This window comes from Streptomyces sp. SID5464 (genome assembly GCF_009862985.1).
In the GTDB taxonomy this organism is placed as follows: Bacteria; Actinomycetota; Actinomycetes; order Streptomycetales; family Streptomycetaceae; genus Streptomyces; species Streptomyces chartreusis_D.
This window is the reverse complement of record NZ_WWIQ01000076.1, coordinates 253,394-304,245: the sequence shown is the minus strand read 5'-3', so window position 1 is coordinate 304,245 and position 50,852 is coordinate 253,394. Positions and strand designations below refer to the sequence as shown.

General features: G+C 71.3%; 41 protein-coding genes and 3 pseudogenes. 28 read left to right on the top strand and 16 right to left on the bottom strand.

All coding sequences use genetic code 11. The features are described from left to right. Positions 1-53 precede the first annotated feature (53 nt). Positions 54-611, bottom strand: a complete 558-nt coding sequence (locus GTY47_RS38780; RefSeq protein ID WP_010042373.1) for a hypothetical protein — start codon at positions 609-611, stop codon at positions 54-56. A 499-nt stretch (positions 612-1,110) separates the two neighbouring features. On the opposite strand from GTY47_RS38780, the gene GTY47_RS38775 reads away from it, so the two are divergent. From GTY47_RS38775 to GTY47_RS38740, 8 genes are all read left to right on the top strand, one after another. Further along, entirely contained in the window at positions 1,111-2,274 is a 1,164-nt protein-coding gene (locus GTY47_RS38775; protein ID WP_010042370.1) for a mandelate racemase/muconate lactonizing enzyme family protein, read from the top strand. 61 nt (positions 2,275-2,335) lie between these two features. Continuing rightward, positions 2,336-3,340, top strand: a complete 1,005-nt coding sequence (locus GTY47_RS38770) for an alcohol dehydrogenase catalytic domain-containing protein (protein WP_010042368.1) — start codon at positions 2,336-2,338, stop codon at positions 3,338-3,340. Between the two features lie 111 nt (positions 3,341-3,451). Further along, entirely contained in the window at positions 3,452-4,420 is a 969-nt protein-coding gene (locus GTY47_RS38765) for a hypothetical protein (RefSeq protein ID WP_010042363.1), read from the top strand. A 133-nt stretch (positions 4,421-4,553) separates the two neighbouring features. After that, positions 4,554-5,675: a multiple monosaccharide ABC transporter substrate-binding protein gene (chvE, locus tag GTY47_RS38760; RefSeq protein ID WP_010042360.1), complete on the top strand. Its 1,122-nt coding sequence runs from the start codon at positions 4,554-4,556 to the stop codon at positions 5,673-5,675. A gap of 44 nt (positions 5,676-5,719) precedes the next feature. Next, positions 5,720-7,270, top strand: coding sequence for a multiple monosaccharide ABC transporter ATP-binding protein (gene mmsA, locus GTY47_RS38755; RefSeq protein ID WP_010042358.1), 1,551 nt, complete (start codon positions 5,720-5,722; stop codon positions 7,268-7,270). Next, the gene (mmsB, locus tag GTY47_RS38750) at positions 7,267-8,511 is read left to right on the top strand and encodes a multiple monosaccharide ABC transporter permease (RefSeq protein WP_010042357.1); all 1,245 of its coding nucleotides are present in this window, start codon (positions 7,267-7,269) and stop codon (positions 8,509-8,511) included. The genes mmsA and mmsB overlap by 4 nt, the downstream gene beginning before the upstream one ends. A 55-nt stretch (positions 8,512-8,566) precedes the next feature. Continuing rightward, positions 8,567-9,715, top strand: a complete 1,149-nt coding sequence (locus GTY47_RS38745; protein ID WP_010042356.1) for an aldose epimerase family protein — start codon at positions 8,567-8,569, stop codon at positions 9,713-9,715. A 162-nt stretch (positions 9,716-9,877) separates the two neighbouring features. Beyond that, on the top strand, positions 9,878-11,635 hold the full coding sequence (locus tag GTY47_RS38740; RefSeq protein ID WP_010042354.1) for a histidinol-phosphate transaminase: 1,758 nt from the start codon (positions 9,878-9,880) through the stop codon (positions 11,633-11,635). Positions 11,636-11,709: 74 nt separating this feature from the next. Here the strand turns inward: GTY47_RS38740 and GTY47_RS38735 are convergent, their stop codons facing one another. After that, on the bottom strand, positions 11,710-13,146 hold the full coding sequence (locus GTY47_RS38735) for a family 43 glycosylhydrolase (protein WP_010042353.1): 1,437 nt from the start codon (positions 13,144-13,146) through the stop codon (positions 11,710-11,712). Next, positions 13,128-14,108, bottom strand: a complete 981-nt coding sequence (locus GTY47_RS38730; RefSeq protein ID WP_010042351.1) for an arabinan endo-1,5-alpha-L-arabinosidase — start codon at positions 14,106-14,108, stop codon at positions 13,128-13,130. Before GTY47_RS38730 ends, GTY47_RS38735 begins: the two co-directional genes overlap by 19 nt. Positions 14,109-14,480: 372 nt before the next feature. On the opposite strand from GTY47_RS38730, the gene GTY47_RS38725 reads away from it, so the two are divergent. Further along, positions 14,481-15,212, top strand: a complete 732-nt coding sequence (locus GTY47_RS38725) for an alpha/beta hydrolase (protein WP_010042349.1) — start codon at positions 14,481-14,483, stop codon at positions 15,210-15,212. Positions 15,213-15,260: 48 nt separating this feature from the next. Here the strand turns inward: GTY47_RS38725 and GTY47_RS38720 are convergent, their stop codons facing one another. Together GTY47_RS38720 and GTY47_RS38715 are read right to left on the bottom strand one after the other, a co-directional pair. Next, positions 15,261-15,914, bottom strand: a complete 654-nt coding sequence (locus tag GTY47_RS38720) for a DUF4360 domain-containing protein (protein ID WP_010042347.1) — start codon at positions 15,912-15,914, stop codon at positions 15,261-15,263. A gap of 341 nt (positions 15,915-16,255) precedes the next feature. Further along, positions 16,256-16,714 carry an Rrf2 family transcriptional regulator gene (locus GTY47_RS38715; protein WP_010042345.1) on the bottom strand — a complete coding sequence of 153 codons (459 nt, stop codon included), beginning with the start codon at positions 16,712-16,714 and terminating at the stop codon, positions 16,256-16,258. An 81-nt stretch (positions 16,715-16,795) separates the two neighbouring features. On the opposite strand from GTY47_RS38715, the gene GTY47_RS38710 reads away from it, so the two are divergent. Both GTY47_RS38710 and GTY47_RS38705 read left to right on the top strand, forming a co-directional pair. Continuing rightward, on the top strand, positions 16,796-19,774 hold the full coding sequence (locus GTY47_RS38710; protein WP_010042343.1) for a beta-galactosidase: 2,979 nt from the start codon (positions 16,796-16,798) through the stop codon (positions 19,772-19,774). A 117-nt stretch (positions 19,775-19,891) separates the two neighbouring features. Further along, entirely contained in the window at positions 19,892-20,971 is a 1,080-nt protein-coding gene (locus GTY47_RS38705; protein WP_158688423.1) for a hypothetical protein, read from the top strand. A gap of 10 nt (positions 20,972-20,981) precedes the next feature. Here GTY47_RS38705 and GTY47_RS38700 read toward each other — a convergent pair whose 3' ends face one another. The 4 genes from GTY47_RS38700 to GTY47_RS38685 all read right to left on the bottom strand — a co-directional run bounded on the left by GTY47_RS38700 (position 20,982) and on the right by GTY47_RS38685 (position 25,761). Continuing rightward, positions 20,982-22,496 (bottom strand): alpha-N-arabinofuranosidase, encoded by a 1,515-nt coding sequence (locus tag GTY47_RS38700; RefSeq protein ID WP_010042338.1) that lies wholly within the window; start codon positions 22,494-22,496, stop codon positions 20,982-20,984. A gap of 120 nt (positions 22,497-22,616) precedes the next feature. Further along, complete coding sequence (locus tag GTY47_RS38695) at positions 22,617-23,471, bottom strand: carbohydrate ABC transporter permease (RefSeq protein ID WP_010042336.1); 855 nt, start codon at positions 23,469-23,471, stop codon at positions 22,617-22,619. Next, the gene (locus tag GTY47_RS38690; protein WP_010042334.1) at positions 23,468-24,406 is read right to left on the bottom strand and encodes a sugar ABC transporter permease; all 939 of its coding nucleotides are present in this window, start codon (positions 24,404-24,406) and stop codon (positions 23,468-23,470) included. The genes GTY47_RS38695 and GTY47_RS38690 overlap by 4 nt, the downstream gene beginning before the upstream one ends. Further along, the gene (locus GTY47_RS38685; RefSeq protein WP_010042332.1) at positions 24,403-25,761 is read right to left on the bottom strand and encodes an extracellular solute-binding protein; all 1,359 of its coding nucleotides are present in this window, start codon (positions 25,759-25,761) and stop codon (positions 24,403-24,405) included. The genes GTY47_RS38690 and GTY47_RS38685 overlap by 4 nt, the downstream gene beginning before the upstream one ends. Positions 25,762-25,994: 233 nt before the next feature. On the opposite strand from GTY47_RS38685, the gene GTY47_RS38680 reads away from it, so the two are divergent. The 3 genes from GTY47_RS38680 (at position 25,995) to GTY47_RS38670 (ending at position 29,451) form a co-directional block, all read left to right on the top strand. Beyond that, on the top strand, positions 25,995-26,606 hold the full coding sequence (locus tag GTY47_RS38680; RefSeq protein ID WP_010042330.1) for a hypothetical protein: 612 nt from the start codon (positions 25,995-25,997) through the stop codon (positions 26,604-26,606). Continuing rightward, positions 26,603-27,904, top strand: a complete 1,302-nt coding sequence (locus tag GTY47_RS38675) for a DUF6545 domain-containing protein (protein ID WP_010042328.1) — start codon at positions 26,603-26,605, stop codon at positions 27,902-27,904. The genes GTY47_RS38680 and GTY47_RS38675 overlap by 4 nt, the downstream gene beginning before the upstream one ends. A 146-nt stretch (positions 27,905-28,050) precedes the next feature. Beyond that, the gene (locus tag GTY47_RS38670) at positions 28,051-29,451 is read left to right on the top strand and encodes an FAD-dependent monooxygenase (protein ID WP_010042324.1); all 1,401 of its coding nucleotides are present in this window, start codon (positions 28,051-28,053) and stop codon (positions 29,449-29,451) included. A 102-nt stretch (positions 29,452-29,553) separates the two neighbouring features. Here the strand turns inward: GTY47_RS38670 and GTY47_RS38665 are convergent, their stop codons facing one another. Beyond that, positions 29,554-30,408, bottom strand: a complete 855-nt coding sequence (locus GTY47_RS38665; protein WP_010042323.1) for an SMP-30/gluconolactonase/LRE family protein — start codon at positions 30,406-30,408, stop codon at positions 29,554-29,556. Continuing rightward, positions 30,405-31,178 carry an IclR family transcriptional regulator gene (locus tag GTY47_RS38660; protein WP_010042322.1) on the bottom strand — a complete coding sequence of 258 codons (774 nt, stop codon included), beginning with the start codon at positions 31,176-31,178 and terminating at the stop codon, positions 30,405-30,407. Before GTY47_RS38660 ends, GTY47_RS38665 begins: the two co-directional genes overlap by 4 nt. Before the next feature lie 238 nt (positions 31,179-31,416). Between GTY47_RS38660 and GTY47_RS40560 the strand changes: the two are divergent. Next, positions 31,417-31,623, top strand: a pseudogene (locus tag GTY47_RS40560) (TerD family protein); the annotation flags it as partial. 240 nt (positions 31,624-31,863) lie between these two features. Here the strand turns inward: GTY47_RS40560 and GTY47_RS38650 are convergent. Next, positions 31,864-33,108 (bottom strand): helix-turn-helix domain-containing protein, encoded by a 1,245-nt coding sequence (locus tag GTY47_RS38650; protein WP_010042320.1) that lies wholly within the window; start codon positions 33,106-33,108, stop codon positions 31,864-31,866. Positions 33,109-33,112: 4 nt separating this feature from the next. Further along, the gene (locus GTY47_RS40555) at positions 33,113-33,265 is read right to left on the bottom strand and encodes a hypothetical protein (RefSeq protein WP_010042314.1); all 153 of its coding nucleotides are present in this window, start codon (positions 33,263-33,265) and stop codon (positions 33,113-33,115) included. A 215-nt stretch (positions 33,266-33,480) separates the two neighbouring features. On the opposite strand from GTY47_RS40555, the gene GTY47_RS38645 reads away from it, so the two are divergent. The 10 genes and pseudogenes from GTY47_RS38645 to GTY47_RS38600 all read left to right on the top strand — a co-directional run bounded on the left by GTY47_RS38645 (position 33,481) and on the right by GTY47_RS38600 (position 45,295). Beyond that, positions 33,481-34,476, top strand: a complete 996-nt coding sequence (locus GTY47_RS38645; protein WP_010042312.1) for a DUF3068 domain-containing protein — start codon at positions 33,481-33,483, stop codon at positions 34,474-34,476. Between the two features lie 206 nt (positions 34,477-34,682). Next, positions 34,683-35,834, top strand: coding sequence for a glycosyltransferase family 4 protein (locus GTY47_RS38640; RefSeq protein WP_010042310.1), 1,152 nt, complete (start codon positions 34,683-34,685; stop codon positions 35,832-35,834). A gap of 89 nt (positions 35,835-35,923) precedes the next feature. Continuing rightward, entirely contained in the window at positions 35,924-36,616 is a 693-nt protein-coding gene (locus GTY47_RS38635; RefSeq protein ID WP_029181350.1) for a class I SAM-dependent methyltransferase, read from the top strand. After that, on the top strand, positions 36,613-40,746 hold the full coding sequence (locus GTY47_RS38630) for an alpha-(1->3)-arabinofuranosyltransferase (protein ID WP_010042305.1): 4,134 nt from the start codon (positions 36,613-36,615) through the stop codon (positions 40,744-40,746). Before GTY47_RS38635 ends, GTY47_RS38630 begins: the two co-directional genes overlap by 4 nt. Continuing rightward, positions 40,743-42,027: pseudogene (locus GTY47_RS38625) on the top strand (condensation protein). Before GTY47_RS38630 ends, GTY47_RS38625 begins: the two are co-directional and overlap by 4 nt. Next, on the top strand, positions 42,024-42,758 hold the full coding sequence (locus GTY47_RS38620; protein ID WP_010042301.1) for a class I SAM-dependent methyltransferase: 735 nt from the start codon (positions 42,024-42,026) through the stop codon (positions 42,756-42,758). Before GTY47_RS38625 ends, GTY47_RS38620 begins: the two are co-directional and overlap by 4 nt. 15 nt (positions 42,759-42,773) lie before the next feature. Beyond that, positions 42,774-43,679, top strand: a complete 906-nt coding sequence (locus GTY47_RS38615; RefSeq protein WP_029181348.1) for a hypothetical protein — start codon at positions 42,774-42,776, stop codon at positions 43,677-43,679. Beyond that, on the top strand, positions 43,676-43,897 hold the full coding sequence (locus tag GTY47_RS38610) for a Trm112 family protein (protein ID WP_010042297.1): 222 nt from the start codon (positions 43,676-43,678) through the stop codon (positions 43,895-43,897). Before GTY47_RS38615 ends, GTY47_RS38610 begins: the two co-directional genes overlap by 4 nt. Then, positions 43,894-44,721, top strand: coding sequence for an FkbM family methyltransferase (locus GTY47_RS38605; protein WP_010042296.1), 828 nt, complete (start codon positions 43,894-43,896; stop codon positions 44,719-44,721). The genes GTY47_RS38610 and GTY47_RS38605 overlap by 4 nt, the downstream gene beginning before the upstream one ends. After that, on the top strand, positions 44,687-45,295 hold the full coding sequence (locus GTY47_RS38600) for a hypothetical protein (protein WP_040903445.1): 609 nt from the start codon (positions 44,687-44,689) through the stop codon (positions 45,293-45,295). Before GTY47_RS38605 ends, GTY47_RS38600 begins: the two co-directional genes overlap by 35 nt. On the opposite strand, the pseudogene GTY47_RS38595 reads toward GTY47_RS38600, so the two are convergent. Together GTY47_RS38595 and GTY47_RS38590 are read right to left on the bottom strand one after the other, a co-directional pair. Then, positions 45,286-46,675, bottom strand: a pseudogene (locus GTY47_RS38595) (MFS transporter). The gene GTY47_RS38600 and the pseudogene GTY47_RS38595 sit on opposite strands and share 10 nt — an antisense overlap. Positions 46,676-46,730: 55 nt before the next feature. After that, on the bottom strand, positions 46,731-47,609 hold the full coding sequence (locus GTY47_RS38590; protein ID WP_010042287.1) for a hypothetical protein: 879 nt from the start codon (positions 47,607-47,609) through the stop codon (positions 46,731-46,733). A gap of 179 nt (positions 47,610-47,788) precedes the next feature. On the opposite strand from GTY47_RS38590, the gene GTY47_RS38585 reads away from it, so the two are divergent. Both GTY47_RS38585 and GTY47_RS38580 read left to right on the top strand, forming a co-directional pair. After that, positions 47,789-48,865 (top strand): MerR family transcriptional regulator, encoded by a 1,077-nt coding sequence (locus tag GTY47_RS38585; RefSeq protein WP_010042285.1) that lies wholly within the window; start codon positions 47,789-47,791, stop codon positions 48,863-48,865. A gap of 82 nt (positions 48,866-48,947) precedes the next feature. Further along, positions 48,948-49,247, top strand: coding sequence for a hypothetical protein (locus GTY47_RS38580; protein ID WP_010042283.1), 300 nt, complete (start codon positions 48,948-48,950; stop codon positions 49,245-49,247). Between the two features lie 14 nt (positions 49,248-49,261). On the opposite strand, the gene GTY47_RS38575 is transcribed toward GTY47_RS38580, so the two are convergent. After that, positions 49,262-49,969, bottom strand: coding sequence for a FadR/GntR family transcriptional regulator (locus GTY47_RS38575; RefSeq protein WP_010042281.1), 708 nt, complete (start codon positions 49,967-49,969; stop codon positions 49,262-49,264). A 193-nt stretch (positions 49,970-50,162) separates the two neighbouring features. Between GTY47_RS38575 and GTY47_RS38570 the strand changes: the two genes are divergently transcribed. Beyond that, positions 50,163-50,852 (top strand): SLC13 family permease (locus GTY47_RS38570; RefSeq protein ID WP_010042279.1); only part of this gene is annotated, 690 nt, incomplete at its 3' end.

The following is a 50,852-nucleotide window of genomic DNA, read 5'->3' as shown; positions in this document are numbered from 1 at the left end:
CCGAGGACGGACACCCCCCGGCGCGGCCCCGCCCCACCCCCGCCGCGTAGGCGCTACGCGCACCACCACAGGAAGCGGTTGCAGGTTTCCGAGGGGGACGGTTCCGGGGCCGGGGGCGGGGTCGTCGGGTCCGTGGTTCGGGTGGGGGCCGGGGCCGGCTGGGCGGCCGTAGGGGCCGCGGTCGGGCGGTTGGGGGACGTGTCCGCCGAGGTCGAGTCGGAATCCTTCGGCGTCTCGTCGTCCTTCGCGTCCTTGGACTTGTCCGGCTTCGGGGACTTGGAAGCCGACGGTGAGTCAGACGCGTCCGGCGAAGGGGACCCTGACGCCCTCTCAGCCCCGGAGCCCGTGCCCTGGCCGCCCGTCTCGCCCGTCTCGCCCGCCTCGGTCGACGCGTCGCCGTCCGCCGACTCACCCCCCGCCGCCGCCGGCTTCGGTGTCGACTTCGGTGCGTCCATGCCGAGCTCCGCGAGACTCAGCCCACCCGCCGCCAGCACGAACCCCGCCGCGACGAACAGCGTCCGGCGCCGCCGCCGACGATGCGCCGCGGCCTTCCGGTCCCGCCGGCTCGTCCCACCACCCGGGCCCTCGCCGACCGGTCCGTGCTCACCCACCCGTCCACGTCCACGCCGCCGAGCAGCACGCCCCAACGGCTCACCGTCGCCGTCGCGTTCTTCATCGAACCCGTCCGGATCATCCGGCTGAGCGGACCCGTCGGGCACGCCCTCCCCGCTCTCGGGAACGCCCTCAGGAACGGCGTCGTACCCGCCGTACTCCGGCTCACGCCAGCGCAGCACATCGGCTGGGGTGCCGCACCCCGGGCAGGCGAGCGCGCCGTTGAGGTGCCGTCGGCACGGGTCGCAGTAGTCCATGACGCGGGAAGATTAAGTTCCCCGCCGGTCACGTTCCTAGATCCAGCTGTGAAGGTTCTGTAGGGACACGCCGCCCCCATGGTTTCGAAACTGTCGAAACCGTTATGCGCGCGACCCATTGACACCCCCACCGCCCCGTCCTTACTGTCACGCCAGCATTTCGAACGTGTGCCGAAATATCGAACACGTCGAACTGAATGACTGACGAACCGAGCCGACGAAGCTGCGAGGGAAAACCGCCGTGCGCATCACCGGAATCAGCACACACGTGGTCGGGACGCCGTGGCGCAACCTGACGTACGTCCAGGTGCACACCGACGAGGGGATCACCGGAGTCGGCGAGACCCGGATGCTGGGACACACCGACGCCCTTCTCGGTTACCTGAAGGAGGCTGAGGTCAACCACATTCTCGGCTCCGACCCCTTCGCTGTCGAGGACCTCGTCAAGCGGATGAAGTACGGCGACTACGGCCGCGCCGGCGAGATCGTGATGTCCGGCATCGCCGTGATCGAGATGGCCTGCTGGGACATCAAGGGCAAGGCCCTCGGCGTCCCCGTCTGGCAGCTGCTGGGGGGCAAGGTCACCGACAAGGTCAAGGCGTACGCCAACGGGTGGTACACCACGGAGCGCACCCCGGAGGCGTACCACAAGGCGGCCCAGGGGGTCATGGAGCGGGGCTACCGGGCGCTCAAGATCGACCCCTTCGGCACCGGGCACTTCGAGCTGGACCACAAGGACACCCTGTACGCCGTCTCCCTGATCGAGGCGGTCCGGGACGCCATCGGCCCCGAGGCCGAGCTGATGCTGGAGATGCACGGCCGCTTCTCCCCCGCCACGGCCGTACGCCTGGCCAAGGAGCTCGCGCCGTTCAAGCCGGCGTGGCTGGAGGAGCCGGTCCCGCCGGAGAACCTCAAGGCCCTGGAGAAGGTGGCCGCCAAGGTCGACATGCCGGTAGCGACCGGTGAGCGCATCCACGACCGGATCGAGTTCCGCGAGCTCTTCGAGAGCCAGGCCGTGGACATCATCCAGCCGGACGTCGGCCATATCGGTGGAATCTGGGAGACCAGGAAGCTCGCGGCGACGGCCGAGACCCACTACATGCTGGTGGCCCCGCACAACGTCGGCGGCTCGGTCCTGACCGCCGCATCGCTCCAGGTCGGCTTCACCTCCCCGAACTTCAAGATCCTTGAGCACTTCAACGACTTCGCCGACGCTGAGATCAAGAAGGTGATCAAGGGCGCCCCGCAGGTGAACCCGGAGGACGGCTGCTTCCACCTCTCGGACGCCCCGGGTCTGGGCGTGGAGCTGGACGTCGACGCCGCCGCCGAGTTCCCGCAGCAGCAGGCCCGCTTCGACCTCTGGGCGGACGGCTGGGAGCAGCGCAAGCCCAAGGGCACGCAGTGACCCTCCGGTCCCCGGAAACCCGGAACCGGCAACCGAAAGCTTCGAAACCCGGAGGAGCGACGTGAGCACCGCGGTAGTGATCGACGCCCCGGGCGAGCACCGCCTCGTCCCGCACGAGCCCCGGCGGCCCGAGGCCGGCGAGGCACTGGTGCGCGTCCACGCCTCCGGCATCTGCGGCAGCGACCGCGAGGTCTACCAGGGCAACCGCCCCGAGGGCTACGTGCGCTACCCGCTCACCCCGGGCCACGAGTGGTCCGGGACCGTCGAGGCGGTGGGCGCCGGTGTCCCCGAGTCCCTCGTCGGCCGCAAGGTCGTCGGTGAGGGCTTCCGCAACTGCCAGGTCTGCGACCGCTGCCACGCGGGCGACACGACCCTGTGCACGGCCGGTTATGAGGAGACCGGGTTCACCCAGCCGGGCGCGATGGCGGCCACGCTGACGCTCCCCGCCCGTCTCCTGCACGCCCTCCCGGACGACTGCGACCTCACGGCCGCGGCCCTCCTGGAGCCCGCCGCCTGTATTGCGGCGGCCGCGCTGAAGGGGAACGCACAGCCCGGCGAGCGCGTCGCGGTGGTCGGCACCGGCACCCTCGGCATGTTCGCCGTGCAGTTCCTGAAGGCGAACTCGCCGGCCGAGCTGCTGGTCGTCGGCACCCGCCGGGACCGCGAGGCGCTGTCGCGGCAGTACGGCGCGACGGACTTCCGGACGAAGGACCAGGATCTCCCGGACGACTTCGACGTGGTGATCGAGACGGCCGGCTCCGCGGACGCCGCCAGGATCTCCGCCGCCCTGCTCCGACGCGGCGGCCGGCTGGTCCTGACCGGTATCCCGGCGCCGGGTGCCGACGGTCTCGACCCGACCGATCTCGTCGTACGGCAACTGGAGGTGCACACCGTCTTCGGTGCTCCGCCGGACGCCTGGGCGCACACGGTGCGGGTGTTCGCGGCCGGTCTGCTCGACCCACTGCCGCTGGTGACGCACGAGCTGCCGCTCGCCGACTTCTCGCAGGCCATCGAGCTGGTGGGAGCCGGTGATCCGAAGGTGGGCAAGGTGTTGCTCCGCCCCTAGACGTACGCCGGTACGGGGGCAACCTGACGGCTCCCGTACCGGCGTACACCCAGCCTTGCCCTACCCAGAGCCGCGAACCTCGTCCGAAATATCGAACCGAAGGACTTTCCTGTGACCGACGCTTCCGCCACGGCAGCCCGTAGGCCCGGTGAGCAGGCGCTCACCACGCTGGGCCTGAGCGCGCCCGCCCTCGACCCCGCCGACGCCTCGCCGCACTCCTTCCCCGGCGGCGGCCGCTGGCGCACCGAGATCCCCTCGTGCGAGGGTCCCGAGGCGCTGGCGGTGGTCCTGAAGGAGGCCTCGCGGCTGGACGTGCCGATCCACCGGATCAGCCAGGGCAGCGGCGTGTGGATGCTGACCGACGCCGAGATCACCGAGATGGTCGAGGCGACGGCCGAACGCGACATCGAGCTCTGCCTGTTCACCGGCCCGCGCGGCACGTGGGACATCGGCGGCTCCACGCGTACCGACTCGCGTGGCGGGGGCCTCAGAGCCCGCGGCCACGACGCCGTCGCCGGCTGCGTCGAAGACGCCGTGCGGGCCACGGAGTTGGGCGTCAAGTGCCTGCTCGTCGCCGACGAGGGCGTGCTGTGGACGCTGCACCGGGCGCGCGCGGCCGGCATCATCCCGGCCGACACGACCCTCAAGGTGAGTGCGCTCATCGGGCCCGTCAACCCGGCGGCGTACGCGGTGTACGAGCGCCTCGGCGCCGACTCCGTCAACGTGCCGAGCGACCTGACGCTCGATCACCTCACCGAGATCCGCCGGGTTTCCGGCGCTCCGATGGACATGTACATCGAGGCCCCCGACGACCTCGGCGGCTACGTCCGGATGTACGAGGTCGCCGAGCTCATCCGGCGCGGCGCACCGCTCTACCTGAAGTTCGGCCTGTCGAAGGCGCCCGGGATCTACCCCTACGGGCACCACATGCGCGAACTCACCCTGGCCACGGCCAAGGAACGCGTGCGGCGGGGCCGGCTCGCCCTGGACCTCCTGGCCCGCCACGGCGCCGACGGCGACATGGCGCCGCTCGGGTCGCGACTGCCGGGCGATCTGCAACGGTTCGAAATCTCGGCATAACGTTCCGGAAACTCAGCTTCACAAAAGAAGACACAGCCGACCACAATCCCACACATCTCTTCTCGGTCTTTCCGGCACGACCACCCGGAGCGACTTCGCGCCTCCCAGACCGAGCCCTGCACACAGATCAAGGATGATCATCATGCGTAACCGCAGAGCCGCTCTCGCCGCCATAGCCGGAGCCGCGTCCCTCGCCCTGACCCTGTCCGCCTGCGGCCAGAGCGGCGAGGGCGGCAGCAAGGAGGGCGCGGGAGACGCCAAGGGAGGCACCATCGGCGTCGCGATGCCGACCAAGTCCTCCGAGCGCTGGATCCTCGACGGCGACTACGTCAAGAAGAACCTGGAAGCCAAGGGCTACAAGGCCAAGCTGGTCTACGGCGAGGACGACCCGGACCAGCAGGTCTCCCAGGTCGAGAACCTGATCACGCAGGGCGTCAAGGCGCTGATCATCGCGGCCATCGACAACAAGTCGATGAACAACGTGCTCCAGCAGGCCAAGGACGCCAACATCCCGGTCATCTCCTACGACCGCCTGATCCTCGGCACGAAGGACGTCGACTACTACGCCTCCTTCGACAACGAGAAGGTCGGCGAGCTCCAGGGCAGCTACATCGTCGAGAAGCTCGGCCTGAAGGACGGCTCCAAGAAGGGCCCCTTCAACATCGAGCTGTTCGCCGGCTCCAACGACGACAACAACACCCGCTACTTCTTCGGCGGCGCGATGAAGGTCCTGCAGCCGTACATCGACAAGAAGCAGCTCGTCGTCCGCTCCGGCCAGACCAAGCTCAACCAGGTCACCACGCTGCGCTGGGACGGCGGCACCGCCCAGAAGCGCATGGACGACATCCTGACCTCGGCCTACAAGACCGAGCGCGTCGACGCCGTCCTCTCCCCCTACGACGGCATCTCCATCGGCATCCTCTCCGCGCTGAAGTCCGACGACTACGGCTCCAAGAGCAAGCCGCTGCCGGTCGTCACCGGCCAGGACGCCGAGGTCGCCTCCCTGAAGTCGATCGAAGCGGGCCAGCAGACCCAGACCGTCTTCAAGGACACCCGCGAACTCGCCAAGGTGGCCACGGACATGGTCGACGCGGCGCTGAACGACAGGAAGCCGGAGCTCAACGACACCAAGACCTACGACAACGGCGTGAAGGTCGTGCCCGCGTACCTGCTGAAGCCCGTGAGCGTCGACAAGGCCAACTACCAGAAGGTCGTCATCGACTCCGGCTACCACACGGCAGCCGATCTCAAGTAGTCCCCGCCACCGACCGACGACACCACTGATTGGAAGGCACGACCATGGCGGGACCCGTCCTGGAAATGCGCTCGATCGTCAAGACCTTTCCCGGCGTCAAAGCGCTGTCGGACGTCACCCTGACCGTCCGGCAGGGCGAGGTCCACGCCATCTGCGGAGAGAACGGCGCCGGCAAGTCGACCCTGATGAAGGTCCTCTCCGGCGTCCATCCGCACGGCACCTACGAGGGAGACATCCTCTTCGAGGGAGAGCTCTGCCAGTTCAAGGACATCCGGGCCAGCGAAGAGCGCGGCATCGTGATCATCCACCAGGAACTGGCCCTGGTGCCCTACCTCTCCCTCGCGGAGAACATCTTCCTCGGCAACGAGCACGCCACGCGGGGGATCATCAGCTGGACCGAGACGCTGCGGCACGCCACGGAACTGCTGCGCCGGGTCGGTCTCTCCGACCACCCGGACACCCGCGTCGCCGACATCGGCGTGGGCAAGCAGCAGCTCGTGGAGATCGCGAAGGCCCTGTCGAAGAAGGTGAAGCTGCTCATCCTGGATGAGCCGACCGCGGCCCTGAACGACGAGGACAGCGACAAACTCCTCGATCTGATCCTGGAGTTGAAGAAGCAGGGCATCACCTCCATCATCATCTCCCACAAGCTCAACGAGATCCGGAAGGTCGCCGACTCGGTGACGATCCTCCGCGACGGCCAGACCATCGAGACCCTCGATGTGAAGGCCCCGGAGACCACCGAGGACCGGATCATCAGCGGCATGGTCGGCCGCGACCTGGAGCACCGCTTCCCGGAGCGGTCGCCGCACGAGCCCGAGGAGGGCGTGGCGCCCGCCCTGGAGATCCGGGGCTGGACCGTGTTCCACCCGATCGACCAGCAGCGCAAGGTCGTCGACGACGTCTCCCTCCAGGTGCGGCGCGGCGAGATCGTCGGCATCGCGGGCCTGATGGGCGCCGGCCGCACCGAGCTCGCGATGAGCGTCTTCGGGCGGACGTACGGCCGGTACGCGGGCGGCACGGTCCTCAAGGACGGCACGGAGATCCGTACGAAGTCCGTCCCCGAGGCGGTCAAGCACGGGATCGCGTACGTCACCGAGGACCGCAAGCACTACGGCCTCAACCTCATCGACACCATCAACCGGAACATCTCGCTGACCGCCCTGGGCAAGGTCGCCAAGCGCGGTGTGGTCGACGAGCACGAGGAGCGGCAGGTCGCCGAGGGCTTCCGCAAGTCCATGAACATCAAGGCGCCGACCGTCTTCGAGCCGGTGGGGAAACTGTCCGGCGGCAACCAGCAGAAGGTCGTCCTCAGCAAGTGGATCTTCTCGGGCCCGGACGTGCTGATCCTGGACGAGCCGACGCGCGGCATCGACGTCGGTGCCAAGTACGAGATCTACACGGTCATCGACCAGCTGGCCGCCCAGGGCAAGGCGGTCGTCTTCATCTCCTCCGAGCTGCCCGAACTGCTCGGCATGTGCGACCGCATCTACACGATGGCCGCGGGGCGGCTGACCGGTGAGTTCTCGCGGGCCGAGGCCTCCCAGGAATCGCTGATGCGTCAGATGACGAAGGACAAAGAGGTAACCCGATGAGCACGGACGTGACCGCCAAGACGCCGGCCCCCGCGCCGCCCGGCAAGGGAGGGGCGGCCACCGGCGACGGACTCCTGCAGCTGGTGCTGGACGGCATGCGGCGCAACATGCGCCAGTACGGCATGCTGATCGCGCTCGGCCTGATCGTGGCGCTGTTCGCCGTGTGGACCGACGGCGACCTGCTGCTGCCGCGCAACGTCTCCAACCTGGTCCTCCAGAACAGCTACATCCTGATCCTCGCGATCGGCATGATGCTGGTCATCATCGCGGGCCACATCGACCTGTCGGTCGGCTCGCTGACGGCGTTCGTGGGCTCGATGGCCGCCGTGTTCATGGTCAAACAGGACCTTCCCTGGCCGCTCGCCGTGGTGCTGTGCCTGGCGGTGGGCGCGGTCGCGGGTGCCATCCAAGGGTTCTTCATCGCGTACGGCGGCATACCGTCGTTCATCGTGACCCTGGCGGGCATGCTGATCTTCCGCGGTCTGACGGAGATCTTCCTGGAGGGCCAGACCCTGGGTCCGTTCCCGGACGGGCTGCAGAAGGTGGCCAACGGGTTCCTGCCCGAGGTCGGCCCGAACACCAACTACCACAACCTCACGCTGCTGCTGGGCTTCGCGATGATCGCCTTCGTGATCTTCCAGGAGGTCCGGGACCGCAAGCGGCAGCAGGAGTTCAACCTGGAGGTCCCGCCCACCAAGCTGTTCCTGCTGAAGCTGGTCGCGATCTCCGCCGCCGTGCTGACGCTGACCATGCTGCTGGCCAGCTACAAGGGCGCCCCGATCGTGCTGCTCATCCTCGGCGTGCTGCTCGTCGGCTTCGGCTACGTCATGCGCAACGCCATCGTCGGCCGCCACATCTACGCGATCGGCGGCAACCTGCCCGCGGCCAAGCTGTCGGGTGTGAAGGACAAGAAGGTCACCTTCCTGGTCTTCCTGAACATGGGCATGCTCGCGGCCCTGGCGGGTCTGGTCTTCGCCGCCCGCTTCAACGCGGCCTCTCCCAAGGCCGGCCTCAACTTCGAGCTGGAGGCGATCGCTGCCTCGTTCATCGGCGGTGCGTCGATGAGCGGCGGTGTCGGCACCGTCCTCGGCGCGATCATCGGTGGCCTGGTCCTGGGCGTGCTGAACAACGGTATGAACCTCGTCGGCATCGGCACCGACTGGCAGCAGGTCATCAAGGGCCTGGTGCTCCTGGCGGCGGTCGGGTTCGACGTGTGGAACAAGCGCAAGGTCGGTTCGTAAGTCACCTGGGCCCCGCCGGAAGGCGGGGCCCACTCCTTATGCGGGAGCCGCACACATGGAACTGAACAGACGCACGGTCATCGCGGGAGCCGCGGCGGCGGGAATGGCCGCCACCACGCTCGGCGGCACGGCGCACGCCACGGGAGGCAGGAAGCCGGTGAAGACGCTCTTCGGCAAGCTCGCCGACGGCACCAAGATCTACAGCTGGTCGCTGGAGAACGGCGGCACCCGCCTGAAGGTCCTCTCCTACGGCGGCATCGTCCAGTCCCTGGAGATCCCCGACCGCCGCGGCCGCTACGCCAACGTCAGCGCGGGCTTCGACAACATCGAGGACTACGTCGCCAAGAGCCCGTACTTCGGCGCTCTGATCGGTCGCTACGGCAACCGCATCGGCAAGGGCAAGTTCACCCTCGACGGCAAGAACTACCAGCTGTCCGTCAACGACGGCGAGCAGAGCCTGCACGGCGGCGCCAAGGGCTTCGACAAGCGCGTGTGGGACATCGAGCCGTTCACCAAGGGCTCCGACGTCGGCCTGTACCTGTACTACACGAGCGTCGACGGCGAGATGGGCTACCCGGGCACGCTCAAGACGAAGGTGACGTACACGCTCACCCGGCACGGCGACTGGCGCATCGACTACGAGGCCACCACCGACAAGGCCACCGTCGTCAACCTCACCAGTCACGTCTACTGGAACCTGGCCGGCGAGGGCAGCGGCACGATCGAGGACCACGAGCTCCAGATCGCCGGCTCCCGCTACACGCCCACCGACTCGGGTCTGATCCCGACGGGCGAGCTGGCCAAGGTCGCGGGCACTCCCTTCGACTTCACCCGCGCCAAGGCGATCGGCCGGGACATCCGCACCTCGCACCCCCAGCTGGTCACCGCCAAGGGCTTCGACCACAACTGGGTCCTCGACAAGGGCATCACCGCCCGGCCGGAGCACGTCGCCACCCTGCGCGACCCCGCCTCCGGCCGCACCCTGAAGATCGCCACGAACGAGCCGGGCCTGCAGTTCTACTCCGGCAACTTCCTCGACGGCACGCTGACCGGCCCGTCCGGCCGCACCTACCGGCAGGGCGACGCGCTCTGCCTGGAGACGCAGCACTTCCCGGACTCGCCGAACAAGCCGTCGTTCCCGTCGACGGTGCTGCGGCCCGGGCAGACGTACCGGACGTCGACGATCCACACGTTCGGCTGCTGACAGGCCTTCACATCCAGGACACAAGTTCTGACCGGTTTCTCGACGGTTGAACGGTGTCACTGTGGCCTCCGTAATCAAGGGCGGCCCGTGCTCCCCCGCGCGGGCCGCCCTTAAACGTCGGGTCCGGCCGTCCCCAACGGACCCGCCCTATACGGAGGTTCCATGGCCGACAACGTCACGTCGCTGTTCCGCAGCACCGCGGCGCACAGCCCGTCGATGGCGGCGTTGACACGTGAGGGCGGCGACGGCGCGGGTCCGGTGGACTTCTGTATCCCCTGCAACCCGTACTTCCCCACCCCGGCCATGTTCGACGACATGTCGGCCAGACTCCGCGACATCATCACGTACTACCCGAGCAGCGCCGACACCATCACGGCCGAGCTGTGCAGCCTGCTCCAGCTGCCACCGCAGTGCGTGGCGATGGGCAACGGCTCCACCGAGCTGATCACCTGGATCGACCACCTGCTCGTCCGCGAGTCCCTCGCCGTCCCCGTCCCCACCTTCGGCCGCTGGACGGACCAGCCGATGGAGACCGGCAAGCGGGTCGACATGTTCCCGCTCCAGGAGTCCAGCGGCTTCGCCCTCGACCTCGCGCAGTACGCCGAGTTCATCCGGGCCCGGGGCACTCGCGTCGCCGTCATCTGCAACCCCAACAACCCCGACGGGGGCTTCCTGCACAAGCACGCCATCGTCCAGTTCATGGACGCCATGGCCGACCTCGACCTGGTCGTCATCGACGAGTCGTTCCTGGAGTTCGCGGACGCCGAGGCCGAGCCGTCCGTCGTCCAGGAGGCGATGCTGCGGCCCAACGTCATCGTGCTGCGCAGCCTCGGCAAGAACTTCGGCCTGCACGGCATCCGCTTCGGCTACCTGGTCGCCAACCCCGCGCTCGCCGGGCGCGTCCGCTCCATGCTGCCCAAGTGGAACCTCAACTCCTTCGCCGAGCATGTCGTCTTCATGCTCAAGGAGCACGGCGCCGAGTACGCGCAGAGCCTCCAGCAGGTCCGGCGCGACCGGCTCGACATGGCCAGCCAGCTGTCCTCCCTGCCCGGGCTGACGGTCTACCCGTCGCAGGGCAACTTCCTCTTCGTGCGCCTCCCCGTGGGCGCCGAGGGCACCGTGGTCCGGGACCGGATGCTCACCGAGCACCGGATCCTGGTCCGCGAGTGCGGCAACAAGATCGGTTCGTCCAGCCGCTTCCTGCGTCTCGTCGTGCGCCCCCAGGTGGACGTGCGTCGCCTGGTGTCCGGCCTGGAACAGGTGCTCTACGGGACGTCCAGGAGGGGAGCCGCCGTACCCGAGCTGGGCAACGGGACCAGCTACAGCTCGGGTACGGCGGCAGTGGACCGTCTGGTGAGCGAGACCAACGGATCCGGCATGCGGGGCCTTGCCGCTCAGGCCACCGGCGGCGGCGCTCCGGCGCCCGCCGCCGCTCCGGCTGCCGCCGGCACCGGTATGCCGCTCCCCGCCGCCGCGTCCGCCGTGCCGGCGGGTGCGGGTGGCGGGATGCCGATGCCGGCGGCAGCACAGGTCGGGCAGATGGGGCAGGTTGGGCACTTCGGGCAGATGGGGCAGCAGCAGATGCCGCAGTCCGTCCCGCAGTCCGTGCCCCAGCCTGCCCCGCAGTCCGTCCCCCAGCCTGTGCCGCAGCCTGCCCCTCGGCCCGTGCCGCAGCCGGCGCCGGCGCCACAGCCCATGGCCGCGCCGGCCCCGCCGCTGGCCCCTGTGGCGCAGGCGCCCGTCCCGGCCCCGGCGCCGGTCCCTGCGGCCACCGGGCCCACGCCGCCGGGGGTTCCCGCGCGGGGTGGGTTGACGGCGGCGCAGGTCAGGGGGACGAATGGGCTCTCGCCCGCGCCCGCTACGGGGTGGCCGGGGGCGCAGGCCTGGCCCAATGCTGCGGGGATGGGGCAGGCCGGGTAGCCCCTCTCGCCGCAGGCAGTTGCCGTGAGTGGGCGGGCGCTCGCGCAGTTCCCCGCGCCCCTGGGGACGTCGTACTAGACCGGGTTCAACCTCCACTGTTGGCAGGCGTTGTTGAGCCAGGACCACTGGCGTACGTCCGCGCTGTCCGTCGTCGAGCAGTTGGCCACGTCTGCCACCTTGCCGGTGGCCTTGTTGACGATGCGGACGTAGCCACCGTCCGTGGCGACGAACTGGAAACGCTGGCAGGTGTTGTTCAGCCAGGACCACTGGCGCAGGTCCGCCCCGTCCGCGGAGGAGCAGTCGGCCGTGTCGAGGACCTTGCCGGTGGCGGCGTTCACCAGTCGGTGGGTGTCGTCGCCCAGGTCCTCCAAGCGCCAGCGCTGGTTGGCACCGCCGTTGCAGGTGTACTGCGCGACGTTGGTGCCGTCGGCCGACGAGCTGCCGGTGACCTCCAGGCACTTGCCGCTGTTGCGGTTGGTGACCGTGTAGGTCGTGGAGGCGGACGCCGGTTCACCGGACGGCCCGGGCAGGGAGGCCCCGAGCCGGACGGGCGTGCCGAAGTTCGGCGTGCCGTCGGAGTTCCAGGTGAACTTCTGGGCCCGGGTCGTACGGCCGTTGTCGCAGCCGTCGGAGGCGGAGTCGTTGGCGTGGTAGACGATCCAGCTCTCGCGGCCGTCGGGTGAGGTGAAGAAGCCGTTGTGGCCGGGCCCGTACACGCCGGCCGCGTCACTGCGCTGGAAGACGGGCGTGGACTTCTTCGTCCAGGAGGAGGCGGACAGCGGGTCGGAGCCGGTGAGCTCCAGTTGCCCGAGTTTGTAGTCGGGCGTCCAGCAGCCGCTCGCGGAGTAGATCAGGAAGGTCCGGCCGCCGCGTTGCAGCACCTCCGCGCCCTCGTTGACGGTGCCGCCCTGCCGCTCCCAGGCGTACGTCGGTGTCGAGATCGTCGAGTAGGAGCCGCTGACGGTGTACGGGTTGGCCATCGGGGCGATGACGAGATTCTGCGTACCGCCCGTGATCGCACTGCCCAGCATGTACAGCCTGCCGCCCACGTTCATCAGGCTCGGGTCCAGCATCCAGGCGGAGTTGAGCTGCCCCTTGTAGGTGTAGGGGCCCATGGGGTCGGAGCCGGCGCTCTCCAGCACGTGGCTGCGCTGCGTCGGGTTGTAGTCGGACACGTTCTGCCCGGCGACGTAGTACAGGTACCAGCGGCCGCCCACGAAGTGCAGCTCGGGTGCCCAGATGTTGCAGCACCGGGAGGCGGCGTCGCCCTTCCACACCTGCACGCTGGGGGCGGTGGAGAGCCCGGCGAGGGTGGCGGACTTGCGGATGGTGATGACGTCGGTCCAACTGGTCGTCACCAGGTAGTAGTTGCCGTCGTGGTAGGAGATCCAGGGGTCGGCGCCCTTGACGGACTTGACCGGGTTGGCGAACGAGGCGGCGCTCGCGGTGGGCCGGCCGAGGGTGAGGGCGAGCAGCAGGACGGCCAGCAGGGTCAGTAGGCGACGGGCCATCCGCTGCTCCAGTTCAGGAGGTTGACGCCGAGCTTGGGCGTGCCGTTGTCGTTGCCGTCGTAGTAGTGGTAGACGATCAGGTCGCCGTCGGTGTCCTTCAGGATCGACTGGCCGCCCGGTCCGATGATGCTGCCGTGCGACTCCAGGACGGGCGTGCCGCCGTTGTTCATCAGGTCGACGCCGTTCCTGTCGCGGTAGGGCCCGGTGACGCTGGAAGCGCGCCCGACCTTCACCTTGTACGTGGAACTGGTCCCGGCGCAGCAGGCGTCGTACGAGGCGAAGAGGTAGTAGTAGCCGCCCCGCTTGACGATGAAGGGCGCCTCGACGGCCTTGGTCCCGGTGGGGCGGGAGGCCAGCGAGTAGCGGGTGGTGCTGGAGGAGAGCTGCTTGCCGGTGGACGGGTTGATCTGGATCATCTTGATCCCCGTCCACCAGCTGCCGAAGGACAGCCACCACTTGCCGTCGTCGTTCACGAAGAGGTTCGGGTCGATGGCGTTGAAGTCGCTGGCGGAGTTCGACGTGTAGACCGTGCCCTGGTCGGTCCAGCTGCCCGGCTGGCCGGTGCTGGAGGTCGCGAGGCCGATGGCGGAGGTGTTCGAGCCGAACTTCGAGACGGAGTAGTACATCAGGTACTTGCCGCCGTGGTACGAGATGTCCGGCGCCCAGGCCTCCGGGACGGAGGAGTAGTTCCGCCACCAGCCGGGCCGGCTGGAGAAGGCGTCGGCGCCGTTTCTGAACGCGGTGCGGTCACTGCTGGTCTTGCTGGCGATGCCGCCGCCGGTCGCGTAGAGCAGGTACTGACCGGACGAGGTGCGGACCATCGACGGGTCGTGGGTGACGATGTCACCGGTGACCCGGCCGGGGTTGGGGTACGCGGACGCCGCACTCGGCATCAGGGCGAGCAGGGCTGCGGTGGGGAGGGCGAGCAGGGCGGTTCTCTTGCGCAGGATGGAGCGGCTCATACGGTCCTCCTTGCGGTGGGGGTGACAGCCGTCCGATATTCCGAACAGCGATCGCAAGTTCGAACGGACCGTAGAATCGAACCTCTTGCGCGTCAATGGTTCGCACAGCGAGAAACGCCGGCCCCGCTCGTCACCGCCGCCCACCGAACTCCGGGCTCGGGCCCGGCGGCCGACCTCGACTAGGCGAATGTGCGGGCGGCGGCGGGATCCGGCAGGTCGAGGATGTGGACGCTGCCGGTGAGGGCTTCCCCGCCACTGGAGGTCCATGGGGACAGACCCTTGCCCAGCGAGGGCAGCAGCTCAAGCGGCTTTCGGGTTCGGGGGGTCGGCGTAAGGTCGGTCCGGCAGGAGCGTCGTTCGATTCGGGGGATCATGACGGCAGTCGAGGGACAGCCCATCGTGTTCGTGCACGGGACGCGGTTCAGCGCCGGGCAGTGGAGCCCGCAGCTCGCCGCGCTCCGGGAGGAGTTCCCCGTGGCCGCCGTCGATCTGCCGGGGCACGGTTCCCGCTCCACCGAGGCCTGGAGCCTGAAGGCGGCCGCGGAGGTCATCGCCGACGCCGTGGACGCGCTCGGCTGCGGACCGGCCCTGGTCGTCGGGCACTCGCTCGGCGGGTACGCCTCGCTGGAGTTCGCACGGGTTCGCCCGGAGCTGTTGCGCGGGCTGGTGCTCGCGGGTGCCAGTGCCTCGACCCGTGGGGCGTGGGCGGTGCCGTACCGGTGGGTCGCCGGGCTCGTCCCGCGGCTGCCTGCGGATCGACTGGCGGGGTGGAACGACACGTTGTTGCGGCGGCTGTATCCGGCCGGGGTGGTCGAGGCCACCATCCGGTCCGGCTACGCCTTTCACACCCTCCCCGCCGCCTGGGGCGAGGTGCTGGGGCGTTTCGACGCGGGCGCGATGCGCCATGTGGCGGCTCCGGTGCTCATCCTGAACGGTGAGAAGGACCGCGTCTTCCGGTCCGGCGAGGCGGCGTTCGCCCGCGCGCATCCGCACGCCCGCGTCGAGCTGATCCCGAGAGCCGGGCACCTCGCGAACTTCGACGATCCGGTTGCCTTCAGCGATGCCGTGCGCCGCTTCGCCCGGCAGTTGGGCAACAGCGCATGATGGGGCGGCCCACCCGGCCCAACGACCCGGTGGACCGCCCTCATCCCGTCAGGACTTCCCCGGGCACTCCTTCCACGCCATGTGGTACACCGTGCTGATGTCCCCGTCCGTCGAGTCCATCGTCATGAAGCTGACCTTGTCGGCCGACTGCGTACCGGCGTTGACCCGGAGTTCGGTGTTGATGTTGAAGTTGCGCTGGACTCCGCAGGGTGCGTAGACCAGTTGGGCCCAGTCCGTCTCGTCGGTGGCCTGCCAGTTGTCGTTGTAGGGGCCGCTGAAGGGGTGGTTCTTGGACACCGTGCTGGGCGAGCCCTGGAAGTAGTACGAGGCCCGCTGGGAGCCGCTCGCGCCGCGCTGGAGTGAGGCGAAGCCTCGGTAGTCGGCGCTGGCGATGGCGTAGGTGAAGCCCTGGGGCACGTGCACGATGAGGCTGAGCTGGCAGTTCCTGCGGAACGCGGTCGGGTCGGAGCCGCCGCCGGCCTGGGCGAGGTAGTCGCTGTAGGTGACCGTGAACGCCGTGTTGTCCTCGGAGACGGCGACCGCTGCCGTGCCCTGCGGACAGCCGGAGCCGTTCACCGTGGCGACCTTGATGACGATCTTGTCCGGGGGCGGGTCGACGAACCCGGAGGACGGGGATTGTGCGGGGAGTGCGCTGGTGAGGAGCGCGGCTACCGCGCCGCTCAGGAGCAGGCCACCGGCCATGGTTCTCCCATCCGTTCGTGGGGGGTGGAACACGAAGTAGGCATGAGCATGTCAAGACGACAGCCCATGCGCGCCCAGCCCGTGACCATTCCATGGAGGAGCTGTGAAGGCCGGGAGCGGTCGCATCGTACGCAGGGCGGAGGAGGTCGGCCAGGGCGGTCTCCGGCCATTCACAGTGGCCCGATCACACCGGGAGAAGGGGCGCCGGGCCCGTTCCCGCGGGCCCCGTTGACACCAGCGGTACCGGCGGGCGCATAAGGTGCGTTACCAGTGCGTCGGCCCCAGGACACCCCGAGGACGCGATGAGGATCACCCACCGGCTCCCCCGCGGACACGGCCCGTCACGGGTTCTCCCAGGCCGCCGGTTCCGCGGCCAGCCGCTCCACCGGCTCGGGCAACGCGCCGGCCGCGAGGTCGGCGATCGTCACGCCCTCCAGGATCCTGCGCACATTGGCCCGCAGGGCGATCCACAGCGGCAGCAGCGGCTCGGCCGTGCCGGAGTAGGCGAGGCCGGTCGGGCGCTCGCCGCGCACCGAGACGATCGGCCCGTCCACGGCCCGGATCACGTCCGCGACCGTGATCTCCGAGGCCTCCCGCGCCAGCCGGTAGCCGCCGCCCCCGCCGCGCCGGCTGTCGACCACACCACCGCGGCGCAGATCGCCGAGGATCCCTTCCAGGAACTTGTGCGGGATGTCCTGCGCGGTGGCGACGGCCTCCGCCTTGACCGGCCCTTCGCCCTGTCGGACGGCCAGTTCCACGACCGCTCGTACCGCGTAGTCCGCACGTGCCGAGATCCTCATACGACCATTGTCGCGGTCGGCCCGTAGACAATGACCCACCAGCACCACGTACGGCACGGCAGCACAACAGGAGGCGCTCCCTTGGAGCTCAGCAGGCGTACCTTCCACGCTCTCGCCGGCACGGCGGCGCTCGGCTTCGCGCTGACCGGCAGCGGGTCGCCGACCTCCGCCAACCCGGCACGCACCGTGCCCACCGGCCCGCCGCCACCGGTACCGGGCGCGGACGGCAGGCGGCACGAGGTCGGTTTCGACCGGTACTCGCTGCTGGTCGACGGCCGGCGCCTCGTCCTCTGGTCGGGCGAGCTGCACCCCTTCCGGCTGCCGAGCCCTTCCCTGTGGCGGGACATGCTGGAGAAGATGCGCGCTCACGGCTACAACGCCGTCAGCGTGTACGTCGCCTGGAACTACCACTCCCCCGCCCCCGGCCGGTACGACTTCACCGGTGTGCGCGACCTGGACCTGTTCCTGCGCATGGCCGCCGAGACCGGTCTGTACGTGATCCTGCGGCCCGGCCCGTACATCAACGCCGAGGTCGACGCCGGCGGCTTCCCCGGCTGGCTGACCGCCACCGAGGGCACGGCCCGCACCTCCGACCCGACCTACCTGCGGTACGTCGACGAGTGGCTGTCCGCCGTCAACGCCATCGTCGCCAAGCGACTGTTCACGCGGGGCACGGGCACGGTGCTGCTGTACCAGATCGAGAACGAGTACGACGCGCACGTCGACGAGCCGACCGGGCGCGCCTACATGTCGTACCTGTACGAGAAGGTCCGCGCCGACGGCATCGACGTGCCGCTGTTCCACAACGACAAGGGGCGCAACGGGTACTGGGTGCCCGGGTCGTTCGGCACCGGCGGTGAGAAGGGGCGCTGGCTGTACGGGTTCGACGGGTATCCGGAGCCGGACGAGGTGCCGCCCGACTGGGGGCACTTCGGGACCGGCGGGGCGAAGGGCGGGGCCACGGCCAGTCCGCGCACGCCCGGGTTCCTGCCCGAGTTCGGCGGGGGCTGGTTCGACCCGTGGGGCGGGTCCTGGTTCGACGGGAAGGGCTACGCCGAGGCGCGCCGGACCCGGGACGCGGCGTACGAGCGGCGTTTCCACCTCACCAACCTCGCCAACGGCATCACGCTGCACAACGTCTACATGACGTACGGCGGCACCTCCTGGGGCTGGCTGCCCGCGCCGGTCGTCTACACGTCGTACGACTACGGCGCGGCCTTCGACGAGGCCCGCAACGCCACGCCCAAGCTCGCCCCGATGCACCAGATGGGGCAGTTGCTGCGGTACGTGCCGGACCTCGCCAGGCTGAACCGGGCGAAGGCGGTACGGGCCGCCGACGAGCGGATCAAGGTCTACCACCTGGCCAACCCCGACACCGGCGCCCACTTCTACGTCCTGCGCAACGACTCCGACGAGGCGGTGTCCTCGACGCTGCCGGACGCCGGGATCGACGTGCCGGTCAGGGTCCCGGCGCGGGACGCCAAGCTGATCGCCGCCGGGCTGAAGCTCGGGAAGCGGACGCTGGTGCACGCCACCGTGCAGCCGATGCTGAGCCTGACCGCCGGGCGGCAGGACATCGCCGTGTTCGCGGGCCGGCGGGGCGATCTGGCGCAGGTCGTGCTGGACTGCGCGGACGAACCGACGCCCATGCGGCTGGACGCGGAGCCCGCGTGGGCCTACAACCTCGGCAAGCTGTACGTGACCGCTCCGCTCGGCGCCGGCGGGCTGAGCCGGGTGCGGGTCGAGGGCGACGGTGTGGACACGCCGATGCTGCTGCTGTTCGCCGACGACGCGACGGCCCTCAGGCTGTGGCCGTACGAGACGCCGTCCGGCCCGCTCCTCGTCTACGGCCCGGCCCTGCTGCGGTCGGCCACGCTGCGCGGCTCCACGGTCCACCTCACCGGCGACACCACCGGCCAGACCGGCCTGGAGGTGTGGGGGCCGCGCGGGATCACCCATGTCACGTGGAACGGGCGCCCGGTGCCCACCCGGATCAGCGCCTCCGGCAGTCTGCTGGCGCTCCGCCCGCTTGCCGGCGTGACCGCGCCGGCCCTGCCCGCCCTCGACGGCTGGCGGCGGCGGACCGAGAACCCGGAGGCCGAGCCCGGCTTCGACGACTCCGGCTGGACGAGGGCCGACAGGAAGACGTCGTTCAGCACGACGCCCGTGCCCGACGGGCAGCCGGTCCTGTTCGCCGACGACTACGGCTTCCACTACGGCGACGTCTGGTACCGGGGCGAGTGGACGGACGCGAACGGCCTGGAGTCCGTGTCCCTCGACTACAGCACGGGCACGCAGGGCCTGCTGATGGCCTGGCTGGACGGCGAGCCGCTGGGCACGCACCGGATGCCGGTGCCGGACAGGGACCGGGCACGGCAGGGGACCTGGACGGCGAAGGCCACCTTCGCCCTGCCGAAGGACCTGCGGAAGAGGTTCCGTGAGGACCGCCGCGAGCGTGGTGACCGGCACGTGCTGTCCGTGCTCGTCCGCCGGATGCAGCACGACATGGACGGCAAGGCACTCGACACGCACAAGGCCGCGCGTGGGCTGACCGCCGTCACCTTCGAGGGTGCCGCCCCGAAGGTGACCTGGCGGATCCAGGGCGCGTCGGCGCCCGATCCCGTGCGCGGGCCGATGAACAACGGGGGGCTGCACGGGGAGCGCGAGGGCTGGCACCTGCCGGAATACGACGACGGGGACTGGCAGGACGCCGAACTGCCGCGTGCCGACCGGCGGCAGGGCGTCACCTGGTACCGGACGGACTTCCGGCTCGATGTCGAGCCCGGAGTCGATGCCTCCATCGGGCTCGTCCTCGACGACGACCCGAAGCGGGCCTACCGCGTCCAGATCTTCCTCAACGGCTGGAACATGGGCCAGTACATCAACGACGTGGGGCCCCAGCACACGTTCGTGCTGCCGAACGGGATCCTCCGTACACGTGGCGCCAACACACTGGCGTTGGCGGTGCTGTCCGACGGGACCACACCGTCGGGGCCGGGGGATGTACGGCTGACGCTGCTGGGCGCCGCGGCTGGAGGGGTGCCGGTCACACCGGTGTGACCGGATCGAGCCGTCCGCGCGCATTGCCTTCTCCGGCAGGCTGGTTCACCGTGTTGGCCTTTCCGGGCTGCCGACAGGGAGGGGAACCTCGTGCGAAGACGGCGTTTCATCGGTGGATTGGGCGGATTGGTCGGGGCCGGGCTCGGGCTCGCCTCGATGCGGGGTGGAACGGCCTGGGCGGCCCCCGGTCTCCCGGGTGAGACCCGCGAGTGGCAGGCCGTCCCCGCCCCCGAGGCCGCCCCGGCCGCGCAGTTGCTCGACGTGGCGGCAGCGGGCCCCGGCCTCGCCTGGGCCGTGGGCGAGGAGGGCCGCTACGGCAGCGCACGGGGGACGGCGCTGACCCTCGTGTGGGACGGCACGGCCTGGCAGCGCACGGGCACCGGCTTCGGCGGCTATCTGGGCTCCGTCGCCGCCGCGTCCGACGGCTCCGCCTGGGCCGTCGGCACCGACACCTCCGGCACCGCCCGGCTGCTCGCCTGGGACGGGCCGGCGTGGCGGGAGGCCGACTTCCCCAGGCGCGGGGCGCCGGGCACGTCCCTCGCCGCCGTCGCGACCGGCCCCCGGGGCCACGTCTGGGTCTCCGGCCGGAACAGCGACGGCTCGGTGCTGCTGCACGGCCACCGGGGCAAGTGGACCTGGCTGGAGGCGCCCCCGGTCACGACCACCATCCCGCCGTACGGCATCCACCGCGCGCCTTGTGGCGACATCTGGGTCTACGGAAGCGAGCTCGTCGCCCGCTGGGACGGAGCGGCCTGGACAGTGCTGCCGACGCCCGGCGGCATCCGGGCCGGCTTCACCGGGCTGCTTCCGGTCGCCCGCGACGACATCTGGATGACGGGCTACGACTACGGCGTCGGCGGCCCGCCCGGCAAGCCCCCCGGCGTCCGGCTGCTGCACGGGGACGGCACCGGTTGGGAGTACGTCACGGCACCGTTCGGCGTGGGAGTGCTGACCGGCATCGTGGGCGACGCTCAGGGGCGTCCCGACCGTATCTCCGGGTGGGACTTCTGGGACCAGACCCGGGCCCACTACCTGCGCTGGGACGGCACGGCCTGGGTGAGCGAGCGGGGGCCGGTGGCCACGACCCCCGTCGTCATGAACGCCCTCGCGACGGTGCCCGGTTCGGACGGCTACTGGGCGGTCGGCACGACGTCGCCCCCGCCGTCCACGACCGCCCGGCCCCGCATCGAACGCTGACCGGGGGCCGTCACGCCAGCCGGATCACGTTCCAGGACAGCGGCTCCAGGACGGCGCTCAGCGTGCCGTCCCGGAGGGCCGTGCCGTCGCCCGGGTGCGGGGCGACGCGCTCGGGGTCGTCGAGGGTGTTGCGGGCGTCGGGGTCGGCGTCCGCGAGGACGCTGTGCTCGACGACCCGCGTGAGGTCGAGGCCGTTCAGGGCGACGTCGAGCGGGAGGGCGTCGGTGCGGCTGCGGTTCACCGCGAAGACCGTGACCGTGCCGTCCTCGGCGCGTACGGCGGTGGCGTGCAGCAGGTCCGTCTCGCCGTACTTCTTCGTCTCGTACGTCGGCGAGTCCACCCGGACGTCGAGGACCTGGCCGCGGCCGTACCTGCTCGCCTGCGCGAACGGGAAGAACGTCGTCTGCCGCCAGGCCGGGCCGCCCGGCTCGGTCATGATCGGCGCGATGACGTTGACGAGCTGGGCGAGGCAGGCGACCGTGACGCGGTCGGCGTGCCGGAGCAGGGCGATGAGGAGCGAGCCGAAGACGACGGCGTCGGTGACGCTGTAGTTGTCCTCCAGCAGGCGCGGGGCCTCCGGCCAGTCGTCCTGCTCGAAGGTCTTGGCACGGGCCTCCCACTCGGGCAGGTACCAGACGTTCCACTCGTCGAAGGAGAGGTTGATCCGCTTCTTCGACTTGAGGCGCGCGCCCACGTGGTCCGCGGTCGCGACGACGTTGTCGATGAAGGACTCCATGTCGACGGCGGAGGCCAGGAAGGAGTCGACGTCGCCGTCCTCGGGCCAGTAGTAGGCGTGCAGCGAGATGTAGTCGACGAGGTCGTACGTCTCCTCCAGGACGGTCGCCTCCCACTGGGCGAACGTCGGCATGGACTGGCTGGAGGAGCCGCAGGCGACGAGTTCGACGCCGGGGTCCAGCTGGCGCATGGCCCTGGCCGTCTCGGCGGCGACCCGGCCGTACTCCTCCGCCGTCTTGTGGCCGGTCTGCCAGGGGCCGTCCATCTCGTTGCCGAGGCACCACAGTCTGATGCCGAAGGGGTCCTTGTCGCCGTGGCTGACGCGCAGGTCGGACAGGGCGGTGCCCTCGGTGTGGTTGGCGTACTCCTGGAGTTCGAGGGCTTCCGCGACGCCTCGGGTGCCGAGGTTGATGGCCATCATGGGCTCGGCCTGGGGGCCGATCTTGCGGAGGAAGTCGATGTACTCGGAGAGGCCGAAGCGGTTGGTCTCCGTGGAGTGCCAGGCGAGGTCGAGGCGGCGGGGGCGGTCCTCGGCGGGGCCGACCGAGTCCTCCCACTTGTAGCCGGAGACGAAGTTGCCGCCGGGGTAGCGGACGGCGGTGACGCCGAGTTCCCGGACGAGGTCCAGGACGTCCCGGCGCAGGCCCTTGTCGTCGGCCGTGGGGTGGTCCGGTTCGAAGATGCCTGTGTAGACGCAGCGGCCGAGGTGTTCCACGAAGCTGCCGAAGAGGCGAGGGTTGACCTCGCCGACGGTGAAGGCTGGGTCGAGGGTGAAGCGGGCGGTGTGCATGGTCGCCTTTCGGGGTGGGTGGTTTCTGTTGTCTGGCGGCTGCGGGTGGTTCGTGGCTTGTCGCGCCCACGCGGCGGAGCCGCATACCGAGCACGGCCCCGCGCCCCTTCGGGCGCCGTTCTACTGCCCAGCCAAGCCGGTGTGCGCGACACCCGCCACTATCTGCCTCTGGAAGAACACGAAGACGATGATCAGGGGCAGGCCCGCCATCAGGCCGCCGGCCATGAGCTGGGCCCACTGGATGCCGTAGGAGTTCATCACGGTCGCGATGCCGTTCGGCATGGTCATCAGGTCGGGGTTGTTGGTCACCATGTACGGCCAGAGGAAGTTGTTCCACGAGGCGATGAACGTGAAGATGCCGACCGCGGCGAGGGAGGGGCGGGAGAGCGGGAGGACGATGGTGAAGAAGACGCGCCAGCGGCCCGCGCCGTCGATGAAGGCGGCCTCCTCCAGTTCGCGCGGGATGCCCTGGAAGAACTTGTAGAGGATGTAGACCATCGCGGCGGGTGCGCACTGCGGCAGGATCATGCCCCAGTAGGTGTCGACCATGCCCATCTGCTGGACGGTGGTGAAGAGCGGCACGCCGAGGACGGCGGGCGAGATCATCAGGCCGGCCATGACCAGGCCCATCAGGGCCTTCTTGCCGCGGAACTCGGTGCGGGCGAAGCCGTACCCGGCGAGTGCGCTCACCAGCAGCACCACGGACGTCACACAGACGGAGACGACCACGGAGTTGACGAACCAGTTGGTGATGTTGCCGGTCTCGAAGAGGGCCTTCCAGGCCTGGCCGGTCCAGTCCTCGGGGAGCCAGTGCGGTGGGACCTCCACCGCCTCGGTCTCCGACTTGAGGGAGGTGAACAGGGCCCAGGCGAAGGGGGCCAGGAAGGCGGCCGAGACGCCTGTGCCGAGGAGGGTCAGGACGATCTGGCCGGGGGTCCACGGCTTACGGGGCTTCACCGGTACGGCGGTGGTCATCGGGCGCTCTCCTCACGGTTGCGCAGCAGCCACATCCTCGCCAGGGCGACGGCCGCGATGATCACGAAGAAGATGACGGAGATCGCGGAGGCGTAGCCCACGCGGTAGCTCGTGAAGCCCTCTTCGAGGGTGTACTGGACGAAGGTGCGGGTCGATCCCTCGGGCCCGGGGAGGAAGTCCATCATCACGACGGCCTGGTCGAAGACCTGGAGCGAGGCGAGGATCTGCAGGGCGATGACGAGCCCCGTGATGTTGCGCAGCATCGGCAGGGTGATGTGGACCATGCGGTGCCAGGCGTTCGCGCCGTCGAGCTTGGCGGCCTCGTGGAGGTGGTCGGGGATGCCCTGGAGCGCGGCGAGGTAGAGGAGGAAGCTGAAGCCGACCGTCCACCAGAGCGTGCAGATCACCACCGCGAGCATGGCGTAGGACTTGTCCGTCAGCCACGGCGTCTCGATGCCGAAGACGTAGTTGATCATTCCGGTGCCGGGGTTGAACAGCCACTGCCACAGGTTGGCCGCGACGGTGGACGGCAGCAGGAACGGGGCGAAGAAGCACAGCCGCCACAGCCACTTGCCGCGTTCGATGTGGTGGGCGAGCATCGCGAGGAGGAAGGCGAGGACCGTGATGCAGGGCACGACCAGCAGCGTGAAGTACGCGCTGTGGCCGAGCGTGTCCCACACCAGGGGATCCTGGACGGCCTCGCGGTAGTTGTCGAGGCCGACGAAGCTCGTGCTGTCGCCGGAGATGTTGGCGTCCGTGAAGCTGAGGTAGACGCCGCGCAGCAGCGGCCAGATCACGAAGAGCGCGAACAGGGCAAGGAACGGGGCGACGAACCAGCCGCCGTGCTGGAAGCCCTGTTTGCGGGGGGTGGTGGCGCTGTCGGCGGCGGTCCCCGCGCGCACGGGTGCGATGACGGTCTGGGCGCTGGTGGTCATGCGACCGCACCTCCCTGTGCGGCGGTCTTGCCGTCCATGGGGTTCTTCGTCGCGAGCAGCCTGGTGAGCTCGCCCTTCATCCGGCGGGCGGCGGTCTCCGGCCTGGCGGAGCCCATCGTGGACGAGACGACGACGGGGCCGACGCGCTGGGCGAGGATGCCGGTGGAGCCGGCGAACCACACCTTGGGCTCGGTGGCCTGGTGGTCCATGGCCGAGACGTACTCGTTCTGGGGACTCATCTTCTGGTACGCGGCCGTGGACAGGACCGGCCGGTAGGCGGGGATGTGGCCGCCGAGCGCCCACTGCCGGGCGTGCCGGACGATGTAGGCGGCGAGTCGGTGGGCGCCCTCGTTGGCGGGGCCGCCGCGGTCGGACTGGTGCGGCAGGACGAAGGCGTGCGACTCGGCGTGGGTGGCCGGTCCGCCGAAGACGGGCGGCAGCGGGGTGGCGCCGTAGTCGATCTTCGCGGTGTCGTAGACCGGCACCGACCAGTTGCCCTCCCAGACGAAGGGCGAGCCGTTGACGAACTGTTCGGCGCTCGCGAGGCCCGCGAAGCTCGGGTCGGCGTACCCGTCGGTGATGTGCCGGCGCAGGAACTCCAGGACCTGGGCGGCCTTGTCGGTGTCGAAGGTGACCTCGGTGTCGGCGTCGTTGAACCAGGTGCCGCCGAGCTGGGTGTAGAAGGCGACGAAGAACCACCACTGGAAGTTCTGGTCACTGCTCCACATGCCGATGGTCTGCAGCCCCTTCTTGGTGGCCTTCTTGGCCTCCTTGAGGACGTCGAACCACTCTCCGGTCGACGTCACGGGCACGATCCGGCCGTCGTCGCCGAGCAGCCCCGCCTTCTTCAGCACGTCCTTGCGGTAGAAGCAGAGCTGGACGTGGATGTCGAGGGGGACGGCGTAGAGCTTGCCGTCGATGACGCCGCGATTCCACAACCGGGGGTTGAAGTCCTGCTGCCGTACGCCGTACTCGGCGAGCAGGTCGACGTCCCAGGCGTCCAGGAGGCGGCCGGGCGAGAAGCCGGTGACCCGGCCCATGTGCATGACGCCGAGGTCGGGTGCGCGATTGCCCGCGGCGGCCATGGCGAGCTTGGTGTAGAAGGGGCTGCCCCACTGGAGGGTGGAGTCCTTGACCGCGATGGCCGGGTGGTCCTTACGGAAGGAGTTCAGCATCGCGATCATGTTGTAGCCGTCGCCGCCGCTGAAGAGGTTCCAGTACCGCACGCGCGTGTTCGCGTCCGAGGCGAGTGCGTCGGCTCCGGTGCCGAGTGCGGCGAAGCCGAAGCTGCCCCCGACGGTGAGCCCGCCGAGCCCGCCGAGAAGCTGCCTGCGATTCAGGCCAGGTCGTCCCATGCCCTGCCCTTACTGTTCGATACCCCGAATGACGCTCGTAACTTCGAACGGGACCGTAAGTTCGAAGCGCCTGCACGTCAATGGGTCGGGCGGGAAGTTCGGGTGGGACTTTTGGGCGAGTTCGGTCGTTCCCCGTTGAACTACGGACATCGGATCGCATGACGCGCACACTTTCGGGCGCGTAGTCTCGGACCCGCTGCCAAGCCGTCGGCCGACGGTGAGAAGGGGGAGCGATGGGCATCGCGGGCGCGCGGGTCAGGGCCGCCCGAGTCACGGCCGCGCTGAGGCGGTCGCGGAGGGGCTCCGCCATGCGTGGCCTGGCCGCCGAGCTCGCCGCCGCGGTCCGGGCGAGGGAGCAGGTCCCGGTCGGCGTACGGTCGTTGTGCCGGGCGCTGTGCGAGGAGATGAGCGCACGGCGGGGCGGGCGTCCCGTCGAGCTGCGTTTCGAGCGGTTCCCCGACGAGATCGAAGTGACCGGGCTGTGGGTGGAGTTCCAGGACTTCGACCTGGTCATCGTCGAGGAGCGGGCCGAGGCGGTGCAGCAACTGGTCATCCTCGGGCATGAGCTGTGGCACCTGCACGCGGGGCACGCGCATCACCACGAGGCGGGTGCGGCGGCGGCCCACGCATTCGCCGACCGGCCGGGGTGGGACGACGCCGCACTGGCGGTGGCCGCCCGCAACGGATCCCGGGAACGGGACGAGGCCGATGCCGACGCCTTCGGACATCGGCTGGCGGCAGGGTGCCGCGCGCTGCTGCCGGGCGGGCGCGGACCGGACGCGCCCCTCGAACCCGTGCAGCGGTCGCTGTACTACCGGGGGCCGCGAGGAGGTGCGGCACCGTGACGACGGTGGCGCTGACCCCGGTCGAGTTCGTCAACCAGTTCTATCCGAACTTCTGGTGGATCCCCGCGGGGGTCCTGGCCGCCGCCCTGGCCATCAAGCTGCCCAGCATCATCCGGCTCTGGAAGGACCCGATGCTGCGCGCGGTCGGCGGGCTGCTGCTGCTCGCCTGCGCGGTGTTCGTCTTCGTGGCGCCGTCGACGATCGCGCGGGTCAACCGGCTCACCGGGGTGGCGAACTTCTCCGGCCCCTGGGTCTACTCGCTGCTCACCGCGTTCTGCGCCTTCTGCCTGTTGCTGATCATCTCCTGGCGCAACGGCCCGTCCGACCGCTCGGACCGCACCCGGCGCGCGATGCGCGGGGTCGTGACGGTCTATTCGGGCGTGATCGTCGCCATGTGGGTGCTGTTCGCCCTCGCGGACGTGCCGGTGGAGCGGCTGCGGGATCTCGACACGTACTACGCGAACACGCCGTACATGCGCGAACTGATCGTGCTCTACCTGCTCGCGCACACCGCGGCCGCACTGGTCACCAACGGGCTGATCTGGAACTGGGTGCGCACGGACGGACTCGACTCGCTGCTGCGCTGGGGGCTGAAGTTCCTCGGCGTCGGCTACACGGCGCAGTTGCTCTTCGACGCCGCCAAGATCGGTGCCGTGGTGGCCCGTTGGTCCGGACGGAACGTGGACTGGCTGAGCACGGCCGTCGCCCCGCCGCTCGCCTGCCTGTCCGCCGTGCTCATCGCGATCGGCTTCATCCTCCCGCACGCCGGGCAGTACCTGCACGGCCGCTGGCACGTCCGGCTCGCCCACCACGAGCTGCGGCCGCTGTACCTGCTGATGAAGACGGTCAACGGCGGAGGGGTTCCGTTCCTGCTGCGTGCGACGCCGGAGCTGCGACTGGTCCGCCGGGAGACGTTCATCCGCGACGTGCTGCTGCCGCTCGCCCGGCACATCGACGATGACCGGCGCGAACGGTTCCACGACGCCGCCCTCGCCCTCGGCCACCCGCCCGGACTGGCGAAGGTGTTCGCCGCCACCGCGGCGATCCAGGACGCGGCCGACGCCGGGACCCGGACACCGGAGGACGACGGCACCGGTGCCCATGACACCACGGAGCTGCTGCGCGAGATCGGCGCCTTGTCCCGGGCCCTGCGCCGCACGGAGGACCTCCGGGCGATCCGCGCCCTGGCGCGGGACCACACGGAGGAAGCACGTCGCTCAACGGCTGACCACATCCCTGGGGCCACCCGGCCGATTTTCGACGGGCCCCGCACGGGGAGCCGCGCGCACGGTGCGTGAAGGTACGGTGAGAGCCGTCCGGGACGAGGCCCGCACGGCTCGAAACCGGTGCCGGCGCACGGTGTTGGGGGCTGCACGGCCGTGGCCGGACGTCGGGGAATGCCCGCAGGGCGAAGGAGCCTTCATGGCTGAGTGCGAGGAGTCGCATGTCGCGTAGAGCTGTCGTCATCGGTGCGGGTCTGGCCGGCATGCTGGCCGCGGCGGCCCTGTCCGCCGTCGCGGACGAGGTGGTCGTGCTCGACCGCGACGACCTGCCCGAGGGGCCGGAGCACCGCAAGGGCCTGCCACAGGGACGTCACGCGCATCTCCTCATGGCCGGCGGCCTGGCCCCCATGGAGGACCTGGTGCCGGGCGTCAGCATGCGCAAGCACCTGCTCGCCGCCGGCGCGCACGAGATACCGCTCGGCTCGGGCATGGTCGCCCTCACACCCGAGGGCTGGTTCCGACGCTGGCGCCAACCCGGACCGCGGATGCTGACCTGCACCCGGGCACTGCTCGACTGGGCAGTGCGGGGGGCCGTGCTGGACAACACCGGAGTGGTGATCCGCAAGGCGGGGGTGCTGGAGCTGACGGGGTCGCGGCAGCGGGTGACCGGGGTCCGCGTCTCGACCGCGGCCGGGGAGGAGGAACTCGCCGCCGACTTCGTGGTGGACGCGAGCGGACGTGGCTCGCGGATCGTGACCTGGCTGGCGGGGCTGGGCGTCGACGACGTGCGCGAGAAGACGGTGGACGCCGGCCTGGTGAACGCCTCCCGTCTCTACCGCACTCCCGAGGGGGCCGGGCGTTTCCCCCTGACCATCGTGCAGGCCGATCCGTATCAGGGACGGCCCGGCCGCAGCGGCATGGTGCTGCCGATCGAGGGCGACCGCTGGATGGTCAGCCTCGCCGGCACGCGGGGCGGTGGCGAACCGCCGTCCGACCCGGACGCGTTCCTCCGGTACACCCTGGACCTGCCCGACCCCATCGTGGGCCGGCTGATCTCCGGCGCTGAACCGCTCACCGACGTCCATGTCAGCCGCAGCACCAGCAATCACCGCCGCTACCTGGAGAAGGTGCGCTCCTGGCCCGAGCGCCTCGTCGTCCTCGGTGACGCACTGGCCACGTTCAACCCCGCCTACGGGCAGGGCATGTCGGTGGCCGCGCTGGGCGCCCGGGAGCTGGACCGCGAGCTGCGGCGGTCCGGCCTCGACGCGCCCGGGCTCGCCCGGCGCGTGCAACGGCGGGCGGCCAGGCCGGTGGAGGCCGCGTGGACGATGGCGGTGAGTCAGGACGTCTGGTACCCCGGGACGCGCGGCGGCTCGCCCGGGGTCGCCGACCGTCTGGTCACCGCCTACACCCGCCGCATGATCCGCACGGCGACCGGCTCGTACACGGCGGCGTCGGCGGTCTGGGACGTGATGAGCATGACGACGGGGCCGACGCGGCTGCTGCGGCCCTCGACGGTACTGGCGACGCTGAGCGGGCCGCCGATGCCGGCGGCGGTGGGGGCGCCACTGACGGAGGACGAGCGGGCGATCCTGCGACGGCTGGACCGGTCGGGACGCTGAGCCAGGGGGCGCTCCGGTCCGGGCCGGTCCGCGCCCCGTCGGCGTACTCACGTGCGGGCGTCCCGGGACCCGGCCGTCGCCCGCTCGTGCCCCTGCCCTCGGTCAGCCGTCGAACGCGGGCTGGGCCAGGCCCTTGCCCGCCCCCGGCGCCACGAACAGCGACCCCGCCAACGCGGGCGGCTCCGTCAACCCCGTCCGAGCCGTGGTGATGTACAGATCACTCATCCCGGCCCCACCGAACGCGCAGGCCGTCACCAACGGCACGGGCAACTCGATCACCCGGTCCAGCCGCCCCTCCGGCGTGTACCGCCGTACCGCCGCGCCCTGCCACAGCGCGACCCACACACACCCGTCGGCATCCACGGTCAGCCCGTCGGGAAAGCCCGCCCCGTCCTCGATCTCGACGAGGGTGCGCCGCCCGGAGACCCGCCCCTCCGCGTAGTCGAAGACGTCGACGCGCCGGGTCGGGGAGTCGATGTAGTACATGAGCCGCCCGTCGGGGCTCCACCCCGTGCCGTTGCTGACGGCCACGTCGTCGAGCACGAGGCCGACCGTGCCGTCACCGGTGACGCGGGACAGCGTGCCGCCCCCCGGCGCCTCGTCGTACCGCATCGTGCCGGCCCACAGCGCACCGTCGGGCGCGACGGCGGCGTCGTTGGCGCGGCGGCCGGGCACGGGCTCGTGGTGCAGCCAGCGAAAGCCGTCGTCGGAGGGGTCGAGAAGACCGATTCCGTCGCGCAGGTTCAGCACGAGTCCGCCCCCGGCCCGCGGCTTGACCGCACCCACGTGCTGCTCCGTCCGGCGGACCGTGCGGCGCCCGGTGGCCGGGTCGTACGTGTGCACCCGGCAGCCGAGGATGTCGATCCAGAGGAGCCGGCCGGCCGCCGCGTCCCAGGTCGGGCCCTCGCCGAGCTCGGCCTCGGCCCGCACGGCGACCTCGTACGGCGTCGTCGTCATGCCATGCTCCGGTGACCGAGGTGCTCGGACAGCTCGGCGGCACCCTTCGCGGCGAGCTGCTCCAGCTCGGCGCGGCGCTCCTCGCTCCAGCGGATCATGGGCACGGAGATCGACAGGGCGGCGACGACCTGACCGGTGCGGTCGCGGACCGGCGCGGCCACGCAGCTCACGTCCGGGTTGGACTCGCGGTTCTCGACCGCGAGGCCCCGCTCACGGATCTCGGCCAGGGTCTCGCGCAGGACCGCCGGGTCGGTGATGCTGTTGGGGGTCATCGCGACCAGCTCGGCGCCGTCGGGAATCCGCGCGGCGAGCTCGTGCTCAGGAAGGGAGGCCAGCAGCATCTTGCCGACGGACGTGCAGTGGGCGGGCAGCCTGCGCCCGGCCGCCGACACCATCCGCACGGCGTGCGTGGAGTCGACCTTGGCGATGTAGATGACGTCCGTGTCCTCGAGGATCGCCACGTGCACCGTCTCGTCGCAGGTCTCGGCGACGGACCGGGCGACGAGCTGGCCCTCGGCCGCGAGGTCGAGCTGCTCCGCGTAACGGGCGCCGAGCTGGTACGGGCGCACACCGAGCCGGTAGCGTCCGGGCTGGCCCGGCACCGGGACGATGTACTTCCGGGCGGCGAGCGTGGTCACCAGCTCGTGCACGGTCGTGCGCGGCAGCTGGAGCTTGCGCACGATGTCGGGGGCGGAGAGCGTCCCGTCCCCGTCGAGGAAGAGCTCCAGAATGTCGAGAGCCCGGGTCACGGCTGGTACGAGGCGTCCCACGACCGGCCCCCTCCCTATATGTCTCAGGCGCCTGTGTTCGAGATATCACCGTTCGAGATATCAACAGGCGATCGGCATGACGAACACAGGCTAGCCATAGAGGTTTGCCCGGGCAATGGGCAGCGGCACCGCGGGCGGAAACCCACGAGCACACCACGAGCACGTTGCGTGCACATTAGAGTGCCCAGTGTGCGGCACGTCACAGGTGTCGCAAGGGTGGGGGAACTCTGTGCACGACATGACCATGGGCTCGAACGTCTCTTTGACGGCCCTGAGCGAGAACGTCGGTTCCGCGATCGTCAGCCTGGGCTGGTCCAGTCCGACCGGTGAGGGCGACGCCGACGTTTCCGTGCTGCTGCTGGACGCGAACGGCAAGGTCCGCAGCGACGCCGACTTCTACTTCTACAACAACCCCGTCGCCGCCGACGGCAGCGTGCAACTGCTGCCCAAGGAGAGCAACCTGCGGATCACCGGGTTCCGGCTGTCCCTCTTCAAGGGCATGGGCAGCGGCCGGGGCAACGCCGAGTCCGGCTTCATCCGCAGCGTCGACGACGCCGTGCACCGGTTCTACACCTCGGTGGTGGCCCACCTGGACGCTCCGGCATCCGGGCGGGCCGCGGCGAAGGAGCGGGCCGCGGTGTGACAGTGCGGTGGCCGTGAGCTTCGCCCGGTGCGCCGGCCCCGCTCACCGCCGCCCCCGCACCGCCCCCAACTCCCCCCGCAGCCGCTGCGCCCGCAGTACCAGTTCCAGTTCGAAGCGGCGGTCGGGGTCGTCGATCTCGTCGCCCCACAGTTCCCGGATCTGGCGGAGCCGGTAGCGGACCGTCTGGGGGTGGACGCCGAGCCGGGCCGCGACCTCGGGTGCTCCACCTCGGGTCTCCAGCCAGGCCAGGAGGGTTTCCGCGAGGCGGCGGCCGTGGGTGGGGCCGCAGTGGGTCAGGGGGGCCAGGCACCTCAGGGCCAGGTCGTCGATCAGTTCCTCGGGCTGGAGGAGGACCAGCGCCTCGGTGTGCTCCGTGCAGTAGAGGACCTCGCCCGAGGGGAGCAGGTCCCGCTCCATGAGGCGTACGGCGGCCTCGGCCCAGCGCAGCGACTTCGCCGCGTCGGTGAGCGGGACCGGCGGGCCGATCGCGCCGGACCAGCCGGCCAGGGCCCGGTGCAGGAGCTCGGGGCGGCCCGCCGCGTCCGGTTCGGGCACGACCATGCGGGGCTGCTCGTACTCCATGTCGAGCAGCACGCCCTGCCCGACCGCGGGGGCCATGGCCTCCCGGGCGGGACGCAGCAGGACGCCGACCGCGACCTTCTCGGGCAAGGGCCAGCCGATCCGGGCGGCCCGTTCGGTCAGGGCCTCGGCGGGGTCGCCGCGGTGGTGCTCGGCCAGCAGCAGCTCCATCAGGCGGCGCTGGAGGCGCAGGCGTTCCCCGGCCTGGCGGGCCGCGGCCTCGGCGTAGCCGCGTACGGACTGGTCGACCAGGCCGTCCAGGTACTCGTAGCCCGCGTCGACGAGTTCGTACATCGCCGGGGGCGGGATCTCCACGCGCTGGCCGATGTCGGCGAAGCGTCTCCAGGCCAGGCGTACGCCCATGCGGTAGATGGCCTGGAGGGAGTCGAGCGAGCGGCCGTTGAGGCCCTCCCCGCGGCCGAAGTCCTGGAAGACACCGGGCGGGACGGTGGGCCGGCCCTCCGAGTGCTCCAGATGCTGCACGAAGACCTCGATGGCGCGGCGGATGCCGACCAGGGCCATGGGCTCGCCGGAGTCGTCGAGGACGACGGGCAGATGGGGGTATTCGCGCTGGATCTCGCAGAGGATCTCCTCCGCGAGCGCGGGCGCCTCGGCCATGGCGATCGCCGCGAACCGGCGTACCTGGAAGCGCGGTACGTCGTGCCAGGCCGAGCGTGTCGTGACGGTTCCGGTGCGGGCGGCCGTCACCGGCTCAACTCCCCTGGCCGGCTTGTTCGTACGTGATCAGGGGGGTGTTCGGCTGGTCGGGTGTGGCTTCGAGCAGCGCGACCACGCCCAGCGCGGCGCCCACGGCGAGGGCGGCGGCGAGCGCGACGGTCAGCGCGGCAGCGAGCAGTCTGGACATCGCAGGGTCAGCCTCTCTGTCCGGATTCGTCCGGAGATCGTCCGGAGGTCGTCCCCACCCCGGCACCCCGTCCCTGCCTGTCGCGCCCAGTGTCGACAAGCATTGACACCCCGTCAAGAGCGGCCTACGGTTCCCGGCCCAGCCGCACGCGCTGTTCTCTCCGCCGTGCCGGCCCTCTCGTACGTCGAGCCGTCCCAAGCCACTGGAGTGCCCGGATGCGCCGTACAACCTCTCCCTTTTCCCTGGTCCTGCTGGGTCTCGGCACGTTCCTGCTGGTGCTGGCGCCACTGCTCGCCTGGTACGTCCAGCCGCGTGCCGCGGTGAACCCGATCGACATCGACACGACCGCCGTCTACACCGGCCGGGGCAGCGTCTTCGACACTGACCGGATCGAGACGGTGCCCGACCGGAAGATCACGGTGACCCAGCGGGTGCGGGGCAACGTCGAGGACAGCGAACGCAGCGGCAACGCCGTCTGGGACGTGACGACCACGGTCGACACCGACAACTCGCTGCCGGCCGCCGACCCGCACGACGCGCTGGACTTCGTCCCCCACCGCTGGGTGATGGACCGGAAGACCACCCGGCCCGTGCACTGCTGCGGCGAGAAGCCGTACATCGAGGGCGAGGCCTATCTGAAGTTCCCCTTCGACGTGCAGAAACGCTCGTACCAGTGGTGGGACAACACCCTCGGCGACACGGTCGTCCTGCGCTACCGGGGCACCGAGAAAATACAGGGCTACACGGGCTACAAGTTCACCGGCTCCGTGGCGCCGACGAGGACCGGCACGCGGATGGTGCCCGGCAGCCTCGTCGACCAGCCGGAGCGGCCGCAGGTGCTGGCCGAGGAGTGGTACTCCAACCACGGCTTCGAGCTGGTCGTCGACCAGGCCACCGGCCGGGTGATCTACGCGCAGACCGGACCGAAGCGGACGCTGCGGGCGCCGGGCGGGAAGAAGGACGCGGCGGTGCTGCTGGACAGCCGGAAGATCTCGTTCACGACCGCGACACAGAAGGAGGCCGTGCGGCAGGCGAAGCGGGACAGCGGTCAACTGCGCCTGGTGGGCACGACGTTGCCGATCGGGGCCGGTGTGGCGGGTGTGGTGCTCGCAGCGGTGGGTGGCGTTCTGGTGGCGCGTGGGCGGAAGGAGCCGGAGCAGCCCACTCCGTCCGATACGCCCAGTACGCCCCAGCCCACCCTCACGATGTGATGTGACGTCAGCTCCAACAAAGCCCGAAATTGTCACGCCGGTGAGTAGCCGTCGAGAACGTCCGGGCGAAAACTGTCCAACCCCACCCGAGCACAACCCGTCCACACTCCCCTCCCAGGAAGGGCTCAGGCCCCCCACAGCCAGACCCCCCAGAGCCACACCTCCCCCACGCTGAGTTCCGCACCCCGAGACGAGTTGGAGCACCCATGCCCCAGCACGTACCGTCCCAGCTGCGCGCCGCGTCCCCCAGCGCGCCGCAGCACCTTCCGGCACTCCCCCCACATCCGTGCCGGATCGTCTTCCTCGCCCATCGCGATCTGGACAACCCGTCCGCCGGCGGCTCCGAGCTGCTGGTCGACAAGCTCGCCGACGGCCTGACCCGGCTCGGCCACCAGGTGACCCTGCTGTGCGGGGGCCCCGCGTCCTTCCGTGACTACCGGGTCGTGTCGGCGGGCGGCCCGTACGGGCACTATCTGCGCGCCCGGTCGGCCTTCGCCCGCCAGGTCGGCGACTGCGACCTGCTGGTCGAGGTGTGCAACGGCATGCCGTACCTGGCGCCGCTGTGGCACTCCGGACCCACGCTGTGCCTGGTCAACCACGTCCATACGGATCTGTGGAAGATGCGCTTCGGCGGGCCGCTGGCGCCGGCCGCGCGGCTCGGCCGAAGACTGGAGCACTGGGCGCTGACCGGGGCGCAGCAGCGGAGTCTGCTGGTCGCGGTGTCCTCCTCCACCGCGCACGCGCTGCGCGCGATCGGCGTGGAGCGGGACCGGATCCGGGTCGTGCACAACGGGGTCGAGGAGCCGGGGCCGCGGGCCGAGCGGTCCCCCGAGCCGTTGTTCGTCGCCGTCGGCCGGCTGGTCGAGTACAAGCGGATCGATCTGCTGCTGCGGTTGTGGGAGCGGGTGCGGCCCGTCACCGGCGGGCGGCTGGTCATCGTCGGGGACGGCCCCGAGCGCGGAAGGCTGGAGCAACTCGCCGGGCCCGGTGTGGAGTTCACCGGGTACGTGTCGGAGGCGGAGAAGCATCGGCTGTTGTGCGCTGCATGGTTGCTGCTGCATCCCTCGGCCGTGGAGGGATGGGGTCTGGTCGTGACGGAGGCCGCGGCACGGGAGACGCCGGCCGTGGCGTTCGACGTGCCGGGGCTCAAGGACTCCGTGGTGGATGGTGAGACCGGGGTTCTGGCGCGCGGTGAGTCGTCGTTCGCGGCGGCGTGGTGTGCGCTCGCGTTGTCCGGGCGTCGGCGGGAGCTGATGGGCAAGGCCGCGCGGGAGCGGGCGGCGAAGTTTCGGTGGGATCGGACTGTGCGGCAGTTCCGTGTGGTTGCCGCGGAGGCGGTGAGGGGCTGGGCTCCGTGATACCGCCGAAGCGCCCACGCGGCGGAGCCGCACATGTCACAGCACCGCGCCCCTATCGACACGACCCCTCGTTTCGTAGATCTCTTGCCCTGTTCCGTGCCTTCCTCCACGAGCAGGACGATCCCGACGCCTGCTATGCGTTGCTCGCCCGGGACGCGGTCGACCAGGTCGAGGCATACGACGGGCCCGTCGCCGGACGTACCGTCGTCGACGTCGGCGGCGGCAGCGGCTACTTCACCGAGGAGTTCCGCCGGCGCGGAGCGCAAGCGTTCCTCTTCGAACCGGACCTGGCCGAACTCGGTGAGAAACCCCCCGACTCGGCCGTCGTGGCAGACGGATACCTCCTGCCCCTCCGGGACGGCATCGCGGACGTCACGTTCTCCTCGAACGTGCTGGAGCACGTGGCCGACCCGGAGACGTTCCTGAGCGAGCTGGCCCGGGTGACGCGGCCCGGCGGGCTGATCTACGTGTCGTTCACCAACTGGCTGTCGCCGTGGGGCGGGCACGAGTGGGCCCCGTGGCACTACTTCGGTGCCGAGCGGGCCCGGGCCCGCTATCTGCGGCGGACCGGCAGGCCCGCCAAGCACACGCTCGGCGAGAACCTGTTCGCGGTGCACATCGGATCCACCCTGCGGCAGGTGCGCGCCCGGGACGACGTCACGGTCGTCTCCGCGCGCTCCCGCTACTGGCCGTTCCTCGCGGAAACCGTCGTCAAGGCGCCCGGCATCCGCGAGTTCGCCACCTGGAACCTCCTCCTCATCCTGCGGCGGTGTCCTACATGACAACCACGGTCCAGGCTCCTCCACCGGCAGCCGTCCCCACCACCGCGACCGCGGCGGGTCCGCCCGAGGGCCCGCGGTCGCGGCGCTGGCTGCTGGGTTTCTGGGCCGTGGTGTTCGTGCTGTTCCTGGTGGTGCGGCCGGGACGGCAGACCTTCGACACCAAGCTCGGTGTGACGGTCGACCCGGGTCAGTTCCTCGCCGACCTGGGGCAGTTGTGGCACGACCGGGCCGGGTTCGGCGGGATCCAGGACCAGTACGTCGGCTATCTGTGGCCGATGCTGCCGTTCTACTGGCTGTGCGACCTCGTGCGGTTGCCGGTGTGGCTGGCCGAGCGGCTGTGGCTGTCGATCGTCGTGTCGGTCGCCTTCTGGGGTGCGCTGCGGCTGGCCGAGCGGCTGCGGGTGGGCAGTGGCGCGTCCCGGCTGCTGGGGGCCGTGGCGTATGCGCTGTGGCCGGTGTTCACCACCGTGATCGGGTCGACGTCGGCCGCCGCGCTGCCCGGCGCGTTCCTGCCCTGGGTGCTGCTGCCGCTGACGAACGAGCGGTACGCCGCCCGGGTCGCGGCCCTGCGGTCGGCGCTGCTGGTGCCGTTCATGGGCGGCGTGAACGCCTCGGCGACCCTGGCGTCCCTGCTGCCGGTCGGGCTGTATCTGCTGTCCCGGCCCCCCGGGCCACGGCAGCGCAAGCTGATCGCCTGGTGGGCCCCGGCCGTGCTCGTCGTGACGGCCTGGTGGTGGGTGCCGCTGCTGCTGCTCGGGGTCTACGGCGAGAACTTCCTGCCCTACATAGAGACGTCGCAGACGACGACGGACACCATGTCGGCGACCGAGGCGCTGCGCGGCGCCGGGAACTGGGTCGCCTATCTGCACTTCGGTGAGGCGTGGCTGCCCGCGGGGTGGGCCGTGGCCTCGTCGGTCGTCGTGATCGTGTGCTCGGCGCTCGCGGCCGGGCTCGGTCTGGCCGGACTCGCCCGGCGGGACATGCCCGAGCGGCGGTGGCTCGTGCTGACGGTGCTCGTCGCGGCGCTGGTGCTGCTCGCCGGGTACGGCGGCGCGTTCGGGGCGCCGTTCCACGGGGTCGTGCAGGGCTGGCTGGACGGGTGGCTGTCGCCGTTCCGGAACATCTACAAGTTCCAGACGGGCCTGGCGCTGGCATTCGTGCTGGGCCTGGCCCATCTGGTGGGCGTCGCGGCCGAGCCACGCGGGGCCCGCCCGGTGCGCGGCCGGCGCTTCGCCCCGCTGGTCGCCTCGGTGCTGATCCTGCCGGGGCTGCTGTGGCCGTACCTCAACGGCTCGATCCTCAACCCGGGTTCCTTCCAGAAGCTCCCCGCCTACTGGCAGGCCACGGCCGACTGGCTGGAGAAGTACTCGCCCGACTCGCGCGCCCTGGTCGTCCCGGCGACCGCGCACGGCATCTACACCTGGGGCTCGCCCATCGACCAGCCGCTCGACGTGCTCGCCGAGTCGCGCTGGGCCCAGCGCGACTACGTCCCGTTCGGCACGCCCGGCAACCGGCGCGCGATGGACGCGGTCGAGCAGGCGCTGATGTCGGGTGCCGAAGTCCCGGGCCTGGCCGACTACTTGAGCCGAGCCGGACTGTACTACGTCGTCGTACGCAATGATCTCGATCCGGACCAGATCGGCCATGTGCCGACCGCGACCGTCAAGCGCACCCTCGAACAGTCGGGGTACGAGCGGGTGACGGGGCTGGGTCCGGTGATGACCGGCGGGCGGATCGCGCAGGACGCCCCGCTCCAGGTCGAGGGGCTGTACCCGCGGCAGCGGGCGGTGGAGATCTACCGGCCGGCCGGGCAAGAGGTGCTCCGGCCCGGGCAGGCGGGACTCATGCCGGTCTCCGACACGGCCGTGGTGTCCGGTGGCCCGGAGGCGCTGCTGCCGCTGGCGACGCGGCTGCGCGGGCGGGCGACCGTCCTGACGGGTGACAACCACCCGGGGCTCGGCACCCCGGCGGTGCAGGTGGTGGGCGACGGGATGCGGCGCGCGGACACCCGGTTCGGCCTGGTCAACGCCGGTACGTCGTACACGTACACGCGCGACGAGCGCAACGCGCCGGGCGCCCAGCAGGACGCGGGCGAGAAGCCGCGCCAGATCCTGCCGACCGAGGGCGCGGGTCACCAGACAGTTGCCGAACTGCGCGGCGCCCGTTCGGTGACGGCCTCCTCGTACGGCAACTGGCTGTTCCACCTGCCGCAGTTCGACCCGGTGAACGCCTTCGACGGCAACCCGGACACCGCGTGGACGGAGGGCGCGCCGGACACGCCGGACGGGCAGTGGCTGCGCATCGGCTTCACCGGCTCCTACGACATGCCGTCCGCCTTCAAGGTCACGCCGCTGCCGCAGGAGAGCGTGCGGGCGGCGGCGACCAAGGTGCGGGTGGAGACGGAGAAGGGCGAGCGGACGAGCTTCCTCCGGCCGAACGGCACGGCGCAGAGCGTCAAGGCGCCCGAGGGCGGCACGCGGTGGATGAAGCTGACGATCGTGGACTCGGTGGAGCGCCGGGCCGGGCTCACGGGCGCGGGCTTCTCCGAGATCGACCTGCCGGACGTGCAGGTGACGCGGCTGCTGCGGCTCCCGACGGACGCCGCCGACGCGACCTCGGACGCCACGGTCGTCTCCCTGCACCGGACCTCCGACCCGACCGGCCTCTCCGCGACCGGCACCGAGGCCGGCCTGCACCGCCGCTTCACGACACCGGCCGCCGGGACGTACGAGGTGACGGCGAGCGCGGTGCCGGTGCCGGGCGAGGAACTCGACCGGCTGCTGTACGAGGTCGCGCCCGAGCAGCAGTCCCGGATCGTCGCCACGGCCGACTCCACGGCGAGCCTCGGCGCGGGCCTCGCCGCACGCAACCTCACCGACGGCGACCTGACGACGGCGTGGATCGCGGGCGACCGGCCGACGATCCATCTGCGCTGGGAGGGCAAGCAGCCGGTCGGCGAACTGGTGCTGGCCCCCGCGGGCGGCCTGTCCACCCGCGCCTCCCAGGTGCACATCAGCTCCCCGGACGGCGCGACGATCGCCGGCGTCGAGGAGAACGGCTGGGTCCGCTTCCCGCCGATCACCACGGACCGGCTCGACATCACGATCACCGAGACCGCCCCGCTGACCCTGCACAACCCGGTCGCCGACGAGGATCTGCGCCTCCCCGTGGGCCTCACGGAGGCGTACATCCCCTCCCTCGACCAGTACCGCACCCCACAGCCGGACGGCACCCGGAAGTTCTCACTGCCATGTGGGAAGGGGCCCGACGTGGCGCTGGACGGCGAGCTCTACCAGACGACCGCGAAGGGCACCGTGAGGGACCTGGTGGAACGGCGGTCCGTCGAGGTGACGCTCTGCCGGCAGGGCCGGGCGGACACCGAGGTGGAACTGCCCTCGGGCGACCACCGGCTGGAGGGCGGCGATGCCGGCCCGCTCGCGCTGACGGACGTCACCCTGACCCGCGGGACGGTCCCGGAGGCCGCCGCGGCCGGGCGTGAGCTGCGGGTCCGCGACTGGCTGGGCGACCGGCGCGAGGTGACGGTCGGCTCGGGCGCGGCCTCGTACCTGACGACGTACGAGAACTTCAACGACGGCTGGAAGGCCACCCTCGACGGCAAGGAGCTCACCCCGTTGCGGCTCGACGGCTGGCAGCAGGGCTGGCGGATCCCGGCCGGGGCGGGCGGCACGGTCAAGCTGTCCTACGAACCGGCCACCACGTACGACGCCGGGCTGATCGGCAGCGGCGCCGGCATCGCGGTGCTGCTGGGCCTGGCGCTCTGGCGCCGCCGCGCCCCCAATCCCGACGCACCGCAACCCGCCCCGCCGCTGCCCGGCCTGTGGCTCGGCACGGTGGCGCTGACGCTGGTCGGTGCGGTGATCGCGGGCTGGTTCGCGCTGCTGGTCCCGGCACTGGCGCTGCTCGCGGCCAGGCGGCACGCGCTGCTGGTGCCGATCGCGTTCGTGGCGCTGGCCGGAGCGGGGGTCGCTGCCGCGATCGGGGCCGGGGAGCCGGTGGGGGCGGGCGCGGGCGCGTTCGGCCGGACAGCCCAACTGCTGGCGCTGATCGGCCTGTTCGCAGGACTGGTAAGCCTGCACGAGCCCGCTGGGGGGAGGAACGAGCCCGCATGACGACACCGGTACGCGTCCCGTTCCCGGTGGTGGACGAGGTGTCCCGGCACTGCCTCCAGGAGGAGGAGCCGGAAACGGTCCACATCGAGGTCCACCTCCCCGGGCCCGTCGACCAGACCCGCCTGCGCAAGGCGTTCACGGAGGCCCTGCACCGGCACCCGCGGATCCTGATGCGGGAGGCCCGGGGGCCGTGGTACCGGCGGCGTTACGAGTGGGAGCTGACGGCGGAGCCGGACGTGGAGGTGGTGACCTTCGCCCCGGCGGGCCCGCGAGCGCTCCAGGACGCCCGGACCCGGGCGCTGACGGAGGCACCACCCCTGTCGATGTCCCCGCCGATACGGCTCGAAGTGGTGGACTCGGTCCTCTTCCTGACCATCAACCACACCGCCCTCGACGGTCCGGCCTGCCTCCGCATACTCGCCACCGCCGCAGAGCTCTACGGCGGCACGGACAACTCCCCCGCAGCACCCCCCACCCGCCCCTGCAGCACCCCCGCAACAAGCCCCGGACATCCCCACCGCCTGGTCACCCCCCGCACGGGTGGCGCCCGGCACCCCCGACCCCTCCCCCGGCAACGGCATGCTCGTCACCGAGCTCCCCCTCCCGCACCGCCCCAAGGGCTCCCCCTACACCGTCAACGACCAGCTCATGGTCACCACGGCCCTGACCATCGCCCACTGGAACCGGGAGCACGGCGCCCTCCCCCACTCTCGGCTTCGCTCGAGCGGGGGGACCCCCATCCGCCCCCTGCGCATCACCATGCCCGTCGACGACCGCCCCCGCGACACCACGATGCCCATCGGCAACGGCACCCGCCTGGTCGAAGTACCGTTCCTGCCGTCGGAGCTGGACGTCACGGACATGCCCGCCCTGCTGCAGCGCACGGCCACCCGCACCCGCGCCCTCAAGTCCCTGCCCCGCCCCCAACTGGGCCACGGCGCCGCCCTCCTCACCGCCCCCTGGGCCCCGGTCGCCGCCCGCGCCGCCCTCACCCGCGCCCTGCGCCGGGCCGCCGCGCCCTGGACGTCGACGACCCTGCTCAGCAACATCGGCCGTATCCCGTACCCCCTGGACTTCGGCGAGGAGACGGGCCGCGCGCACGCCGTCTGGTTCTCGGCGCCGGCCCGGATGCCGCGCGGCCTCACCGTGACCACCGCCTCCACCGCCGGCCGCCTCCACCTGGCCCTGCGCTGGTCCCGGGCCCTGCTCAGCCACGGCGACGGCGCCCACCTCCGCGACCTGTTCGAGCACTATCTCCACACCACGGAGGTGAGCCCGTGACGACCTCCCCCGTGCAGCCGCGCGACCTGCGCGACTTCTACGAGAACCCGGCCGTGCCCGTCGCCTCCGGCACCCCTCGCAGCCTCCGCCAGGCCCGCATGCTGGCCGCTGCCCTCGGCCCGGCGGGCCCGAAGCCGCGGACGATCCTCGACATCGGCTGCGGGGACGGCACCGCCGCCGCCACCGCGGCCCCGCTCCTCCCCGGCCACCGTGTCATCGGCGTCGACTGGTCCCAGGACGCCCTGAGGCGCGCCCGCACCCGCATCCCGTACGCGGTCCGCGGTGAACTCACCGGCGGCGGGCTGCCGTTCGCGCCGGAGTCGGCCGACGCCGTGCTGTTCAGCGAGGTGATCGAGCATCTCGTCGACCCGGACGCGGCGCTCGACGAGATCCGCCGGATCCTGCGGCCCGGCGGGCATCTGATGCTGTCCACGCCGAATCTGGCCGCCTGGTACAACCGCGCCCTGCTGCTCGCCGGCGTCCAGCCGGTCTTCTCGGAGGTCAGCCTGCGCGGCATCCACGGCCGCCCGGGCCGGGAGGTCGTGGGTCATCTGCGCCTCTACACCGCCCGCGCGCTGCGGGAGTTCGTCGCCGCGTCCGGATTCACGGTCGTGACGCTCGAAGGCGCTCCCTTCCACGGCGTACCGCGCCCGCTGCGGCCGCTGGACCGGCTGGCCTGTGCCCGGCCGCAGCTGGCGTCGATCCTGCTGCTGCACGCCAGGAGGACCTAGCCCATGTGGTGGGGAGTGGCCGCGGCCCTGCTGGCGAACACCCTGTACAGCCTGGGCTTCGTGCTGGAGAAACGGGCGCTCACCGCCCTGCCCGAGGTGACGATCCGGCAGCCCGCCAGGCTGCTGCGCCTCGTCCTCGGCAGCCCGCTGTGGATCGGCGGCTCCCTCGCCCTCGCGGCCGGTTTCGGCGCCCAGCTCGTCGTGTACCGCACCCTCCCGATCGCCGCCGCGCAGGGCATCTTCGTCTCCGGCCTCGTGCTGCTCGTGCTGCTGTCGGCGCGGCTGCTCGGGGAGGAGACCAGCGGCCGGGAGCGGTACGCGCTGGGCGCGATCCTGCTCGCGCTGCTGATGGTGGTGCTGTCGCTGCGCGAGGGCTCGGACACCGTCAGCCAGGACGCGCCGTACCAGTTGATCCTGCTGGTGTGCGTGCCGTCGCTGGCGGCCGGGCTGTGGCTGTACGGCTCCGCCGAGCGGCGGGCCCGCAACCGGCACCGGCGGCCGACGACCGGCGTCGAGTACGGCGTGGCGGTGGGCCTGCTGTACGGCGTCAGTTCGCTGGCCATCAAGGGGGTCTCCAGCCATCTGACGACCAGCGGGATCGGCGGTGCGGTGCTGGACCTGCTGGGCTCCCCGTATCCGTATCTGCTGCTGTTCACCGGTGTGTTCGGCCTGGTGATGTCGCAGGCGGCGCTCCAGCGCTGCCGGGCCTCGCTGATCGTGCCGGTGTGCACGACCGTGACCAGTCTGTTCACGGCGGTGCTCGGCACGCTGTCGTTCGGCGAGGCCCTGCCGGACGAGCCGCTGCGGCTCGCGCTGCGGGTGGCGGGCACGGCCCTGGCGGTCGCCGTGCTGCTGACCATGCCGAAGCACGACCCCGCTCCCCGACCCTCCGCACCAGCCAAGGAGTTGGCGTCCCCATGAAGCCCGACGACCCGCTGCTGAAGATCCTGGCGTGCCCGCTCGACAAGGGCCCGCTGCATCTGCTGGCCGAGGAGGCCGGGCAGGAGGAGGCGCTGTACAACCCGCGGTTGCGCCGCCGCTATCCGATCGTCGACGGCATTCCGCAGCTGCTGCCGTCCTCGGGCGAGCAGGTCCCGGACGACGAGCACGAGGAACTTCTCCAGAGGATGGCCCCATGACCAGCCTGGCCGCCCGCCTCGCTCCCTTCCTGCCCACCCGCCTGGTGGCGGCGACGGCCCGGGCGCTCTACCCCCGGTTCGAACCGGAGCTGGCGCGGCTCGCCGAGCTGTGCCCGCCGCACTGCGGTACTGCGGTGGACGTCGGCGGCTGGTACGGGCCCTGGACGCACCGGCTGTCCGGCCTGGCCGAGCATGTGGTGACGATCGAACCGGTGCCCCATCTGGCCCGGCTGCTGGCCGCCGCCGTCCCGCCGAACGTACGGGTGATCCGTGCGGCGGCCTCGGACCGCCCGGGCATCGCCCGCCTGTGGCTGCCGTCGGGCGATTCGGGCGACCGGGGCGTGTCGTCGCTGGTGCGGCGCGACATCCACGGCCGGGCGCTGGACGTCCCCTGCGTCACGCTGGACGAGCTGGGCCTGCGCAACGTCGGCTTCATCAAGATCGACGTGGACGGCAACGAGCCGGCTGTCCTGCGCGGCGCGACGGGTCTGCTGGCCCGCGACCGCCCAGCCCTCTTCGTGGAGCTGGAGTCCCGCATCCAGCCGGTCGCCCCTGTGGTGACCTACCTGTCCCTGCTCGGCTACGACGGCTGGGTCCTGCCTGGCGACACCTGGGTGCCGCTGGCGAACTTCCCCCTGGAGGACCATCAGGCGGGCGCCTCTCACGTCGTCTCGCACGGACTGCTCCGCCGCGTCCTGCCGTCCCCGCTCCTCAGGGGCCCGCGCTACGTCAACTCGGTCCTCTTCCTCCCGGACGGCCGCCGCCCGGGCACCGCGCCGGTGGGCGACGATGGTTCCCATGCCCTCCGGAAAGCGCCCCGCTAGCCCCTTCACACCGCTCGACTTCCAGCTGGTGCTGCTGCGTCGCATGGCCGACCACAACCCGGACCTGGTGGAGGACGCCCGTCACGAGCTGGGGGCCTCCCTCGCGGCCATGCGCGAGGCCAACAAGCGCTGGCAGGCGATGGTCCGCTCCCCGCGGTCCCGCGCGCCCCTTTCCCGCTACCGCTCCGTGCTGGGCGGACCCGAGTCCCGTACTGCCCGCCGGATCGGCGACCTGGACTGCGAGGCCTGGCTGTGGCCCGTACCGCTCTGGCCGGACCTGCGCTTCGAGGTGCTGACCGCCCCGAACGGCGTGGTGTGGAACGAGTGGCTGGTCCGCGCCCCGGGCGCCGCGGGGCCCGAGCTGCGCACGCTCGACGACCTCACCCCCTGGTCCTGCACGGTCGACGAGGCGGCCCGCGCCTTCGCCCCGGCCCGTCCCCTCCAGGGCTCGGCCCCGACCCGCTGGGGGCTGGCGTTCACCGCGCCGGACGCGCAGGGGGCCCGGTGGGAGGTCGTCGCGGAGTTCACCTGGGGGCTGTTGCAGCGGGTGGCCGTCACCGGCCGTCAGGGCTGACGAGCGCCGACCCTTCCGGCCCGGCCGGGCCGCCGGGGCCGCGCGGGCACGCAGCGCCACGCGAGGCCCGCGGCGGCCAGGTAGGCGAGCGCCCCGATGAGCATGCTGGTGCGGATGCCGGTGCCGTAGTCGGCGGCGGAGGCGAGCAGGCTGCCGCCGAGGGCGACGCCGGTGGCGCTGCCGATCTGGCGGGTGGTGTTGAACAGGGCGGAGGCGGCCCCCGAGTACGCCGCGGGGGCGGCGCCCATCACGGTGGCGGTCGAGCCGGTGAGGGCGAAGGACGTGCCGAATCCCGCGGCCATCATCGGGGCCACCAGCAGCGCGTAGGCCGGGTCGGCGCCCGCCGCGGCCCAGCCGGCCGGCCCCAGGGCGGCCAGCAGCATCCCGGAGACCACCAGCGGGCGGTCGCCGGTGCGGCGGGCGAGCCGCCCGGACAGGACGGAGGCGAACATCGTCATCGCCACCGCCGGGAACAGCGCGAGACCGGTGCCGAGGGCGCTGTAGCCGCGCTCGTGCTGGAACTCCAGGCTGGCGGTGAACACCATGCCGTAGAAGCCGAAGTTGAACAGCAGGCCGATGCCGGCTGCGCCGCTCATGGCGCGGGAGCGCAGCAGGCCGAGCGGGAGGACCGGGGACCGGGCCAGCCGCTCGCGCACCACGAACGCCACGGCGGCCGACACGGCCAGACCCGCACCGGCGAGCACGGCCGGATCGGCCCAGCCCCGCCGTCCGGCCTCGTTGAGCGCCCCGGTCAGCAGCGCCACCGCCGCCACGACCGCGCACTGCGCCGGCCAGTCCAGGGCCCGGCCGCCGGGGTGAGCGGGCCACGTGCCGCAGCGTCAGCACCAGGCAGACCACACCGACGGGCAGGTTGACGAGGAACACCCAGCGCCAGCCCACCGTGGAGACGAGCAGCCCGCCCAGCAGCGGCCCGGCCGAGGCCGCGATGCCCGCCATGGAACCCCACAGCCCGAAGGCCCGCGAGCGTGCGGCCCGCTCGGGGTAGGCCTGCTGGAGCAGGGCCAGGGAACCGGGCACGATCAGCGCCGCGCCCAGCCCCTCCACGAGCCGGGCCACCACCAGGAAGAGCGTGCCGGGCGCGAGCGCGCACGCCGCGGACGACACGGTGAACACCGCCACGCCCGCACAGAACACCCGGCGGTTGCCCAGCCGGTCCCCCAGCGCCCCACCGGTCAGCAGGAACCCGGCGAAGACCAGGGTGTACCCGTCGGTGATCCACTGGATGCCGGTGAGCGAGGCCGACAGCTCCCGCCCGATCACCGGCACGGCGACGTTGATGACCGTCACGTCCAGGATCACCATGAAGTACTCGGCGCACACCGCGAGCAGCGGTGCCCAGGACCGTCGCTCGGAGGGCATGGCCCTACCACTACACCAAAAACGGCATGGAAGGACGTAAAGGGGCGTAAGGTACTCAGCCGGCGGCGGCCAGGACCGCCTCGACCACCCTCGGCACGGACTCCGGGTGCAGCCACAGGAACAGGTTCGGCTCGATCAGCTCCAGCTCCATGACGCACGGCTCCCCGTCCGGCCCGGTGACGAGGTCCACCCGCGCGTACAGCAGCTCCTGCTGCCCGGGGACGGCGGCCAGCGCCCGCTCGGCGACGTCGAGTTCGGCGGCGGTCGGCTCCCAGGGCCGGAGGTCGGGGTGGGCGACCTTCTCGGCGTCGTACGGTGTGTCCGGCGCGAGGACCGCGCCCTTGCGGCTGGCGTGCAGCAGGCGTCCGCCGAAGAACTGCAGGGCCCGCTCCCCGTGCGTGTCGATGCCGGTCAGATAGGGCTGGAGCATGACGGTGAAGCCCTCGGCGTGCATCCGCTCGACCTGGCGCAGGGCGGCGTCCCGCTCCCCGGCGGGGTAGCGCGCGGCGTACCGGGCACCCGCCCCCGAGGTGGGCTTCACGACGTACTCGTGGTCGGCGGGCAGCTCGACGGGATCGCCGGGCGCGAAGTAGCGGGTCGGCACGGCGGGCACCCCGGCCTCCGCGAGCCGGCCCAGGTACCTCTTGTCGGCGTTCCACCGCACGACGTCCACCGGGTTGGCCAGCCGCGTCACCTTCCCGCACCGCTCGGCCCACGCCGCGAACTCCTCGGCCCGCCAGCTGTAGTCCCAGGTGGACCGTATGAGGGCCAGGTCGTAGCCGGCCCAGTCGGCCGACGGGTCGTCCCAGTGGACGGCGGCGGCCTCGGCCCCGGCCTCCCGCAGCGCGTCCACCAGCCCCGCCAGGTCCCGGTCCTTGCTCTCCACGCCACCGGGGTCGTAGGTGACGAGCGCTATGCGCGGGGTGCCGGCCACGGCGACTCCATCCTCGGACCAACGATCGATTCCGGCGCAGGCTAACAATCCGGCCCGGAACCGCGACACCCTGTTTGACCTTCACCTTTGGTGAAGCCCCAGCATCGGTGGCGGAACCGGGAAGCGCGCGGAACCCGCGGAGCGCAGGGGATCGCATGGACATATCGCATGGGGATCGCATGGACATGCTGACGATCGGCGCGTTCGCGAAGGCGTGCCGGCTCTCGCCGAAGGCACTGCGCCTGTACGACGAGCTGGACCTGCTGCGGCCCGCCCGGGTGGACCCGGACACCGGATACCGGTACTACGCGGTCGGGCAGTTGGAGCAGGCCCGGCTGGTGGCGTGGCTGCGGCGGCTGGGCATGCCGCTGGCCGAGATCCGCCAGGTGTGCCGGCTCCACGACCGCGACTCCACGGCCGCCGCCCGGGAGATCCGCGCCTACTGGGCGCGTGTCGAGGCGGAGACGGCGGTACGGCGGGACCTCGCCGCGTTCCTGGTCGATCACCTGACGGAGGACTCGGACGAGTCCGGAAAGGACACCGCCATGCTGGAACTGCGTTACTCCGCCCACTCGGACACCGGTCGCGTCCGCCCCGCCAACCAGGACACGGCGTACGCGGGCGCCCGGCTGCTCGCCGTCGCCGACGGCTTCGGACCGGCGGGCGCGCCCGCGAGCAGCGCCGCCGTGGAGGCACTGCGCTTCCTCGACACGGACGAGGTCCCGGCCGGCGGGGTCCTCAACCTCCTGGAGGACGCGGTGCGGGGCGCGGCCCAGGCCGTCCGGGACGTGGCCGACGGCGCCGACGAAATCGGCACTACCCTGACCGCCCTGCTGTGGACGGGCTCACGGCTGGCCCTGGTGCACATCGGCGATTCCCGCGCCTACCTGCTGCGCGACGGGGAGCTGTTCCTCATCACCCACGACCACACGGTCGTCCAGTCGATGATCGACGAGGGGCGCCTGACGCCCGAGGAGGCCGTCTCCCACCCCCAGCGGTCCCTCCTCCTGAAGGCCCTGACGGGCGACGGTGCCGCCACGGTCCCGGACCTCCGCCTGCACGACGCGCACCCGGACGACCGTTACCTGCTGTGCTCCGACGGCCTGACCGGTGTGGTCGCCGAGGACCGGATCCGGGAGCTCCTCGCCTCGCGGGGCACCCCGGACGAGACGGTCGGGGCCCTGGTCGGGGCGGCGAACGAGGCCGGCGGGCCGGACAACGTCAGCTGCGTGGTGGCGGACGTCGTGGCGGTGTGACCCGGACGGCCCATGACCACGGGCCGTGACCGGCCCCGGCCGGTCTACTGGGCGGGACACCGATCACAGGAAGGGATTTCCCATGGCTGCTGTGCTGTCCTTGCGCTGGGCCGGGGTGACGCCCGAGCAGTACGACGCGATGCTGGCCGAGGTGCGCTGGGAGGCGCAGGTGCCGGACGGGCTCGTCCTGCACGTGGCCTGGTTCGAGGCGGGCGCCCTGCACGTGACCGACGTGTGGAACGCCGAGGCTGACTTCGAGCGCTTCTTCGCCGAGCGCCTCTCTCCGGCCGTGCAGAAGGTCGGTCTCCCCGGCAAGCCCGAGTTCCACTTCACGCCGGCACACCGGCGGTTCGTGCCGCCCGGTGCCGCCGGGGCCGCCTGACACCCCGGATCGCGCTACCCCTCCTCCCCCGGCTCCCAGTCCAGCAACCGCACCTTCGCCACCGTGCGGACGTGCCGTCGCATGGCCGTGGCCGCCTGACGGGGCTGCTGTGCGGCGATCGCGTCGAGGATGGCCTGGTGCTGGGAGAGGGAGCGGGACGGGCGGCCGGGCTGACGGAGGGACTCGGTGCGGCTCTCGGCGATCTGCTCGGCGATGGAGCGCATGAACTCCTCGAGCAGACCGCTGTGGGCCGCCGCCGTCACCGCCGCGTGGAACAGCCGGTCGCCCTCCACGCCGTGACCGCCCGCCTCGATCTCCTCCGACATGTGCGCGAGCGCCGAGCGCAGCGCGGCCAGGTCCTCCTCCGAGCGCCGCTCCGCGGCCAGTTCGGCGAGCTTCGTCTCCAGCGCCTCCCGGGCCTCCAGGACATCGGGCAGGCGCCGGCGGCGTTCCACCATCCGCTCGACCGGTTCGGTGTCGAGGCTGTCCCGCACGAGGTACGTGCCACCCCCGTGCCGGGCCTCCACCAGGCCCTGGACCTCCAGCACCACGATCGCCTGCTTCACCGAGGCGCGGCTCACCCCGAGCCGCTGGGCCAGATCGCGCTCGGGCGGCAGCCGGTCGCCGGCGCGCAGGCCGCCCTCGACGACGTACTGACGCAGCCGCTCCAGCACCTGTTCGTAGAGGCGCTGTTTGGTCATGGGGCGCAGGGCGTCGGTCACGGGGTCCCCCTCTCGCCGGGAGCGTAACACCGGCACTTGTCGTGGCCGAGTGGCTGAACCAATTCTCGCGCACCCCCTTGACGGGCGTCCGGGCCGCACCCACGCTTTCAGCCAACGCACCTCAAGTGGCTCAGCCACTCGGCCACTCTCCTGGTGCTCCCAGCCGCTCCGGGGCCCAAAGACGGGAGCCCGTATGTCCCCTGAACTCATCTCGATCCTCGTCCTCGTCGTGGTGTTCGTCATCGCCACCACCCGTTCCGTCAACATGGGCGCGCTCGCCTTCGCCGCCGCCTTCGGGGTCGGCGGGCTCGTCGCCGACCTCGATGCGGACGGCATCTTCGCCGGCTTCCCCGGCGACCTGTTCGTCGTCCTGGTCGGCGTCACGTACCTCTTCGCGATCGCCCGCGCCAACGGCACCACCGACTGGCTGGTGCACGCCGCCGTCCGGCTCGTGCGGGGGCGGGTGGCGCTCATCCCCTGGGTGATGTTCGCCCTGACCGGGGCGCTCACGGCGATCGGCGCGGTCAGCCCGGCCGCGGTGGCGATCGTCGCCCCGATCGCCCTGAGCTTCGCCGCCCGGTACGGGATCAGCCCGCTGCTGATGGGCGCGATGGTCGTCCACGGCGCCCAGGCCGGCGGCTTCTCGCCCATCAGCATCTACGGCTCGATCGTCAACGGCATCGTGGAACGCGAGAAGCTGCCGGGCGACGAGGTGGTGCTGTTCCTGTCGTCACTGGCGGCGAACCTGGTGATCGCGGGAGTGGTGTTCATCGTCTGCGGCGGCTTGAAGCTGTGGGCGCGGGGGGCCGTGGACGAGGGCGATGGAGACATGGCTGCGGGCAGTCGTGCCGCTGGGGCGATGGGGGTCCCCCCTGCTGGAGCG

Bases quoted from the DNA above. Each gene is read 5' to 3' on its own strand.
- GTY47_RS38680 (WP_010042330.1), top strand. From the start codon at position 25,995: ATGGGCATCGCGGGCGCGCGGGTCAGGGCCGCCCGAGTCACGGCCGCG.
- GTY47_RS38720 (WP_010042347.1), bottom strand. From the start codon at position 15,914: ATGGCCGGTGGCCTGCTCCTGAGCGGCGCGGTAGCCGCGCTCCTCACC.
- GTY47_RS38690 (WP_010042334.1), bottom strand. From the start codon at position 24,406: ATGACCACCAGCGCCCAGACCGTCATCGCACCCGTGCGCGCGGGGACC.
- GTY47_RS38585 (WP_010042285.1), top strand. From the start codon at position 47,789: ATGGACATGCTGACGATCGGCGCGTTCGCGAAGGCGTGCCGGCTCTCG.
- GTY47_RS38640 (WP_010042310.1), top strand. From the start codon at position 34,683: ATGCCCCAGCACGTACCGTCCCAGCTGCGCGCCGCGTCCCCCAGCGCG.
- GTY47_RS38685 (WP_010042332.1), bottom strand. From the start codon at position 25,761: ATGGGACGACCTGGCCTGAATCGCAGGCAGCTTCTCGGCGGGCTCGGC.
- chvE (WP_010042360.1), top strand. From the start codon at position 4,554: ATGATCATCATGCGTAACCGCAGAGCCGCTCTCGCCGCCATAGCCGGA.
- mmsA (WP_010042358.1), top strand. From the start codon at position 5,720: ATGGCGGGACCCGTCCTGGAAATGCGCTCGATCGTCAAGACCTTTCCC.
- GTY47_RS38745 (WP_010042356.1), top strand. From the start codon at position 8,567: ATGGAACTGAACAGACGCACGGTCATCGCGGGAGCCGCGGCGGCGGGA.
- GTY47_RS38715 (WP_010042345.1), bottom strand. From the start codon at position 16,714: ATGAGGATCTCGGCACGTGCGGACTACGCGGTACGAGCGGTCGTGGAA.
- GTY47_RS38665 (WP_010042323.1), bottom strand. From the start codon at position 30,408: ATGACGACGACGCCGTACGAGGTCGCCGTGCGGGCCGAGGCCGAGCTC.
- GTY47_RS38670 (WP_010042324.1), top strand. From the start codon at position 28,051: ATGTCGCGTAGAGCTGTCGTCATCGGTGCGGGTCTGGCCGGCATGCTG.
- GTY47_RS38605 (WP_010042296.1), top strand. From the start codon at position 43,894: ATGACCAGCCTGGCCGCCCGCCTCGCTCCCTTCCTGCCCACCCGCCTG.
- GTY47_RS38740 (WP_010042354.1), top strand. From the start codon at position 9,878: ATGGCCGACAACGTCACGTCGCTGTTCCGCAGCACCGCGGCGCACAGC.
- GTY47_RS38600 (WP_040903445.1), top strand. From the start codon at position 44,687: ATGGTTCCCATGCCCTCCGGAAAGCGCCCCGCTAGCCCCTTCACACCG.
- mmsB (WP_010042357.1), top strand. From the start codon at position 7,267: ATGAGCACGGACGTGACCGCCAAGACGCCGGCCCCCGCGCCGCCCGGC.
- GTY47_RS38610 (WP_010042297.1), top strand. From the start codon at position 43,676: ATGAAGCCCGACGACCCGCTGCTGAAGATCCTGGCGTGCCCGCTCGAC.
- GTY47_RS38735 (WP_010042353.1), bottom strand. From the start codon at position 13,146: ATGGCCCGTCGCCTACTGACCCTGCTGGCCGTCCTGCTGCTCGCCCTC.
- GTY47_RS38630 (WP_010042305.1), top strand. From the start codon at position 36,613: ATGACAACCACGGTCCAGGCTCCTCCACCGGCAGCCGTCCCCACCACC.
- GTY47_RS38725 (WP_010042349.1), top strand. From the start codon at position 14,481: ATGACGGCAGTCGAGGGACAGCCCATCGTGTTCGTGCACGGGACGCGG.
- GTY47_RS40555 (WP_010042314.1), bottom strand. From the start codon at position 33,265: ATGTCCAGACTGCTCGCTGCCGCGCTGACCGTCGCGCTCGCCGCCGCC.
- GTY47_RS38730 (WP_010042351.1), bottom strand. From the start codon at position 14,108: ATGAGCCGCTCCATCCTGCGCAAGAGAACCGCCCTGCTCGCCCTCCCC.
- GTY47_RS38695 (WP_010042336.1), bottom strand. From the start codon at position 23,471: ATGACCACCGCCGTACCGGTGAAGCCCCGTAAGCCGTGGACCCCCGGC.
- GTY47_RS38645 (WP_010042312.1), top strand. From the start codon at position 33,481: ATGCGCCGTACAACCTCTCCCTTTTCCCTGGTCCTGCTGGGTCTCGGC.
- GTY47_RS38580 (WP_010042283.1), top strand. From the start codon at position 48,948: ATGGCTGCTGTGCTGTCCTTGCGCTGGGCCGGGGTGACGCCCGAGCAG.
- GTY47_RS38700 (WP_010042338.1), bottom strand. From the start codon at position 22,496: ATGCACACCGCCCGCTTCACCCTCGACCCAGCCTTCACCGTCGGCGAG.